Below are 57,671 nucleotides of genomic sequence, written 5' to 3' on the forward strand. Positions count from 1 at the left end.
CCCGACGCTCAACGAAGCGTTAGAGCGCGGGGCTTCTTTTCGATTCTGCTAAAACTGCAAAGTCTTCTTTGTCATAATTTAAACAATTGACTCTCAACAATCAATGGTGAACTCTACCTTGACTGACACTCTCTATGTCAACCCAGCAACAGGAAATGATACCAATCCTGGTTCGCGGTTGAGTCCGTTTAAAACCATCACCCGTGCCTTGAAGGCAAGCAAAGCCCCCGCGACGATCAACTTAGCATCTGGCACTTACAGCACCGCTACTGGTGAGGTGTTTCCCCTAGTCATACCTGCGGGGGTGACATTGATGGGGAATGAAGCCAAAAAAGGTGCAGAAATTCTGATTTCTGGAGGCGGCGATTATCAAAGTCCCAGCTTTGGTGTGCAAAATATGACGCTACTCTTGCTAGATAATGCTAGCCTCTTGGGTGTGACTGTGACAAATCCCACAGCAAAAGGTACTGGTGTTTGGATTGAATCGGCTGCACCAACTGTAGCTAATAATACTTTGATTAATTGTGGACGAGAAGGTGTATTTGTTACAGGTAATGCCAAACCTGTAATTTTAGATAACGTGTTTTTGCAAAACTCTGCTAGCGGTTTGGTAATGGCACGTAACGGCAAGGGAGAAGTGCTGGGGAATGTTTTCCAAAGAAACCCCTTGGGTATTGCCATTAGCGATTTTGCCGCGCCTTTGATTGCTAACAATAAATTATCAGAAAATACTACAGCGATCGCCCTCTCACGCGATGCCAAACCAGTGCTGCGTCAGAATTCGATTACCAAAAACACCCAAGGTGGTTTGTTGGTAAATGGCAATGCAATTCCTGATTTAGGTAACACTCAAGATCCGGCAAACAACATTTTTCGCGACAATAGCGAATTTGATTTACAAAACGCTACATCGCAAAAGTTGCTGTCTGTGGGAAATCAGTTGAATGCTACCCAAGTCAAAGGGGCGGTAGAATTCATTGCTGCTACTGTAGAGACCTCCAATCCGATATTTGGTAGCAGTTTCGCCGATCTCAGTGGACATTGGGCAGCGGCTTTCGTGGAAGCATTGGTAAGCAAAAACTTGATTAGCGGCTTTCCCGATGGGACTTTCGGCCCAGATGCCCGCATCACTCGCGCCCAATACGCTGCCCTGATTGCCAAAACTTTTCAGTTGCCCAGTAGCAACCAAGCACGTAGTTTTACAGATGTCAAGCCAGATTTTTGGGCGGCATCAGCAATTTTAAGTGCAGCCAATATGGGCTTTATTAGTGGCTTTCCGGATGGTACATTTCGACCAGGACAAAATTTGACAAAGGTGCAAGCAATTGTATCTATTGTGAATGGTTTGAAATTGAGTGGAGGCAACCCAAATGTGTTGAGTATATACCGCGATCGCGCCCAAATTCCCAGCTATGCCACCAATCCTGTGGCAGTGGCTACGCAAAAATTACTAGTGGTGAATTATCCCCAAACCGCACAATTAGAACCACTACGAGATATCACTCGCGCAGAGGTAGCGGCATTAATTTATCAAGCTTTGGTGACAAGTGGTAAGGAAAATGCGATCGCATCTCCCTACATTGTCAGTCCTGAAGCTGATGTGCCCTCCTTCACCGATATTGTGGGGCATTGGGCAGAACCATTTATCCGGGCATTAGTGAGTATGGGTTTTACCCAAGGTTTCGCCGATGGCAGCTACCAACCAAATAAACCGATGACTCGTGCCCAGTATGCAGCTTTAGTGGCAACAGCCTTTAATCCTACTCCCAAACGCCCGGCCCCCGATTTTACCGATGTCGCCCAGGATTTTTGGGGATACAAAGCGATTCAAATCGCTGCTAGTGGAGGCTTTGTCAGCGGATTTAACGATCGCACCTTCCGCCCTCAGCAAAATGTGCAACGTTTACAAGTAATTGTCTCGCTAGTAAACGGTTTAGGACTAGCAACCGCCGACAGCAATTTTTTAAATGCATATAGCGATAGTCAAACTATTCCTGAATATGCTCAAAAAGCTGTGGCAACTGGAACAAAACAAAGAATCATCGTCAATCATCCAGATCCCAAACTCCTCGCACCCACGCGAGAAGCAACAAGGGCAGAGGTGGCAGCAATGGTTTATCAAGCATTAGTCAGCATTCAGCGAACATCTGCGATCAATTCCCCTTATATAGTGTTGCATTCTAGCAGTTGACAAGTAAAATGAAAAACACTGCCTATCGGCTTGGCAACTCTTGGCAAAAAAACCATGTAGTGAAAAGCACGTTAGGCTATATGCGATGGGTGCAAAACTTATACCTATTGCCTAAAGCAAATAGCCCATGTTAACAACAGCACTGGATACTTCAGCCCTTGATACTGCCCCTGAACTGGCGATCGCCCTATTAACTCACTATAGTTTCGATCTCAGTGGCTATAGTGCCAATGAGTTAGTAGAACGTTGGCAAACTCAATATCCGATTAATTGGCTACACTTAGCAGTAATTGAAGCACTGTATCAAGGTCGCTACAAAGGGGTTTCCGTGCAGCAAATCTTAGTATTTTGGCAACGGCGAGGACAAGCCACTTATCATTTCAACATGGAATTTGAACGCCTAATTTGTAGCAAATTCCCTGAAAGCCTCACTGCGGTGACTCCACCAGCCCCAGCATCAGCCAGAAAAAATCCCACCTTTGAGAAAGTTACGAGTCTGCAACTACCACCTGCAAAGAAAAGCAACACTACACCTTTACAGTTGGTAAGTGCAGAACAACAGATATCTGTCAATCAACCAGAAGTTCAACAGGAAAATAAGGACAACGAAAGCGTCCCGAAATCATCAACTTCTGAGGAATTGATCAACTCAACACCCCGTCAACTAGCATCTTTTGTCAAGCAAAAGCTAACTATTAATCCCCCTGCAACCTTTAATCAACCAACAAAACTACTCCCCCCAGCGGTTAACCATCCTCCAATCGGACAGTTTACCCCAGAAAAATGCGATCGCTTCGAGTCTTTCACCTCAAAACTCAAAGCGATATCTGGCGACTCTGATGGGTAGGTTTTTGGGGCAGGGGGATGAGGGGGATGAGGGGGATGAGGGGGATGAGGGGGATGAGGGGGACGCGGGGACGCGGAGACGCGGGGACGCGGAGACGCGGGGAATAATCAATGACAAATGACAATTCCCTCAATTCCCAATTCCCCATTCCCCATTCCCAATATTTCCTAAAAGTTATAAGTTACGTCTGATGTGAATTAGAATACCGTTGATGAATGCAACAATAGCCCTCATCTCCCAACCTCTTCTCCCAAGTGTGGGAGAAGAGGAGCAATTTCAAAGTCCCTCTCCCAGTTTGGGAGAGGGATTTAGGGTGAGGGCAAAGATTTATGACATCAGCAAGACCAATTTTTCCCAACTTAATTCACATTAAACGTAAGTTATGATTTATGAGTTTTATTCCCAACCCCTAACTCTTAACTTTCAAAGGTAGATTTTTCATATTCAGTCCGAAATAAACCTATTTGTTCGTTCCAAAATCTTTCCCCGCGTCCCCGCGTCCCCGCGCGTCCCCGCGTCAATAAAACCAACCCCTAACCCCTACTTATATTGCTCGTGAATCTACGTCACCTGATTCCCTTTTTTAACAATACCGTCTCTAGCTGGGCGTTAGAGGCGCGGTTGTTGCGCTGGTTAACGTTGATTTGGCTATTTGTCGGCTTGATTATGTTATTTTCGGCATCATATCCCGTGGCCGATGCGAACTATGATGATGGTCTGTATTATATTAAGCGTCAACTGCTGTGGGTGCTAGTTGGCTTAATTGGATTCAATATTATTGTTAACCTCCCCGTGCGAAAAATTGTGGGGATATCTCCTTGGTTAGTGATACTGCTATTAGGATTAATTATTGTCACTCTGATTCCGGGGTTAGGAAAGACGGATCTTGGTTCAGCTCGTAGGTTACTAGGCCCAGTTCCCATTCAACCCTCTGAATTGATTAAACCCTTTTTGGTGTTGCAAAGCGCACAGATTTTTGGGCAGTGGGAACGGCTGAGTTGGCGGGTACGCTTGACTTGGCTGGGGATTTTTGGGTTTGTATTGTTGGGAATTCTTGTTCAGCCTAACTTGAGTACCACGGCGCTTTGTGGGATGACGATTTGGCTAATTGCTTTAGCTGCCGGGTTGCCATATAAATATTTGGGAGGAACTGCGATCGCTGGATTTTTGTTAGCGGTATTGAGTATTAGTATTAAAGAGTATCAGCGTAAGCGAGTTATGTCGTTCCTGAATCCTTGGGCTGATGCTACAGGAGATGGTTATCAACTGGTGCAAAGTTTGCTTGCAGTCGGTTCAGGAAAAACTTGGGGTGCGGGATTTGGGTTTTCTCAACAAAAGCTGTTTTATTTGCCAATTCAAGACACCGATTTTATTTTTGCTGTCTACGCTGAAGAGTTTGGCTTTGTTGGCAGTATCGTACTATTAGTACTATTGGCTATATTCGCTACGCTAGGATTAGTAGTGGCCCTCAAGGCTAAAAGTTCAGTGCATCGACTAGTGGCGATCGGTGTGACAATCTTGATGGTAGGGCAATCATTACTCCATATTGGCGTTGCTACTGGTGCTTTACCGACTACTGGTTTGCCTTTGCCTTTATTTAGTTATGGTGGTAATTCCATGATTGCCAGCTTGGTTGCAGCTGGGTTGTTGATTCGGGTAGCACGCGAGAGTAATGAAGCCGAGATAGTGCCGTTGCGAAAACCCCCTGGTGAAGATGGGCGCAGGCGTCGCATGTTTCAGAAAACTAAATAGCTTTTTTATTTAAAGTCGCCGCCAGCAAATGGGCGTAAACCACGAGATTTGAAAGATTGAGCGATCGCATCTTGTGCAGATTGTCTATACTTTTGCTGTCTTTGTGCTTCTAATTGCTTCTGTTCTTCGCTAAATATATCATGGTTTAAAGTTTGAATAGTTTCATCAATTTGCTGTCCATTAGTATTTTTTGCTATTGGATTATGCAAATTATTCACAATTTCTTGCAGACACTGCTCAAGATTGGATGATGAAAGAATCTCTTGGATTTTATCAGGAAGTTGCTCAATATTGTCGCCGATATTGATACCTTGAGCTTGTAATGTTTCTTTAACTGAATCTAAACGTCCCCGCGCAACATCATTTTGAGAGGTTGATGCACTCAATAATTCTTTGAGTTCGTTGAAAATATTAACAAATTTAGCTTGAGTAGCTTCTGGATGATTTTGTAGTTCTTCAGGAATGATACCCAAAAGTGAGAGAATATCGGATGCAGACTGAGGATTTGGTGGAGTTACTTGTGATGATGTGGTGATGTTAGAGAAAGTTGTTTTTGCTTGCTCTACTACCTGATTTATCTCAGGTTGAAGGTATTGTTTTGCTTCTGATTCTGAGATTTCAAAGGCAGAAATTGCAGTTAGAGAGACTTTTTTTTTGATGCCATTCACCGTACAAATGGTGAAACTTCCCCTAGTAAACTTGTGATTACTGGGGATGAGAAAATAACGCGATCGCTTAGAATCAATCCAAAGTGAATTTTGCTGTATACTGCTCATATAAACTTACTCTCTCTCTACACTGCACCAATTTAACTAGTTCCGTGGGTTTAAGTACCCAGTTCTATAATCAGCAATTTTTGTGTTGGGGTTGTCTTACAAAGTTGAGGCAGTGTGATCTTGGGGAGCCACTGCGTTGGACGGGTTTTCCGGCAGCCGCGCAAGTGGCGTGGTTTCCCCCATGAACAACTGCCGTCAGAGCGCAGGTTTCCCCCTGGTGACTTGGTGCTAAATCCCCATTACAAAACTTAATTACGTTAGCGTTAGCGTTAGCGAAGCGGTAGCGAGTCCTCGAGCGTCAGCGGTAGCGAGGTACGAGCGTCAGCGTAAAGCCTACGGCATAGCTTCGCTTAGAGCGACGCAGGAGCGTCGCGTCATTACGAATTACGAATTACGAATTATTTAATTAGCTCTTTGGACTTGTATACTTTTCAAATTTTGGTACATTTTATCACTCTTTATTCAATATAAAATTGCTCTGTGACTTCATCTCCATCCTCTGTAACTTCAACATATTCAAAGCTACTACTAATATTTTGTTCTTGGCACAATTGCCATAGTTCTTGTAACAATACTTTTACTTCGTCAAGTGTCTTGGACATATTACCTTCCAAGAGAAAACTAGGTGTTACTCCTTCAGTAGTCACCGAATTGTAAGAATACAAGTAAATTTGTTCGTTTTCGTATACTATTTCTTCACCGCTGAGCCTGATTTTAATATCCAAATCTTCTGTTTTTAGCCAATTTTTAAATATAGCGGCTACAACCTTGTAATCGCCAGAATTTATTGCTCCATAAAAGGCTATTTTATTCATTGTCTCAATTTCCTGTTACAGGTAAGTCAGGCTTGACATCAAATCGTCCGCCTCTAATTAAAACAGAGATAGATTCAACATTCAAATGAGGATATTTCTCGTTAATTGTCTTAGTGGTCTGTTTCAGTGGTTTGACAATATCAGACTTGGAACTTATGATGCCATTTAGCAAGGCATTCTGGAAAGTCTTACCTTGTGCATTATATTTTGTCGGGTTGGCTGCAATATCATTAGCTAATTGAACTAGTTCTTCATGGGATTTATCAGCTAAAGAAACTTTTGTATTATTTTCTTTTATTGTTATTTTGTCGTGGTATCGATCAATTAGTAATCGATCAAAAGCTGGTTCATCGACGAATGCAGCAATATCAACATCTTGAGCGGTAGTTTTCCGCAGTGATGAGCCTTGGATTCTGATATCATCGGCAGGAATGCCTGCTTGTCTTACACCTTTGAGTAAGTCTTGGCTAAATTCCTGAAACTCTTCTTTACTAGAAAACTTCTCTGGGTATCCCCGCTCTTTAATAACATTAGCCCAATGTTCCATTTGGCCAACAAGTTCATCAGCTGTGATGGCCTTAGCTTTTCTTGACCCTGTGTAAATTAAATCTTCAATAACTTTATCACTTAGTCCCAGTTCTTTCCCTTTCTTGATGATGGAGTCTAACTGGTCTTTAGTATAAGTAAGCTCAAACTTATCGGACTGGCTAGCTATTCTACTGTTAACAGCATTGAGTATTTGTTCGCCCTGTCTTGCTAACCCCATCTGGGATAGTTCTGCTTCAAATTTGGCTGCGGCGTCAGCTTTTTCATTTGGATCTTTTATTGCTTCAATTTCATCAAGACGCTGTTTGAGTTCGGGCTTTTGTTGAAGTAGATCTGCATATCTCTGTCTGATTTCTGCACAGTCTGAGCATTTATAGATTTTACCTGATTTGGGAATTTTAATGTCATGCCCGTCAGACGCTGACGCCTTAGCAACTATACCAGGTTCGATTTCTGGCTCGTCCATGTGAGTAGTGCGTCCACTTGGCCCTGCTACCGCAATATCTTCTTGTTCTCTGGTAGTCGTTGATATTTCATTTTCCGGTTTCAAACCTCTGGATGTGCCTGTATCTACATCAGATTTGGTATTACTTGATGTAACAGCTTCTTCTCCTAATCGTGCAAATTCAAACCCTGCTTTTTCTCGTTGCTTTCTGGTTGTGAAGTAACGATAATTCTTTTGAACTTCACCTAAATCTACGTTGTTTTTCTTCAGTTCGGTCTCGAACTGTTTCGTTTTCCCTTTTGTGGGTGCGTAGTGACCGCTTTGATCTATTATTTCCTTGATGACACCATTTTCTACCTTGATTTCGCCCGCAGAGGCAACTGGGCGACCAGCCATAAACGACGAGTGATGTTGAACTTGGTCTGAACCAGCTGTGTAGATGTTACCATCCTTATCCATCACGTACATGACATAACCCTTAGCTCCATGTGCAGAGGAGTCTAAAGTGTGAAGTGGAGAACCATCTGACTTTAGCAACTTGCCGTTCTCGAATTGAACTTTGTACTGTAGCCGCTCTTGAGCTGTCTTGAGGTAGTCCACAGAGTTGAGTTTATCCGTAGCGGCAAAAGATTTTAACATGCCGATAGTCTTATACTTACTGCCTCCAAGACCTCGAAGACGCGTTAGAAGATTAGCAAAACGTGATTTTAAGGAACTAGTTGGGGATGTCGAGGGAGATTGGTCTGTTGCGGTCTGTTCCGGTTTCTTACCTGCTGTGACTGGGGAGTCTGGTGGTAAAATTTCGTCCCACACTTCTTTCCTGGGAACGGTTGGAGATGCTGGTAGGATTTCATCTCCCACTTGCTGATTGGCTCTAGATGGAGAGGTGGAGGGGCCTGCTTCTGGAATTCCTTCATCTGCTAGTTTGAGTAGTTTAAGAATGTCATTGGGATTTTCCCAATCCATCTTGTATTCATTCTCAGCATCGTATTGCTTAGTTGCTTGTTCGAGTTTTTCTTTGGAATTAGATGTGTTAGCAGTTTCTTTTGGTACATTCATCGGTTCACAGTCAGAGCAGCGAACGACGCGACCATCTTTGAGGACTTTGATTTCATGTCCATCAGCTGCTGTCTGTTTGGCAACGACACCAGGCTCGATTTCTGGCTCATCCATGTGAGTGGTGCGATCGCCGCCCACAGTTTCTTGCGGAACTTTCACGTCTGTTTGTTGTGATTTAACACCAGGCAGTTCCGTATCAGTTTTAGCACCAGTGGGTGTATCTACTTCTGGGCTAGTACCTCTGGGTAGTTGCGTTTGTGGTTCTGGGCTAGTACCTCTGGGTAGTGAGGTTTCCGGTGCTTTGACATCGGGACTACCGACTGTCGGGGTATCGACTTTACTACCAGTTCCCCTAAACGTATCTACTGCTCCTCTACCAAAACGTTCTCCAGCTTGGAAATTCCTGGTTTGCATACTTTCGATGCCGCGCCCCAGTTTACCAAGTTTACCCAGGGCCTCTTTACTGACGGCAGCACCAACACCACCCGCGATCGCCGCTCCAATCAAAATACCTTCGACTGTAATCGGCTGTCCAGTCGCTAAGTTACCGAATATACCACCAGCGATATCGAAAGCGACATCTATACCTACCCTACCCGCCAATTGAGTCAACCCTGTGCCGAGTTTGCCTGCTTGGGCGAGGGCGTTACCAGCTAAACCACCAAGTCCACCCAGCGCCCCCCCAATCGCCCCAGCGAGCATGGCTTTACCTACACCATCGAGCAAGTTCTTGCCGTCAATCAGGTTGTTACCCATCTGGATGACAGCACCGGCGATCGCGCCCACAATTGCGCCGCCGACAATTGCCCCAATTCCCCCCGCAATGGCGGCACTAGCTCCCAACGCCGCCGCTGCCGCACCAACTGCACCAATCACAGCCGGGGCAAAAACGATCGCCACAGCAATTACAGCTACAACCAACAAGACTTTGGCTAATGTCTTGAAGAAACTCACTCCGCGTGGTTCTTCTTTGGCTGCGGCTTCATCGGCGTATTTCTGGATATCAGTTTCTAAAGTCGGTTCTTTGCCGCCTTGGATTGCTCCTTTTAAGCCGTCCTCTAGGTCTTTGACGCTCTTTTGCAGGCTAGTTTCGAGAGTTTCGTTATATTTATCGAAAGCGGTTTGAGAGCCTTGGGTGGCTTCATTAAAGCCTTGGACGGCGGCGTCGGTGGTTTGTGTAACCACTGTGGTTAAGGTTTGCTGAATCTGGCTGAAGGTATCTGTAGCGCCTTGTTTAAGGTTAGTTAAGCTAGTTTTGGCATCTTGAGTCACAATAGCTGACTCCTCAAGTCCTTTTTGAGCCATTGCAGATACTGCACCAACTACTTGCTGCCCTCCTTGGCTGATACCTTGTGCTGATGCTGTGATCCCTTGCTCGGTTTTTTCTTGAGCGATCGCCACAGCATTATCAAACTGTGCCAAGATTTCTGCGAGGACTGGGCTTAACTCATCTGGGTTCGGTGCTGGCGTGTCTTGGAGTTGGCTTTGAGTCTCTTGTAGTGTAGTTTGGAGATTGGTTGCTGCTTCGTTGACTCCGTTTTGCAGTGAGGCGATCGCTTTTTGGGTATCTCGGTCGATGGCGGCGATTTGACCTTGAGCGTAACCTTCTAATAACTGTAACTGCGCGGCTTCTTGTTGGTTTAATGTTTGTAATGTATCTTGCTGAGTTTGGTTAGCCGCCTGAGTTAACTGAGTTTGAGCATCTGCTAATTGAGTCAGAACTTTTTGCTCAACCTCGGTCAAATTTTGCAGACTTTGTTTTTGCAGAGTTTGCAGTTGTTCACGAGACTGCTTAGCGATGCTATGAACATTTTCAATATCTTTTGGTTTCCCTTCTGGGACTTTATCGGCTTGTTTATTCGCTTCCTCAATTAAGCCTGTTTTGTATTGTCCTGCGACTTCTCTAGCTGCTTTTGCTCTAGCTTTGAGTCGGTTATCAGTTAGTGGCCCATCCCAGAAGTTGTCATCTTCACCCTTAATTTGAGATTCCCAGGCGGTGGCTTTTTGCTCACCAAAAGCGATCGCGTCATCTCCCACCTTCACCCCAGCAGCCCGGACTTGTTCAACAGTCCGGTTGTAAGCTTCCTCAACTTTAGCTAGCTGGTTTCTTTCTTGTTCATCTACTTTTTGCAGTGCGGTGGCGTGTTCTGTTTCGATTTTTTGCTTATTGGTGGCGACTAGTTGCGTCGTGGCTGCCACTCCTGCATCATACTGTGATTTGATGTGAGCGATCGCTGCTTGTGCTTCGGCTTGAGTTTGTTCCCGCTGTTGAGCAATTTGGGTACTCACAGCAGTTTTTTGTTGTGCAACTTGCGCCGTTACTAAAGCTTTGGCATTCTCAGCCCCTTCTTGGATACGCGGCGAGATTCCTTGCCCTATCTCTGTAATTTTCTGTACGCGCACCGCTGCTTCGGCAAAAAAGTTATTAGCTACACTACTAGCCGCCGCTGCTTGCTCTTGGGCAAAGTCAGTATCATCCTCTCCCTGCTCAACTCCTTCCTGTTCCGGAGGTGCAAAGTTAATGCCTGATGATACTAATGCTGCTGTGCCATTACTGATGACATTTTGTTGTACTTGTGATTCTACAGCTTCTGCTGTGGCATCTTCTTTTTCTGCCACAGTCTCAGGGGTGACAGCAGCAGTTATGGCTTCTGGATTTTGGGGGTTGAGTTGCTCTGTAGGGGGCGTTTGTGCAGGTGCTGGGGTTTCTACGCCTTGGGCTGTGACATCATTACCTGGTTCTGTGCTGGGTTGAGTTGGGGTTTGTTCGCCTTGATTTACAGGAGTTTCAGGGTTCTGTGGATTTTGGTTAGTTGCTTCCTCTGCCGTTTCTGGAGGTATATTTTCTGAGCCTTCTGCTTTTTGATCTTCTTTATCTTCTTTTTTAGTGTCTTCAACCTCAGCCTCAGCCGCTTTCAATGGCTGGTTTTCGGGGCTAGGTTCATCTTCTGTTTTAGTATCTTCAACCTCAGTGTTTGCCGCTTTTAATGGCTGGTTTTTGGGGCTAGGCTCATCTTCGCCGTTCTCTTGTTCTGCGGTTTTTTCACCTTCTGTCGAGGGTTGATCCTGTGGTGCGGCGATTTCAACGGAATTTTCCGACTCAGGATTTTCTAAATCTGCCCCCTCTTCTTTAGCTAAGCGCATTTTTTCTAAAACTTCAGCCTGCGCTTGGGGATCGTCGTCTGGTGGTGGTTCTACGCCTCCAGTATCACTAGGAGACTGTTCGCTAACAGTGTCTTGATTTGAGTTACCTTGAGTAAGTTCCTCACTGACATCTGCATTTTCATTCTCTAAAGATTCGGCCGCAGGCTCTGTGGTTTGCTGAGATTGATTATTTAAAGCTGATACATCACCAGGAAGTTGGGGAGTGCTACCGGGGAGTTCTTTGGCTTGGAGAAGTTGTTCGCTATTTTCTTGTTCTTGCTCGCATTCTGAGCAAACCCGTTGAACATCAGCTTGAGGCTGGATAGAGTTGCCTTTTTGTTGGATGACATGCGTTAATTCATGAGCGAGTAATTCTTTGCCTGCGTTACTCCCTGGTGTATATTCACCTTGGCGGAAGAAAATATCTTGTCCTGTGGTGAAAGCGCGAGCTTGGATAGATTGGTTGAGTTGATCTGAGCGAGAATCGCTATGGATTTTAACACTACTAAAGTCAGCCCCAAATGCTTGCTCCATGGGTTGGCGGATATCGTCTGACATCGACTCACCACCGCCCCGTGACTCTTGGATGGAAGTTTCTATATCGGGTGTGGCTGCCATTTCCCCGCCGCCTTTGCGTTGTACCACGGGAGTTACGGTATCCGCCAGAGATTTCATTTGTAAATTGTCTGCTGGTGGGGCTGGCAATTCTTCTTGTGGTTGAGATTGTAAATTTACAGGTTCGCTGAGTTTCCGCATTACCTGCTGTGCGACTCTATCGGCTTCCTGTTCGTAAATGTCTCCTGGCTGATTAATCTTGAGTTTGGCTTGGGGACGATGCAAGGATATGCGGCTAATGTCGTGGCTGAGGGGTTTGTACGCAGGTTGTACTTGGGAAATGTTTGTTTCTTGAGTTGCTGGCAATTCCTCTGGCTGTACTAAGGGAGGGGTGGAATTAGCCAAGGATTTCATTTGTAAATTTTCTTCTTCAGCTCGCAATTCCTCTCGCTGCACTGGCAAGGATTCTGTTTGTGAGTCTTCTTCTTGCTCTTCGGCTTCACAAGTTGCACATTTGGTTTGTACAATATCGTCTTGGTCGTCTGTGTGCGATTCTTCTGGGCTGATGACTGGTTGGGGTGCAACCATCCGCATCAATCTTTGTGTTACCCAATGCGGTTGGTGCCCGTAAGGAGTTTCGCTTGGAGTGGTGGCGTTTTCTACCTGTGAACGACGCAGGGAAATACGGCTAATGTCGTGAGTTGGAGGTAATTCTGAGGACTGTTCGCTTTGAGGTTGTTCTTCTTGGAGGGATGACTCTTGCTCAACAGTGTCTGGTTGTAAACCAAAGCCTCGTGTGGGAGAAGCCAGTGTAGGAATTGTTGATGAACTCAGCGATGAATTCATCAGACTTGATTTCGCTGCTTTTTTGCTTTTGGGCATTATGCGATCGCTCATCTGACTCTATCCTTCCTGTAATGGCTGATGGTGTCAAGTGCTTTACCAGACTGATACTCTGTCAAATTGAAGCAGGGAATTTTGAAGGCTGCAAAGTTGCTGTGACAGAGGACTAAAGACAAGGTGTATCTTTAGTGTTTTGAATTTAAATATTAAATAAATTACCTAAATTCTTATATTTCCACGCTCATTGCAAAATCTAGCTGCGGGCAATCTCACATATTCTCGCATTCATTGTGACTTTTATTTTTTAGACTTTAGTCTAGATTTAACACGCAAAGTGCTTGATTTAATTTTGCAGTGGGCGATCGCATTCTCTAGCAGCCCATCTCTAAGTTCCAGTCTTACCTTGGGCTGAATCGTCATACACATTAGTTTTACTTATTCAGACTTGCTCAAGGGTTTTTCCAAAAAATGTATCTAATAATACGGTTTTTTTAATAATGATCAATTTTATGGGTATCTTTCTGTGCGCGATCGCAAAAGTTTTCGGTCTACTGAATTTCTAGTTTTGGGTTAGGCTTGCTTTGGCAACCCAGACATTCATTTTGATTACTTACGATTGTTTGTTATATTAATCAATTACTATAAACCAAATAACAAATCTTAGCAAAAATTGCTATTAATTACAAAACCATTAAATATGTATCTTTTCCTTCCACTGGTAAAACTCGCAATTTCTGATTGACTAAATCAGGTTCTAATCCTAAATCTTCTAAAGGGATTAATCCTAATAATGAATCTGAACCTTCTGGTAATTCAATACAATTAAAAGTCCCTTCTCTTCCTGCAACTGAAAGATTTAACATTTTAAAAATCCGAGCTTTTTGTACTCCTGTAGCTATTTTTACGTCTACCTCTCCTTGAAGAGGTAATCCCAAATCAAGAATAATATTTTCAGGTAAGCACAGCCTTGTTGCACGTGTGTCAACTAAAACATCATGTAAAATAATTGAGCGTATTTGTTCTACTGGAATAAATCCTCTTTCTGCAAGATTTTGGTCAATTTGGTTAGTAATAGTAATTGTAGTAGTTACTTTGCCCATTTTTTCACTATTGTTTTGCAATTAGTTGTTCTTTTTAGTTTATCTTATCTGATATCTTGCACCAGTCCCAAAAACCGCCATAGGTTAGAAACCTATGGCTAATAGCAAAAGTCCTCTCAAGAGGACTAAATCTCACAAAAAGCATAGATTTTAGTCCACTTAAGTGGACTTAACCTAATAAGAGCGAGAATTTATTCTCTGGCGGGAGATTGGGCAGGTGCAAGATCTAAGTTATTCCTTAGTTATATCTGCAATTTTGTTGTTACATTTGTTTACCTGTTCTTAGTATATTCTTTGAGGTGCAAGATATAAGTCATTACGAATTACGATCGCGTTCTAAATCATCAATCACTTTTTGCAGATACCATTCTTCAGGCATCCCCGGATAGTAATCTTGCTTCTGTTCTATTAGCCGTTGGGCGATTTCCCAATATCCTCCAACCATTCGCAGCAAGCGTTGATGTAATAATTTAGACTTTTGTTTGGCTAATTCTGGGTTCAATCTGCGGATTTTCTCTAGGCTATTTAAAACTTCTTGGTAATTTCCCCAGTCTTCTTGTTCACAAAAGATACTTGCTGCTCGCTGATAATCTTCTACAGCGTGTTGCATTTCTTCTAAAAATGTATAGGCAATGCCGCGATTGTAATAAGCTTGAGCATCATCAGGATTGATTTGCAGTGCTTGAGTGTAGTCTTGAATAGCATCAAGATAATTACCCATTGCTCGATAAACATTGCCTCTGGCAACATATATTAAAGTATCCTGGGGTTGGATTTGCAGTGCTTGGTTAAAGTCAGCGATCGCACCTTGATGATCACCTAATAAAGAACGTGCTTTACCCCGGTTGCGATAGACAATGGCATCTTGAAAATTGAGCTTTAATGCTTGATTAAAATCTGCGATCGCATCTCGATAATTTCCTATTTTGCAACGCACCACGCCCCGACAGCAATAGGCTTGGGCATCTTGTGAATCGGCTTGCAATATCCAGTTTAAATCTGCAAGTGCTGCTTGTGTATCTCCTTGTTCGGCTTTTTCTAATAGTTGCGTGAAATAATCTTTAGTAGAAATAATAGGCGCAATTGTAGGACTTTTTTGTTGGGCTACTGGTTTTTCTGGGGGTTTTAGCTGTTTAATTCTCTCTAAACAAAGACGACAATTTTCCTGATCTTTTTGTTCGAGATATAATTGTGCGGCTTGTTTGAAATTGGCGATCGCATCTTGAATATACCCTTGTTTGCGTCTAATTATCCCCCGCAAATTATAAGCTGCGGCATAATTGTAATTGAGGCGGATTGCTTGTTCAACATCATCTAGCGCCCCTGGTAAATTTTTTAGTGCTAAGCGCGCCAACCCACGGCAATAATACGCCTCTACACTTTGGGGATTGAGCTTGATAACTTCAGTATAATCTGAGACAGCTTGAAGAATCGCTCCTGAGTCGTAATACGCCAAACCACGTTGTAAATAGGCTTGGGTAGAGTTAGGTGTTAACTGCAAAACACGATTAAATTCCTCTATAGCTCCACCGTAGTCTTTTTGTTTAGCTTTCTCCAATCCCTTATTGTAAAGTTCGTCATTCATGGCATTAATTTAATTAACTCAACTACTTGATATCAAAGGATGCACTCACCGCGCTTTTTGGGCAGGGAACAGGGAACAGAGATAATTAAGCCGTCCACAGCAGGATTTTTACCAAGAAGACGCGGAGACGCGGGGAAGGGGAGACGCGGAGCGCGACCCTTATCGAGGTCGAAGCACTGGTCAAAAGCCCCCGAATGCGAGTCGTGGAGGCAAAAAATGTTTTCCTTGCTTGAATCCCCTAGCTTTATTTATGGGGACTCTCCGCGTCCCCGCGTCCAAACGTCTCCGCGTCCTCATCAACTAACTTTACCCACGGTTAAATAGTTCACAACAAAGGTATAAAAATATCTCCTCCCTCACTCCCTACTCCCCACTCCCCACTCCCCACTCCCCACTCCCCACTCCCCACTCCCCACTCCCCATTTTATGATGAAAATATCTCTTCTCCCTACTCTCCACTCCCCATTTTATCTTGATGAAAATTAGAACTATCACAACAGGAATCTCACTTCAATCTCCACAAGAACAAGAAACAATTAAACAAGCTGCTGACTTTAACCAGCAAGCAAAAACTATTTTTGCACAACAAGGATATGAAGTTCAAACAACTAGAATAGCCACAAATGCTTGGGAAGAATATCTCCAAGGATGTTCACAAATTGAAATCATTAATCAAGTAGCATCTCTAGAACATCTTTGTCAGAGTTTGAATGTTCAATTTTTTAATATTGGCTATGCCAGCCAACCTCAAACAATAGATATCATTCCAGATATTAATAAAAATACATCAAATATTTACTGTTCAACTAAAATAGGCGATCGCCAAACTGGTATTAATTTTGAAAATGCTTGGGCATCAGCAAAAGTTATTAAACGTATTTCTCAAGAAACCGAAAATGGCTATGGTAATTTTCGCTTTTGTGCTTGGGCAAATTGCCAACCAGGTATCCCATTTTTCCCTACTGCATACCATGCAGGCGAAACATCTTTTGCGATCGGATTAGAATTGGGTAACTTAGTAATGCAAGCTTTTTCTCAAGATCATAATCTGCAAACAGCAGAAAAGCATCTCCAATTACTCTTAGAATTAGAGTTAAGTAAAGTTGCTGCGATCGCTGAACAAATATCCGCAAAATATACTATTAAATATCAAGGAATTGACACTTCTCTTGCACCATCCTTAGACAAACAAAATAGTATCGCTTTTGCCTATGAAACCTTAATGGGTAGAAAATTTGGATATCAAGGAACACTAGCAATATCTGGGATGCTAACTCGTGTTTTGAAAAATGTTTCTGTAAAAATTTGTGGCTACTCTGGTTTAATGTTACCAGTTTGTGAAGATGTTGGCTTAGCTACTAGAGCTAACGAGCAAACCTATGATCTGACAAATTTATTATTATATTCAGCAGTTTGTGGTTGTGGACTAGATACAATTCCTATTCCCGGTGATGTCACAATTGATCAGATAGCAGCACTATTAATTGATATGGCAACTTTAGCTATTAAGTTAGATAAACCTTTATCAGCACGTTTATTTCCAATTCCTGGAAAAAAAGCAGGGGAAATGAGTATATTCAATTCCCCTTATCTTGTAGATTGTAAAATATTTACGATTAATTAGAAAAGCTAGTTTGAGAATTATTATTCTGAAAGCAAGCTAGGAGAAGTCAGAACAAACACATCTCTGATTCCTTGATTATCTGTTTGAGGTTTAATAGGGGTAGTAAAGTGGAAAAATTCATGGTCATTGACCAATATTAATTCACCTGGATACAGAACTTTATTAAAAACAGGCTTTTCTTTCTTGGCGGTATATAAATGAGTTTCTCCACCTTGAATATTGTCTCTATCAACAGAGAAAATACCAATAAAATCAGTACCATCTCTATGAATACCTTCAGGCGCAGGATTTCCCAAACTATTTGGTGAACAGGTAGTTCTGATTTGATGAACTCCGATTTCAGCTTCAGGATGGAGTCTACAAGAATCGATAAATGCCAGCACAAGATCTTGAAAAATATCAAGTTCTATCAGTGCATCATCTAATTCTGCAAACTCTCTTCTAATATCACCCAATAATGGATTATATTCTTTACTTTGGAAGAGATAGCCATGAGGTAGTTTGATTACCTTATCTTCAGAAATCATAAACCGAGATAATCTTCTCGAACGATAATTTCCCTTGATATAAGGATCAATAGGCATATCGTTAAAAAATGGCTTGAAACCTTCTGGATTAATCGAATTTACTTTTCTTAAGGTAAATAGAAAAGCATATTCTAGTTCTGTTGCTTCTCGTACTTTTTGCATAGGACTCAACCTCCTTGCATATTTCAACTCTCCCATATTTTTCTTTATGAGAGGCTTATATCATCAAGTATATGCTTATTTTTGTTAAAATGTCGTTAATTTGACTACAAAATTTGACAAATCGTGATAGAGAGAATCTGTCTAAATATAGAGGTTGAATGCAGATCAAAGGAAATATGAAACAGGAGAAACTAAGCTACCCACAAAGGGTAAAATAAACTTCTACAAAGCTTTTTTGTGTATCTTAATTTACTAATTACACCCGGGCTGAATCTAAGTACGAAAATAATTTGTGTGATTGCAAAACAATTGTAGAGACACACCATGTTAATTAGCAAAGCCCAAATTACGAATTACGAATTACGAATTATTATGATTGATTGGCTTTACCGTTACCCACCCTTATATCCTGGTATTTTGCTAAAGCGCTACAAGCGTTTTTTTGCCGATGTGCAATTGGTTTCTGGCGAAGTTGTGACAGCCCACTGTCCAAACACAGGGCCCATGACTGGGGTATCAACTCCTGGTAGTGCGGTACAGCTTTCCAAAAGCGACAATCCTAACCGCAAATTGGCTTACACTCTAGAGTTGATTCAAGTACATGATAACGAACCAACTTGGGTAGGCGTGAATACTGCCTTGCCAAATCGAGTAGTGAAGCTAGCTTTAGCACAACACCTCTTTCCAGAACTAGGCGACTATAGCCAAATTAAGACTGAAGTAGTTTATGGGCAAGACAAAAAAAGTCGAGTTGATTTTTGGCTAACAGGCATTGACATCTTGCCAATTTACTTAGAAGTCAAAAACACAACTTTGGCACAGAAAACTCTAGCCTTATTTCCCGACACAGAAACCACAAGAGGACAAAAACACATCAGAGAATTAATGGCATTGCTGCCTCTAACGCGGGCAGTGATGTTTTATTTTATCAATCGTGGAGATTGTACCGAGTTTGCTCCTGGTGATAGTACAGACCCCATATATGGTAAGTTATTGCGGGAAGCGATCGCCCTCGGCTTAGAAGTTCTACCTTGTCGTTTCGACATCTCTCCAGAAGGCATCCGTTATTTAGGTTTAGCAAGACTGGAAATTTAACTACTCTTCCTGTGCGTTAAAGAAATGATTATTCTCGTCATGGGTGTATCAGGTTCAGGCAAAACCACCATCGGCCAACTGCTAGCCGAGTCCTTACACTGGGAATTCCAAGACGCTGACAGTTTCCACTCGCTAGAAAATATCGAGAAAATGCGCCACGGTATTGCCCTCAACGACTTAGACAGAATGCCGTGGTTATTAGCAATCCAACAAGCCATCGCCCAATGGTTGCAAGCAAATCAAAATGTAGTCTTAGCTTGCTCGGCACTCAAAGCCAGCTATCGCCAATCTTTGGTATTGGATAGCGATCGCATCAAACTAGTTTACCTCAAAGGCTCTTTTGATTTAATTCAAAAGCGACTGCAAGAGCGTCAGAATCATTTTATGACCGAAAAACTCCTCAATAGCCAGTTTGATGTCCTTGAGGAGCCATCAGACGCGATTTTTGTCGATGTTTCAGCTGTGCCAGATGTAATAGTAGAAAACCTGAGAAAGGCTCTGGGAATTTAGACAAGTTGTTGGGAGGATGTTAGAGCCTCTAATTTATAAAGAAACTTTGATAATGATTTGCAATTAATTAGCTATTTCCTGTAGACTTAATTCTCAGATTCATTGCTAAGTTATGTCATTAAGAATGATACCTGCGTCATTTTTGGGAGGTTAGGTTGAGCGATCGCATGGCGTCCAGGCAAGCAAAAATCAACGTATTTATTGGTTTTTGTGACTCAATGCCACTTTTGCGATCGTCAAATTACCCTGCTCAACCAGGGCTAACTCAACCTACCAAATGCAGGTATTTTTCAATTTAGCAAAGTGTTGTCATCAATAAAAACTAATACTTTATTGATGATAGCTGGCAGATGATTATGAGGGTGTGGGTGCAGTAAATGAGATCACAGCAGTTATTGAAAGTCTTATTAGTTACAGGTTCTGTTTGGCTTAGCATTGCGATTAACGCCTTTGCTCAGCAAATATCCAGCAAACAAGCACAAGGTAAATCTGTTGCATTCAAGTTATTCCCCGGCAAATAATTGAAGACCGTCTAGGTGTAATTCCTGGCGCACCTTTTAGTGTTGTGGGCACAGTTTCTGTGCAATTTTAACCTTTTCTATATTGTGCAAAGGAGTATCTATGATGAAATCGAAACAAGTACGCGACCTGACATTTGTCCTACACCGTTACCTCGGCTTAGTCGTAGGACTAGTGTTAATCATCGTCGGCTTGACTGGTAGTTTGCTCGTATTTCAGCACGAAATTGACCAATTTTTAGTCAGTCAGCAGTTCGGAATTGTAACCCCTCAAGGCGAACGCATCTCTGTTGAATCTGCACTAGAAACCGTCAAAACCGCCTACACCAATCAACCAGGCTTTAAACTGTCAAGTATTAACACAATTCCAGACCCCCACCTTCCTTATCGTGTCTGGCTAGAAGCCCCAGGTGATAAATATCTGCAAGTTCTCGTCAATCCTTACACAGGTAAAATCATGGGTTCTCAGCAGTGGGATCAGACTCTAATTGGTTTGACCTTTAAACTGCACTATCAGCTGCTGGCAGGTGATACAGGCACAATCATCGTTGGAATTGCAGCTTTTATGCTGTTGGCTCTTAGTATTACAGGAATTGTGCTGTGGCCTGGTTGGCGAAAGCTAATCTCTGGTTTCAAAATCAAATGGGACGCCCATCCCAAGCGAGTTAACTTTGATATTCATAAAGTCTCAGGTATCATTGCAGCTGTATTCCTCGCCATGATTGCTTTTACAGGTTTTTGTTGGAACTTCTACGAGTTTGCAAAACCTGCTATCCATGTGGCAACTTTCACACCAATTGTCCCTGAACCTGTATCTAAACTAATTCCTAACAAGTCTGCTTTAGGACTAAGCGAGATTTTGCAAAAAGCTGATGCAGCTTTACCAGGTGCAGTCACTACATATATCAGCTGGCCTCAAAAGCCTGAAGAAGTATTCAGAATTGGCAAAAAACAATCACAAGAAACGTCAGAGTACGGTTACAGTCGCATTTATCTCGATCAGTATACAGGTGAAGTTGTGCAACTCCAAAATGGCATGAAGCCAACACGAGCAGAAGCAGTATTAAATTCATTTTCACCGCTGCACTACGGTACTTTTTGGGGATTACCATCCCGTATTCTCTATGTTTTTGTTGGACTGACACCATTAATTCTGTCCGTCACTGGTTTTGTGATGTGGTGGTATCGCTATAAAGGCAAGACTGTTCAACAGCCAAAAATAGAAATGGTTGAGCGTTTAGGTAAAAGTTAAAGCTTTAGTGGCTAGTGGTTCATCGCATTAATCATGATGGAGCTATAAGTTCGTAGTAAGCACTGAAGTGCTTACTGCTAACCAGACAAAATTCCCTTCTTCTTTTGTGTGAGGATACGAGTGAAATTACAGCAATTATTCAGATTTATTCTAGTTACAGGCTATGTTTGGATATTATTTGGCAATTCTGCTCATGGTGAGCAAGTCATATCAACACAGGTGCAGAATGAATCTATAGTTAATATGCGATCGCCTCGCATCAATACTCAAATACTTGGACAACAACCACCCTCATCAGAAGTTGTTCAAGTGACGGGAGTAAAAGCAAATCCCGCTAATCAGGGTGTGGAGATAATTTTAGAAACTACCAAAGGCGAACAGTTACAAATTACTAATCGCAGTGCTGGCAATAGTTTTATTCAATGTGGATTATTTTGAAAGCGCTGTAAGTAGAAACAATGTGTATCCTGGTGAACCATTCACTGTTTTAGGAACTTTTGCTGTGAATTTTTGATAATGCAAATGAAATTAGCACAATATAATTGAGGTATTCGTCCCGGTTCTACTAGCATTGAACCCTCGTAGTTTGGCTAAGGTATTGCTATATTCATGTTTTTGTTAACAAGCACCGTTTTTAGTTAACAAAACCTTGATAGTTTTTAGAATTAAACTAATATCGTAGGTAATAGACCATTTAATTTGGTATTCTAAATCCATACGAACGATATCTTCAAAGTCTTTGATGTATGAGCGACCATTAGTCTGCCATTCGCCAGTAATACCCGGTTTAACATTCAACCTTTTCCAGTGATAGTCTGAGTAATGTAGCACTTCATCAGTAGTCGGAGGGCGGGTACCGACAAGGCTCATTTCCCCTACTAGCACGTTCCAGAACTGAGGCAGTTCGTCTAGGCTGGTGCGGCGGAGAAAATTGCCTACACTAGTTATGCGAGGGTCATTTTCATTCTTGAAGATATGAGGACTTGTAGTTTCATTATTAACTAGATGTTGTAATTTCTCGGCTCCGACTACCATAGAGCGAAATTTCCAAATACGGAATGGATGGCCTTTAAGACCACAGCGAATTTGACTGTAGAATATCGGGCCGGGGTTATCCAAAAAAGTAGCTATGGTAATAGGAATTACTACGATTGCTGTAATTCCCAGTCCGACAATGGCACCCATGATGTCAATTATGCGCTTCACTTTACTTGTCACAGAAGGATGAATTTCTATCACAAAATCAGAGTCATATTCAACATCTGAAATTGGTAGCTGAATGTGTTGAGAAGTAGGTAAATTAGACATGGTAACAGTTTCAATTAGTTAGTTTATATCAGTCAGAGAAAAGCCAATAGTTGAGTAAGTTGTTACATATTAATGAAATTACTTATAGTTTTGAGTTTTAAAACTCATATTTCGTAGATAAGATAAAAAATTCCCTTTTATAATCTTTGTATAGGTTGTGGCTATATCAAGTACCCAAGGCGAACACATCTCAAGTAGAATAATTCTTTAATAACAAAGGTTTCGGCGTTTTATAATTTAGTCTATTTTTTCGTCGAGATCCTTATTCAGCAGTAATTTTAGAAATCCTGTGCGTTCGCCTTGTGCTTATAGTGATGGAACAATATCTTCCCTTGTTGAAAATGAGCGAACTACAGCAGTCTGAGGTACTTCAATAAGAGTCTCTAGACCTGATTTTAGCGACCACTGAGGTTTAAAGTTTAACATTGAAGATGCATTTGAAATATCAGCTTGTGAATGCTGAATGTCTCCTAAACGAGATGGCATAAAATTAGTTGCTAATTGCTGCTGATGAAAACAATTTTTGAGAATATTAACCAACTCAACCACAGAGGTATTTATGCCATTACCTAAGTTACAAATTAAAGAAGAGCCAGATTTCAGAGGAGTAATTAAAGCTTTGTTAAATCCATCTGCCACATCTTTAACATATATAAAGTCTCGTGTTTGAGTGCCATCTCCATAAATATTCAGGGGTAAACCTTGCTGTATGGCATTCACGAAGATAGAAATTACACCAGAGTATTGGGAATCAGGTTGTTGTCTAGGCCCAAATACATTAAATAGGCGTAATCCTATAAATGAAAAACCTAATTGTTTGGCAAACAATCTAGCATATTCTTCGCTCACCAGTTTTTGTAAGCCATAGGGAGAAATGGGGCAAGTTTGTTGATTTTCTGAAATTGGTAGTTGCGTAGGATTGCCATATACAGCTGCCGAACTGGCAAAAACTAATCTGGGAATGTTTAAGGCCTGACAAAGTTGAATTGAAGTAATCGTTGCTGAAAGATTATTATGATGAGCCTTTAGTGGTTGCAGCCAAGATTGGGTAACTGATGGAGTAGCCGCCAAATGGGCAAGTCCATCAATATGCCCAGAAAAATCATTGGGTTGACATCTGGATATATCTTTTATTAGTAGTTTGAGATGAGGATGTTCAGGCAGGTTTTGCAAGCTACCTGTCGATAGGTTATCTACTACAGTGACATAATGACCATCTGACAAAAGCTGTTCTGTCAGATGAGAGCCGATAAAGCCAGCTCCGCCGGTGACAATAAAATGCATAAGTTTGAGATGTGTTTAAAAACAAATATTTTTATCAGGTTTGAAAATGATCTGACGTTCATCTCTGCATTCCTCTGTTTTTTATCAGTAGAAGTAGAGATTAGACCTCTTGCATAAATATTTTTTTTGTTGGGCTACGCCCCGCTTCTCTACGAGACGCTTCGCGAACGCTAACACGCAGAGGCGCAGCGAAAAGTTCTGTTCGCGTAGCGTCTCCGTCAGGAGAAGGAGAGTTTCCCTCCGTAGGAAACTTTTCAAGGCAGAGACGCAGAGAAGAGAATGCAAAGAAGGACTTTTGCAAGAGGTCTATTGTTAAGACCGTAGCTAGTAACGGACGGGAAGAGGCCAAATTTTTTGCCTTATACGATGCAGTTTAGGTTTGATTCGTTCAAAGAAGTATAAGAAGAAGTACAATCTCGGATGCTGATACGGTCGTAATCCTTTCTGTAGAGCCTGCCAAACTTCGCTATCTTTAACATCTTCTTGAGACAAGTAGTCAGCTATCCAGTTTAAGAACGCTAGGTGTGCGGGATTTGTCTTAAAAGGATGGTATTGTCCTGTTTTTTGGGCGATCGCACAACTAGAATCTGTATGCTGTCGATATCTATCCCAATAATCAGGTTCTACAAAAATAGATGCTTTCAGAAACACTTTGGCGAAAAAGGCTTGATCTTCATACATCCCCCGAAAACGCTCTTCAAATCCGCCAATCGTTTCTAAAAACTCGCGTCGGATCAAAACACTACAAGTCGCAGGTGTATGGATTTTCTTTTGCAATAAGAGTGCTAGCAGCTGTGGAGGCTGAAACAGCCGATTGGGTGGAATCCAAAGTTCTCGAATATGGTCACGTTGGCGATCTTCAGGATTTCCTGTCCAACTGTACCAATATTGAGTCGAGCTAGACACTACCGTTGCTTGAGGATGAGATTTCATTGTTGCTAGTTGCTTTTCTAGTTTCTGTGGCAACCAGACATCATCGGCATCTAGAAAAGCAAGATATTCACCTTTGGCGTTGTGGATTCCGAGATTGCGTGTTGCACTCATACCGCGATTTTGATGGTGGTCGTGTTCTATATAGCGTACTTTTTCTGGGTACTTTTTGGCATATTGCAAGGCGATCGCTGTGCTAGAGTCGGTAGAACCGTCGTCTACTAGCAAAAGCTCCCAGTTGTCATAGGTTTGAGCAAATACGCTTTCTATCGCTTCTTCGATAAACTTTTCAGCGTTCAAAAAGATAGTGATACAAGTAATTAACGGCTGATTATTGATCTGTTCAGTCATAGAACTACCTTAAAAGATACTTGATACATTCTTTCCCAATCGAGCTATGCTCTAACAAAGGCTAAATTCTAATACCAATTCGTAATTAAGAAAGTCAGATTGAATCAGGATTTTCACACTTTGAATCTGTTACTAAATGTTAGAGAATTGGTATAATTTTTTAACTTTGAACCTCAACTTGGTTGTTGTCTTCAGTGCAATTAAAGATGGTTAATTTAGATAACGACTGGCAGGGACTAGCACCACTTTCTGTGCTAATTGGGAGATTATGCCAGGGGCAAACAATACATTGATCGCGTAAATAGCCACCTGCTAAATCTGCTCCTTCATGAGGACAATATCTGCTGAAAGCTACTACTTGATTGTTGTCCAGTCGCGCTACACATATCTTTGGCGACACGGGTCTGATTTTACCTATTGGCAACTCTTGAGAGTCAAATGCAAGCTTAATATCTTCAGTAGACTCAACTGGTATGGGCTTGGGAAAATCAGTTGATGTATCATCAAAACCGCAAACAGCATTTGGGGAAATAATATAGTTTTGGTTTTGTTTGGGTAAAATTGTATTAATTTTTTTGAGCATCTGGCGAGATGTATTAACTATCAGTTCAGTACATTTTGCCTTGAAACTATCATTACACTCAGAGTAGATGTAGTCATATCTATAAGGTGAAGATTCGAGAAAATTAGGTTTATCTAGGGTCAATCTCAAACTGATAACGTAGCGAGTTGCATCTGTACTATTAATCTCAGAACTGTGTAAATGCTCTCCATGAAATATCAAAGCATCCCCAGGTTCTAAATGAAAATTCAGCGCTGACTCAAAGTATTGATTATGTGGAATTTTACCTTCTGGTGTACAAGGAAGACGTTTGTTGTGGACTTGAGGGTAAATGTTTAGTCCATTGCCGATGGTAACTGTACCCATTGCAATCCAGATATTGATAGAGTTGGTTGGACATTGATACCAACTATCGTGATGTGGGCCATGCGGTGTAATTTTACCGTTCCAGTAGAATTTGCTAAACTCTTGTTTTCTTTTGACTACAATATCGTAAGGTATATGGAACCTAACGTTTGGTTCTTTTTCAAAGTAGAAAGGTTTTTGTGTCTGAAATACTTCTTTAACTAATGCTTTGGAGAAAGCTGGAGCTAGAGAACGAATAACTTCATAAGTGCGATCGCTAACATCTGATAGTTCGTTCAGGTCGATAATTTTATGAACTGCTTCAAAACCTTGATTTTTAATTCTTGTAGCTTTTTCTTGACCAACGGCTTGCTGGATACCTTCTAAACTAGCCTTTTGCAAACACTCGAAATAACCGATTTTTTGTAAGCATTTGCGTATAATTACCACCTCGCCATGCAGAATGCGTTCAGCAATTTTGTTCGCTGGTATTGATTTTGTCTGTTGGAAACTGATACTTGTTTCTGTCAAATTGAGATTTTGCATATCAACATCCCAAGTCATTCAAGTAATGTAAGTTGTCAATCTGATATAGCAGGGAATTTTGAGCGATCGCATCAAAATATCTAAATCAGTCATAGAACCACTGCAAGAGTCGCTTGGTAAACTCTTGTTTGCTCCAGTTTTGTACTTGAAAGCGAGGAAATTGCAAACAGTCGCTCTCTCGCCAAACGGTATCTGCAACAGTTGAGCAGCTACAGGTAAATCCGGCTTCTTGAACCAGGCGGACTGTCTGGGACGTATAGTTGCCGAATGGATAGGAAAAACTCGTCACTGGCAGATTTAAAAGCTCTTCCAAATAGGCTTTACTACGTTGAATTTCTTCTTGCTGAAAGGCTATGGAGTGAGCAGATAGAAATGGGTGTGTGACCGTGTGTGCGCCGACTTCCACTAGTTCTCCTTGACCAAGAACGCATACTTCTTCAGGGGAAAGGGGACGGTAATTTGAGCGGGTTACTGATTTTTGATTGGCCCAGATGAGTATTTGGTCTAGGGCCTGGAGTTGCTCTGGTTCGCTTAAGGATTGTAACCATTGCCAAACTGAGTAATAGAAAAACAGTCGAGAGCCTGGTTTGCTTTCCCAAGGTTGGATTTTGCGATCACGTTGATAGTCGGCTTCACTGTAATAGACAGCTTCACCTAACTGCCACTGCTGGTTACTACCGTTAAGGCTCAGATCGAGCTGCTGGGGTAAATTTCTAGGTTGTAGTAGTAGCCGTTCTAGTTCATCCCACCAAAATTCCCGTTCCCGTCCCAAGTGACCAGTGGCTATAAAGATTGTTGCTGGAATATTGTATTGCTCTAGCAGAGGTTTAGCATGATAAAGATTATTAGCGTAACCATCGTCAAAAGTGATGACCACTGCCCTGTGAGGAATATTTCCCTGCTGATGTGCTTGGGCTAATTGCTTGAGTCCTAGAGGCTGGTAGTATTTTTGCAAAACTTCTAGATGTTCGGCAAAGTGGTGTGGTGTTACACATAGCGACCAAGGGTCTAAATCTACCTCGGCTACGCGGTGGTACATTAAGATCAATCCCTTGGGCACAAATAGTTTTCGTAATCTGCGAACTGCTCGCTGCAATTTGCTACTCTCAGGCATGGTCATCGTTCTATTGAGGTTTAACAGCTCTAAGTGCGATGGAAACTTGATATTGTGGATCTTGATGATCCAGTTCTTCGGGACGCAGTTCTTGGGCGGCTATCCCTTCCAAAGCAGCCACCGCCGCTAGCACATTTCCAAAAGTCTCAACCTGAATATTTTCTTTGGGAAAAAATTCCTCAAATAGCCTTCGTATCGAGTTATTAGTGAAATTCCAAAGCCAGTAATCGCTCCATTGGACATCTGCAATCTGGATAATTCCTGGAACAGTCACCAGCACGATTCCACCTGGTTTAAGAATCCGGGAAACTGTCTTAATGGCTGCGGGTAAATCGTAAATATATTGCAATGTCTGGTAGAGGATAAAACAGTCAAATGTGTTTGAGGGAATGTGTGGGGCATTGGTAAGATCGCCGATGATAGTTGCCTCTGGGCTGCCTTCTGATATATGTAAGACATCACTTTTAGTGACGCGATCGCTACCAAACTGGCGTGTGTAGGCAGCGTCTCCAATCTCCAGCACATGACCTTGAATATCCTTGGCATGACGAGTCAGAAAGTTTTCACCATAGTAGCGACCAATGGGTTGTCCTCGGTCGAAGCCATAGAGACGGCTGATCGGTGTCAAGCGTCGTAGACTGCCGAAATTTACCATCCCTATACCTAGTAATTGCTTCTTTAAGTGATGGTATATAGGTGCTGGTAAAGTTTGTTTTACTATTGCCTGAATTCGTGTTTTATTCACGAGAAAAACCTCCAATCCTCAATCAAAAAACTTTCTTTGATGCTTTGTGCTTTGATGATACCGACTTACTTCAACAGAGATTTTCCTATGGCATGTATTGCCTTATTTTTTAGAGTTCTAGCTTGATCAACAGCTAGATTTCGGATTGTCAAGAGTGGGGATTCTAACAATGATTTGTCAATCAATTCTTCACGCCATACTCTTGCACTTGTTGTAGTCGCAAGGGATTTGATAAATTCATCACCTACTTGTTCGACCACTTTTATAGCGCGATCGCGGCATTCTCTAGCTTTGGCTCGTGCTGCTTCTGTTTGGCAGTATTCAAAGGCTTTCTCTAACACATCGTCCGTCAAGCTATCCACAGAAAATGTCACATCCCAACCAATAGTTTTGGCCTGACGCATTACCTTAGCTCCCCCAGAAATTCCATCGATAACGATGGGGGGAACTCCATTTTTGATAGCTAACACAGTCCCGTGTAGGCGTGTAGTAACCACAAGATCCATACGGGAAATCAAGGTTTCAACTTCAGCAGCAGTGCGGAGATTTGTGGCATTTGGATCTAGACGAGTATCGATAGGCACTGCTACCATTTCTCGTGAGGCAATGAGTCTCTCAACAGCTGCGTTTGCAACTCGATATTTGTCTTTGTTTTTATATTCATGTTGTGGCTCAACCAAAATGATCCCGACAACAGGTACTTTTGCTTGACCTGAAAGTAAGGAAATATCTGGACGCGAACAAGCAGGGCTATCTCTTTCTAAAATTACATCAAAGGGATTCCAAACATCGAGTGGCTCGAACATTGATAAATCAAGACCAATTAGACGACAGCCTCTAAAGTGCTGCACAAACTCATAAGATAGCTTCATGTACGGAAAAGGCCCGCATACGAATACAACATGTGAATAAGTATTAGGATCAACTGAACGCCAATTCACACCACCCACAAACGGAAAAGCAAGAGCAATGTCATAGTCATGACCAACATCTTGAAGCCATCTACAGGCAACATCTCGAGCCATTAAATCCCCTGCGGTAACATTGCACCCCTCAAAACTAAACCAACCTGCAACAATAATCCTCATTAACTTACCTTCTTAAAATTTGGATGTTTGTGTGTAAATCAACTCAATTACAATTGCATGAGCTTTCATAATTTGGTATCGGTGACTGGAACAAATAAATTTTTATTAAACACATGTCTGATAGCCCAAATACTACCTAAAACTGATGGCACTATATTAGAAATCAGCACGGACACAGCTACCCAAAATATTCCCCACTGCACAGCAATTAACAAAGAAATTGTGAATATTAAAGTGTAAATCAATTGCAAGCCCAGATTAATCCCAACTTTATCTACTGTATTTAGTAAAATATATGTAGGACGGCTTAACGAAAAAGAGAGAGCAGACAGACAAAGCAATACTACCAGTGGAATTGCTGGTATCCACTTTTGTCCAAACACAATTGGCACATAGAACGGTACTAAAATTGCTTGCAAGATAATGACTGGAATAAGAATTGCAGAAGTTTTTTTGAGACTACTAAAAAATCGCTCTTTTAGTAAATTTATATCACCCCGTACTTCACATAGATAAGGCAATAAGGCCGAAACAAATGTTGCTAAAACACTCAGACTAATTCCTAAACCAGCATTGAAAGCAAAATAGTAAAGTCCCAGGATTTCAAGTCCTAGAAATCGTCCAATGATTAAATAGTCTATATTCCAACGCAGTATTCCTAATAATTCAACGCCAAGCAAGGTACCACCAAAATTAGTGATTTCTCGCCAACGTTCAAGTGTGAAGAATTTAGGAGTACGCCAAGAATGATTTATCCGACCAATTACAATCCATACAGGTGTCGTCAGAACCATAGCCCAGACAATAGCCCATATTCCCATACCCCTAGCTGCTAGAAATAGGGTAATTATACTGCTGAGTATTGACTGTACCCCATTACATAATGCCGTTATTTTCAGCCGATTCTCTCGTTCAATTAAAGCAGATTGAACTAGAAAGTTTGGTAAAATCAAATATACTAAAGCAACAGTACAGAGAGGGTAGATTAGCTGTGTATTTTTATAAAAATATGCAATCGGAAAAGCTGCTATACACTGGACAATAAAAACAGATATACACAGAATCCAATTCAACCAGTAAGATGTATTACATATAGTTTCGACATCTCGCTCATCAGCCTGAATAATCTTAGCTCCAATACCACTTCTGAGCGTGAAAATATTAGCAAAGTCAATAGTAGTATAAATAACTGCTAGTAACCCATAATCTTGACGACTAAACAAATGAGCTAGAATAACTGTCGTTCCCAAGCGGAAAATGCGGCTGATTAGTTCTGCTGCTCCTAACCAACTGACATTGCGAATAAATTGACCTGATAATAATTTCTGGAATCTCTCAACAATCATTTGAATTTTCATACTAGAGATTGACATTTTTCTATTTAATTCATCACTCTATAACTCTCCATCGGATTTCATCATTCAATAGCGACTAAACGTCGGCGTAGTGCATGAAATATCATTAATAATCTTTGATAAGACTCAGCTCCCAACCATTGCATCAGAGTAATGGCTAAGGTCAAACGCAGAAATTCCTGGGATAAGCACACCCAAGGATAATTAATCAAGGCTTGACTACGAAAATGTATTGCTTTTTTATAGTCTTTATCTCGACTTTGCAGAGCTTTCCAGGCAAAATGAATATTGGCAAAACTATAGCTGCGTTGTTTTAAATAAAGCAGCTCTGGTGGAGCAGATTTGAAAGCTTTTTCAATGACAATCAAAGCACTTTCCTCTACTGCTTGCCATTTTTTAGAAGCACTTGATGAAACTTGGCGATAGTAAACGAGTGTTTCTTTTACCACTTTAAAAGGGTAGCGAGCAGCAATACGCAACCACATATCCCAATCTTCATGAACGTTATAACGGCTTAAATTCCAATCAAATATACCAACAGTATCAAAGCAAGAACGACGTACCATAGGCACGCTACCACACTCAACAATATTATGTTCTACCAGCTGTTGCCAAACATCGCCTTCTGCGTGATGTTTGAACACTCTGCCCGTAGATGCGCCTTTTTCATCGATATAGGCAACCCAAGTGTATACAAGGCCAATTTCTGGGTGCTTTTCTAAAGCACTCACTTGTTGTTCTAGTTTTGTTGGTTCCCAAATATCATCAGCATCGAGGAATGCTATGTATTCACCTTGAGCGTTGGTAATTCCAGCATTTCTTGCTGCTGCTAATCCTTTATTTTCTTGAGAAATAATTTTTACTCTTGCATCTGTTGTTTGAGAAATATAATCTTCAATCCCATCAGAGCTACCATCATTAACAATGATGATTTCAAAATCACTAAATGTCTGAGTAGTCACACTTGTTAGAGTTTCTGGAAGATATTTCATTGCATTGTAAGCCGGAATAATTACAGATACTTTAGCCATCATATTTAGCTCTTGTGGATGTTGCTGTTAAACACAAAAATTTTACGAATTAGCACTACTAACTAATTGCGTTTTATATTCGGGTGAACCTTCTTGAAAAGCAGAACCTAAGATGATTAACCCAGGGTAATAAAGATAAGCAAAAAACTCTACATTATCAGCAAAAGAAGATATAAATATAATTAATAATATGCTTAATCCAACTTTTGCAGTTTCAGAGGTTTGAGCTTTGATTAACAAATCAATAAAACTCCATAAGAAAGCAACTGCTAAAGCAAAGCAGCCAACTAATCCATGAGTAAACAAAATACCAATCCAGGTATGGTGAGAGCCAAGTGGTATTTTTGCTGCAATGAATGGCCCATATTTTTGTCTGACACCATGTCCCAATATGGGAGCTTCGTTCCACCAACTATTTAAGGACAAACGATATATGGTAGCCCGAATCTCTGAAGAACCAGAACGAGCTCGATCAAAGCTATCTTTAAAAGCTTGGAACCAATTAATTAATGTTGGTGCAAATATCCCGATTAAAAAACTCACAAATCCTGTAGTTAACTGTACCCAAGGACGGATAACATTCGTTAAAAACCAGACTGTAAATAGAACCAACGGCAGGCATAATGTCGCTGTTCTAGAACGCGATAAGATAATCATTAATATACTACTAAAGATACCAATATATCGCCATTTTTTGTCAGATTCTTGCATAGCACAATAGAAATAAATATTACATAATGAGGCGAAAATAGTAGGCCAAACACCAAACAAAGTTAATCTTTCGTGTATGATGTTATTAAAAATGGCTACTTCATAAGGTTTAGGACCAGAGCCAAAAATTTGTAGTGGAGAAGTATAAATTATATTAGGAAAATGCAAGCTCAGGTAAAGAGTACCAATCAGTGTTATGATTACGCTTTGTAAGCAAAGATAACAAATAGCTCGATAAATTAATTTCGGTCGAATTTTGAGGTGGCTAATTAAAGGAAATAAAGCCAATAGCCCCCATGTTTTGTACCAGAGAACTGACGCAGCAATAATTTCAAAAATTCTTAAATTTGAGTTTACAGTCACAACAACTAATGCAATTTCTATGACTAGAATTGCAATCAACCAAACCCAAGCTGATAAAGAAATAATAATTTTTTCATTGCTCGGAGTGGACTCTGTTTGATTCCACCATTTTTTCAATAAATAAACTACTAAAACAGTTGCAAGAATTGGTGCGAACACAAACTGTGCGCCTAAAAGATAAATTGGGTAAGTAAGGATAATGTAATACCAAATTAAAGTTTCTGGAATATTTTGTGGTTTAATTGCGATGCTGCTCATTTTGAGTGCTGCATCCTAAATGCAGAGTGTTATGGCGCTTCAAGTGCTAATGATGTATGGCTTTGATGGATAAATCTGTTTAACTTGGAGGATGTACCTCATCTGGGCGAGAACTGTTATGTCCAACATTTGATATAGAAGTAAGCTCGCTGATAGATTTGATCGGAGGTATTTTATTGTTGGTATCTTGAATTCGCTCAAGTTTTTTACGTTCGTACTCCCATAACGTTCTTGTTCCTGTTGTCAATAATATGGAGCAAACAACGCTACCTAAAAGTACAAATAGAGGTTTAGGATTACTCGGTTCTTTTGGTAAGCTAGGGTTTGTGACGGTTGAAATTTCTGGATAAGAGGTAGAAATATCTGACTTTTTCAGATTCAGTTTAGTTACATTCGAGGTCAAAATTGCTTCTGCAACTTTGACCTCACGATTGAGACTGTCTAGCTTTGACTCTTGCTGAGATAGAAAATTCAACCTCAATTCTAGTTGAGTAATCTGTTGATTTAACTCTTGAACTTGGGCTTCAATTCCTTGTTGTTGTTCTTGAAGTGAAATTAATTCTTGGAATAGATTTGCTCGTTGTGAGGATGAGTTAGATGAACCACCGCCACGAACAATCAATTTTTCCAAGCTGGCAATTGATACCGTTCGCCCCATAAGCAATTTACCTTGCTGGAGAAGTGCTGCGCTTGCAGCATTTTTCTCTTGCTGTTTGTTAATCAGTGTGGGATGAGATGGTAAATATTTAGCGCTCAAACTTGCCAAAGTAGCACTAGCTTGGCTGTAATTAGCTAAGTATTCCTGAAACACGCGATCTGATTGCAGTGCTAAAGCATCGGCTGCTTGTTGACCAGATAAGCTTAAACTAGCTGAGAGTTGTTTAAATCTTGCATTTATTTGCTTGAGTTGAGCGGTAGTTTCAGCTCGCTGTCGGCGCAATCCTTCAACATTAATTGATAGATCTCGTAGTTGTTCAGTAGAAGTCAAACCGGAATTGGCTTTGTAATCATAGAGAGCTTGTTTAGCGATTTGTAATTTTTGCTTATCGGATTTGAGGGCAATTTGTAAGTTACTGTCTTGTTGATCAATTTCTTGGAGTCTGAGTTTGTGTAATGTTGCTTGAAAAGCATTCATCAAGGCTAAAGCCTTTTGCTGAGACTGTATTGGGTGATCTCCTTTAATTTCAAACCTCATCAGGGTGGTGTTGTCGATAATTTTGATTTGTGGCTTGCCGAAACGGTTAACAGGTATCTTGAGTTGATTAGCTGCGGTTTCTAAAATATCATCACTCTCAGCTAAGAGTTTGTAGTTTTCCCTAGGGTCTGCAAAATTTTTGTAAGGAGAATCATTCCAAGAAGAAGCTTGCCCAATATCAGGCACATTGACATTTGTGCTAGATCCAGCTGCTGGCAGATTAAGCAACCACTTGCTTGTATAACTGGTAGGTCTTAATAGCAAATAAAGCACAGTAGCACTCCAGATTGTGGCATTCATTACTAGCCAAAGAAGTAAAAAATGCTTCCAGCGTTTTGACACAGGGGTTGAATTAACAGAAGGATTAGCAGCTCTAAACTTAAACATTTAACTTGCTTCGTAACTTCTTGAGTGGTTTATCCCAGAATACAAACCTATTGATCTGATGTTGTCGGATGAGCAGAAGCTAGAGCTGAATTGACAACAACAGGACTAGAACTTTTTGAGGGAAGAAATTCTAGTAATACCACTGCTCATAGGTGTAGATGCCTCGATAGATGTAAACGAGTTTAAGAGTGTTGCATATAGCTGCAAATTGTCGGCAGTAATTTTTTCCCAGCTATGGTTTATCTGTATATACTCTTGGGCCTCTTTCGCCATCGCTGCTAGTTTCTGTGGGTGATTCACTGCCCAGTTCAAATAATTAATACAAGAATCTAGATTGCCAGCCGAAAATAGTACACCACGTCCCTCATCCAGTAGTTGTTGGTGTGGTGGTATATCACTTGCCATAACTGGGACACCTTCTTGCATGGCCTCCAGCATTGCCAGGGGTAATCCTTCTACGTCAGATGGTAAGACAAACAACCCTGCACCTCTGACAATCTCTGCTAAACGCGCTCCTCGAAGTTCACCTGCAAACACTATTTCTGGATTTTTGCTAATAGTGTCTAATAGTTGTGATACGTATGACCTCGTATCACTAACTCCGCCAACTAGAACCAGTTTCCATCCTGCGGGTTTTAACTTACAGAAAGCTTCAAGTAGTAATTCAGGGCGCTTTTCTGGTACAAGTCTGCCTAAAAATAGAATATAGCGTCCTTGGGTTAAATTCAGAGCTTTACCATAGCTAAAACTAGGGTCTGACTCAACATAAGTAGCAGCAGCATTCGGGATATAGACTGTTCGTCTATCGTAGGTGTGCAAAAAGTAAGATTGTAGTTCTTTGGAGACTACTACGATTTCGTCGGCAAAGCGCACGGCTGCTTGCTCTCCCATGCGAATCAGACGACTAGAAAGATTACCCCACTTGGCGCGTTGCCAGTCTAATCCTTGACAGGTAACTACAATCTTTGCAGAGGTAGTCAGTTTGGATAAATAGGTAAACAGAGATGGCCCCAAGGCATGAAAATGAATGATATCGTACTGGTTTATTGAAGCAGCGATCGCACCAAAGGCAGAGGTAATCATAGCATCTACCCCTCTAAAAGAAACACTAGGCAAGGTGATAACTCGGACACCCTGAAAGTCATAGTTTTCCAACCAGCGACAATTTGTGTAAGAAGACCGAGCAAATAAATCAACACTGTGCCCTTGCGCTACCATTTGGGGATACACTTCTGCACAGTAATGCTCAATGCCTCCCTGTTTAGGTGGTAAGCCTTTGACACCAATAACAGCAATCTTCATGAATCTTTTACCTACCAAATAGATAGCAACCTCAATCAATCTCTTTTTGGTGTTGCATAAATTTGGGATGAGTTATACCAATTCGTGATTCGTAATTAAGAAAGTCAGATTTCATCAGGGCTTTTAGGTTTGAATCTGTTGACGAATTTCAGAAAATTGGTGTTAGTTTGTTTTATGGAATAAGAGCAGTTTGCTGAGCGCTCAGAACCCCAGACAATCTCGCCTATTCCTTGATTTTCGAGAGTGGTATCCTACTCATCCCACGAGAATCATCTTTGTGTTATGCAACACCCTTTTTTAGTTTCATTGCCGAGAGAGTCCGTGATTCCCAGCGATTTAGCATTTCGCCATAGACACTGCTAATTACAGTACGTGCGGCGTAAGGACTTACAGTTCGCACACAAGACTCACTAGGATAATTTTCTGGATGTAATAATACCTGACGTAAGCCATCTGCTATGCACTCAGGAGTACGTTGTTTGCAAATAACCCCACTATCGGCAAAGAGCAATTGTGCTGTATCACCAGAGTCAGTTGTTACTATCGGTGTTCCACAAGCCAGTGCCTCCAACACAACAAAAGGTAAACCTTCAAAAGCACTTGTTAGCACTAGAACGCTGCAAATACGATGCAAATGTGCAAGCTCTTCTTGCTTGAGTACTCCCAGCATTGTTACTCGCTTGGACAACCCAAGTTGCTCAATCTCAGAATTTATTTGATTTGCTAACTCGCCATCACCTGCTATCAGTAGGTGAATATTTGGCTTATTCAAAGCTGCAAATGAACGTATGAGTAATAGAGGATCTTTCTGGGGATGCAGACGACCAGCGAACAGAACAAAACGTGTATCTGCTGCCAAACCAATTTTTGTAGCTAGTTGCTGTCTTAGAGCATCTCGTTCTTGTCGAGGCAATGGATAAAAAATCTCTTCATCAAAGGTGTTTTTTAAATAAGCAATACGCTCTCGCACGCTAGGATAACGCTGTTGATAAAGTTCTAATGAATTGGTATTGCAGGATAAGATTTGATGAAACTGTTTAACTAATAAACTTTCGAGAGCAAAATACCCTGCTGGAAATCTTCGCCAAAGAATTGCATTGTTATCATCTTTGGCTGCCATTTGCCTCTGGATATCGTTCTGAATAAAGAGTGTTTTTTCACCCTGCCAATTGAAAGTTGCTAAGGTTGGTTCTAACCTATAAAAATGCATGAAATCTGAGGCAAAGCAACGCCCTAGAAGAGCGGTTGTATATCTAACCGTAGTTGGTACCAGATGCCGGATATTATCATTTTCTAAGGTAAATAATGGCAGAAAACTAAGTTCTCTACCAGCAAATTCTGTTTCTTGCCACTTGAGAACCTGCTGATATCTATCGTTTCCTGTTCCTACAAGTCGCACTACGAATTCTTTTGGAGCATACTTGATAAAAAGACCTATCAGCGTTTGAATGCCGCCAATAGTAGTATGCCAAGGATTGAACTGGTAGAAAATCGTTAGTATGGGTTTACGCATTTCGTCAAATAATCGGTTAAAAAAGATATTACAAACAGATGCTCAGCCTCCAAGCGGAATATATTATTAAATAAAACGTTACTTTTTTTGTGACTAAGCCTGTTGTAGCTAGAAAATCAAAAAACAATTCATAAAGTTAATGTCATTAAAGTTTATTAACTTACAGAAAGCTTTTTATTTTTGATTTGTTGATTACTAAACTTACACATTCTGGAGTCTACAATGAACAACACTCTTTTGACAATAACTGAATATAAAGGTTGGATTAAAAATTTCTTATGGCTGTATAAAATTAGATTTTTTGTTAGTTAAAGTATGACCAATTATCTATTGACAATTAACACTAAATGTGAGATTTAAATTGCAGGCTTTTAAGCTTTATATGCGATTTTTTTAAGCGATCGCTACTGATAAAGCTACAATTTAAAATTGCTAAAGAGCTTACAAATTCATGTTATTTCTACTTTTTACTTATTTCTGACATCCGCTTCAAATCCACGCCAGTTGCTTTCCGACGCAAGGCGACACACCATACCCTCAACGGAGGAACCCTCGCATAGCGGTGGCTCAGGAAAGCACTGGCTCTCTAATTTAAATTAGGGGGATTTTCTTTTTACTTTTTAAAACACTGTTTGCTCTTGGCTCTCTTGTTCTGTGAGTTTTTCTAGCTCATCTAAAAGCTGAGATATTCGCTCTGTTTTGTGAATATCACTCCAAAGTTTCTTTTGGCGTAAATGTTTACTAATTCTCACAAACCGCTCAATCAAAATCCTTTCTGGCTTGACTTCTATTTCAGATTTGAGTTCCTTAACTTTAGCTTTGATTTCGCTGAGAGTTAAGTTTTCAACAATTGCTATTTTCAGCAGTTCAGACCGCTGTTGCTCTGATTTGAGTCTGGCAATCACTTGAGCTTTAGTGTACTCAATCTCACCACGCCGTATTGCAGACAGAGTGTCATCAGGTAGATTCAGTAAAGGAAGTCGGCTAGAGCGGAAAGTTCCAGCATTAAAACGCCCTAGTTCTGATAATACCGATTCAATCTTCTCAATTTGAATCAGAACATTCTGATTCAATTCTTGACCTCTTTGTTTCGTATTGAAAGACTGGTGCAAGATAGACACGACTTCACTAGTATCTATTTCCAGAGATAAAGCTAGCAAATCTAACACTGCCTCTGTTTCTTCAACCGGATTCAGGTCTTCCCTTTGTAGATTCTCTATCAGTGCTACTTGGAGAGCTTGTTTTTTATCTAAATTATGAGAAACAATAGGGATTTCTACTAACCCCGCCTCACGCGCTGCCCGTAATCGTCGCTCACCAGCAACCAGTTCGTACTCTCCATTTGGAAGTGGACGAACCAGCACTGGTTCCAAAAGCCCATACTCGCTGATTGATTTTACTAGTTGAGCCAGCTTATGTGGGTCTAAGTAGCGACGTGGTTGTTTAAGAGGTAATCTAATCTGATCGATTGGAAGTGTAGTAGTACATTGACTATGAAAATGATTGAGATGAGCATCAAGCACATTTAGTTTTGGTGCTACCCAATTAGTTTGTCTTGGCAGCATTGGATTTTCTCCAGGTTCTAGCAATGGATTTAAGTAGTTGCACAACTGGGAATCTATGAGCATAAAGTTTCAAAGGCTGTCTCGCCTACAAAAGGTGTATTGTAAGATGCACTATTTACCTTAGTGTCTATGAGCATAAAGTTTTAAAAGTTGTCTCGCCTGCCATAGAAGCTTGTAGTTGATGAGTAATTTTTAGTATTCGTATTGACAACAAAATTACTTTGGTAGTGTCTGCGTCTGTGAAGCTATTTCACATTCAAATTGCATAATTTAGGGCGAGCAATTGGATATGCAAACTAGATATGGAACAGCTTACTCCCTTGTTCACTTATAGCCATCACTCATTTAAGTTAATCCAAGTTTGTAAGGCATAAAAACATGCTGAATTACAGAGCATATATTTGAGTTAAGAGTCTTTCAAGAAACATGGTGTAGGGATGTAATGGTGCAAGGATGTAGGGGAAGAAAAAGTGTTTATTTCATTCGTAGCGGGTGGCAGCGCTACACCATTTGCACCACTCTGTACAGTTTTTCGAAATGTACTATTTTTGCCATCAATGTATAATACGGATTTAAAAATGATTAGGTTAGATGTTTACTACAAGGGAATTAGTAAAACCTGATTCTGAACTCTATCCGAATCTAATCGAGTTTAATTCTTTATTTACACATAAGAAGATTACATCTTTCTTTAGATATAAATATCATTAAATTACATAAATTCATAGTTACTTGATGAATATTTAGCAGCTGTTATATTAATATATAGTTAAAATCAAGCTAATAATACTATGTCCAGCAAATAACTTGTTCGATGTCATTGCAAGTGCAATGCAGTGGAACCAACTGGCAACAGCATCGCACCCATAGAGGCGATCGGATCGCCTAAAATAGTTACATCCAATCCTTGGGGATCAGCAGCGTGAACCTAATTTGATGGGTGCGTCCGGTGAGTGGCACAAACTCTACACGAGTATAATTTCCTTCCCTGCCGATGACCCGGAATCTTGTTAAGCTGGGTTTACCGCGTTGCCAATCGACTTGTTGATAAGTGGTGGCAAACTGCAAACATAAAAGTCCAAAACTGCAATCAAGGTAATTTTGAAACCACATTAATCTGCAACTAGAGGTAGTCTTAAAATCACAATAATTGCGGCCCAAACCACAATCTTCTGCAACGAAACTGCTTTCCAAGCGTTCTGAAACCACAATAGGGTCGAAGTAAAGTGTAAATAACTTGCATCAACGGCATTCTCGACTCATCATCAACTGCCCGTTATCCAGTCGATACACCCCTTGCGGTTCTACAATCGGATCGCCCTTTTTCCAAGCATTTGCTACACTATCGTTACTGACATTTTGCACATCACCCGTAGGATAACTAGAAGCCACAGCCTCACCGGGACGACTGGGTAAACCGCCAGTACCTGTAATTATAAAAGTACTTTCTTGCTTAGGACTACGGACGATACAACTATTAGCAATTAGTGCGTTGGTATTTATGAGGTTATCGGGTAGTTCCGTCAGGCTATTTTGAATGGAATTATTATCAGGTAAGTTGATAATTGTTACACCCTGAACGCCTAACTCTGAACTAGAAGTGATATCACTTTTGGGGGTTGGTTGTGAGCGCAACTCAATACCAAAAATACCTTGTGTATTAATTTGAATATTACCGCCTTTGCCAGTAAAAGCATTAGCAGTAATATCGCTGTTTTCTTCCGGTATGGCGACGATAAATCCAGCGTTAATATTAATATTCCCACCATCGCCACCTTGTTGTTCAGTACCAGCATTAGTGGAAATTAAAGCATTGTGACGTAGTAGAAGTAAGTCACTTACTTGTAGATTGATATTTCCACCATTACCAAATACAGATTCAGCTATAAATCGTCCTTGATTATCTAAGGTGACTTTGGGTGAGTTAACTTCGATATCGCCTGCACTACCTAAACCATCAGACCTGACAAACAAGCCACTAGCAGCATCAACGTTAGCAACTGCTGTACCAAATTGTGCAACCCGGTCATTGAAGGTTGTATCACTGCCATTAATAATCACTTTTTCGGTAGCATTGACTGTTATTTTACCTGCACGTCCGCTACCAGAAGTATTAGTAATCAGTTGACCGCCATTGAAAAGCTCAAAAAAACTAGCATTAACTGTAATATTGCCACCATTTTGATTATTATTCGTTCCTGCATCTAATACAGCAGTGTCTGATAATTTGAACAACTTAGTATTAACACTGACATTACCACCCTTGCCTGTGGAATTAATATCCGTAAATGTAAATAATGCACTAGAACGTCCGCTGATTGAATTATTACCAGAAAGATTGATAGAATTAGCGGCGTTAATTTCAATATCGCCTGCATCCCCAACTCCAAAAGTGCTGGCAAGTAGTTGAGCGCCGTTGGTCATAGAAAGCTCACCAGTAGTAATTTGTATATCTCCACCCTTGCCTTTACCATTTCCTTCCACACTGCTCAAAGCTGTACTATCTAAGCCATCGAACAAAACTCGTTGTTTAGCATTGATAATCAAATTACCTGCATCCCCAACTCCAAAGGTGCTGGTAAGTAGTTGAGCGCTATTGGTAACAGAAAGCTCACCAGTTGTAATCTGGATGTCTCCACCCTTTCTTGTATTATTTATTTCCAAGGTGTTAAAATTTGCTGCATTCACACCGCTATTGACACCGTCGAACAAGACTCGTTGTTTAGCATCGATAATCAAATTACCTGCATCCCCATCTCCACGGGTACTAGTAATCAGCTGTCCGCCATTAGTAACTAAAAATTCTTCTGTGATAATGTGGATATCCCCACCTTTTCCTTGACCATTTTGTTCTACGCTGCTGAAAGCTGTACTATTACCATCAAATAAGATGCGCTGTTTGGCATCGATAATTAAGTTACCTCCATCCCCTTGTCCACGTGTACCAACACTTAGTTGGGCATAGTTAACCAAAAATAATTCTGTAGTGTTAATGCGGAGATATCCGCTTTTTCCTTTGCCAGTGCGTTCTACAGTATTAAAAGCTCCACTATCGATGCCATCAAACAAAACTCTTTGTTTGGCATCGATAGTCACATCACCTGTATCACCAACTCCAAAAGTAGCAGCAGCTAATAGAGCGCCGTTGGTAACAGAAAATTCATCAGTAGTGATTTGGATGTTCCCGCCTTTTCCTTTACCAGTCTCTTCTACATAGTTTACAACTCCACTATTGAAGCCATCAAATAAGACGCGCTGTTTAGCATCGATAGTCACATTACCTGCATCCCCAACTCCAAAAGTAATGACGGCTAATTCAGCGCCATTAGTCATAGAAAGTTCATCAGTAATAATTTTGATACTTCCACCTTTGCCTTGACCGGTTTCTTCTACATAGCTGAAAGCTGCGCTATCAAAGCCATCAAATAAGACACTTTGTTTAGCATCAATAACTATGTTCCCTGCATCCCCACGTCCAAACGTGTCGGTAGTCAGTCTAGCGCCATCAGTAACAAAGAGTTCTCCAGTTGTAATGTTGATATTGCCACCGTTACCTATAGCATCACTATTCACGCGGTTGATAATTCTTGAACGCTCAATGTTGATTGCTGAGGTTGCATTAAGTGTAATATTTCCTGCTTGACTTTTAGTGTTACCTAATTCGCTACCAATCCCAGCTAATAACTGACTTCCTTCTAAAATATCTATATTCCTGGCGTTGATGGCAATACTACCTTCATTATTAGCAGTAGTATTTAAAATGCTGCCATTGGTAAGTGATACGTCAGACCTGGCTAAATTCTCAGGAAATTTTAAGTTAAAAATATTGCCGTTGCTAGTCAATTCTACTGTTCCCGGTTCTACCACCCCGCCTAACTCAATTCGTCCACCAGGAGCTAGTAAAACCCCACCATCCAAATGTACATTGTTACCAACTAACAAAAGACTTTTACCTGGTGGAACATTTAAACCAACAGTCGAACGGTTAATTATCTTTGCTTGATTAGCGATCGCATTATATAAAAGTGCCGATGGATTAACTGCAAGTAAATTGTTAGATGCTGGTTGGGTTGCACTAAAAAATCCTGCTTCTCCAAGTTTGATAGCGTTAGCCGTCGTGGCAACAAACGATCCTCCCACATCCAAACTGGCATTTTCGCCAAAAATAATGCCATTAGGATTAATTAAATATAAATTGGGTTGTGATTGACCAAATGTACCGAGTGTCCCCAAAATCTCGGAAGGGTTATTACCTGTGACTCGTGCTAAAACATTTTGAATATTTGCATTAGAAATTGAGAAATATGCTGCTCTTTCAGCATCAACATTAAATTCTGCAAAACTATGAAAGAGATTAATGCCGCGAGTAGCACCACCTGTAATTACTTCAATCGGTAAACTATTAAAATTTGTGATAACTTGAGAAGATTCGCTACCTAATGTGTTGTCTTGTACGATATGACTCTGAGCAAGAACTTCCAGAGTTAAAATGTTTACTTCTAATCCTCCTAGAAAACTAGAAAATACTAACTGCAAGCATTTACTCAACCAGTATCTGATCGTCATAAAATTGAGTGTTGTTTATGATTTTTTCAATTTACCATTAGGCTGGCGATCGCATTCATCATCAAATAGATCAATATGAATTACTACGTGATTTACGACGGCAATTGTCATCTCTGCGTTACTCTGGTGCAACTGCTAGAAACTTTAGACCAAGGCAAGCTGTTTCGCTACACTTCCATGCAAGATGAGCAAACACTTTCGCAATGGGGAATTACTAATGAAGATTGCGAACAAGGGATGATTTTAATTGATGGTGATGTCCCACAACGACGTTGGCAAGGTAGTGCTGCGGCTGAAGAAATTGGCAAGTTATTGCCGTTAGGAAGTATATTTGTAGATGCTTACAGAGCCTTACCTGGGATGAAATGGGTAGGCGATCGCTTTTACGAACAAATTCGCGACAATCGTTATAGCCTCTTTGGCAAGCGTTCTAGTACCTATCAATCAGCATACTGTGTGGATGATAGCTGCAAAATTGGTCATGATTAATGTGTAATATAGTTTTCGACAGTCAACTACAGGGGGCTGGTATGACAGTAAGCGAAACAAATTTGGAAATCTCCACCAGTGCAGTTGTGGACTGGGAACCCCCAATGCCACCTACAGATTTAATTTTTGATGACGGAGAACCCTTGGAGTCAAATCGCCACCGCATTGCTATGAATGTTTTGATTCGATCATTGCAGCAAGGTTGGAGCGATCGCAATGATTTTTTCACAGGTGGTAACATGTTTGTTTACTACAGCAGTACTCAAGCACGTAACCGAGATTTTAGAGGCCCTGACTTTCTTGTAGTACTGGGTGTTGATAGTACCATCTCTAGACAAGGCTGGGTAGTGTGGGAAGAAGACGGTCGTTACCCAGATGTCATCGTGGAATTAATGTCGCCTTCTACTGCGGAGATTGACAAAAACACCAAAAAAGACATTTATGAACAAACTTTCCGCACACCCGATTATTTTGTATACGACCCATTCGACCCCAATTCTTTGCAAGGGTGGCACTTAGATATCAATCAAAAATATCAGCCCTTAGCATTAGATGAACGCGGCTGGCTGTGGTGTCAGCGGTTAGGTTTATGGTTAGGAACCTGGGAGGGGACTATAGATAAAGAAACAGCGATTTGGTTGCGCTTTTATGATTCATCTGGCAATCTGCTTCCTTTACCCGAAGAAGCCGCAGTTGCTGAAGCCCAAGCCGCAACCGCCCAAGCCCAAGCCGCAGTTGCCGAAGCCCAAGCCGCAACCGCACGTGCTGAAGCTGCAACCGCCCAAGCCCAAGCCGCAGATGCCGAAGCCCAAGCCGCAACAGTACGTGCTGAAGCTGCAACCGCCCAAGTCCAAGCCGCAACCGCCCAAGTCCAAGCTGCAAATGCACGTGCTGAACTTTTAGCAGCCCGGTTAAGAGAGTTAGGAGAAGACCCCAATGCTGTATGAATAAGGGAACAAGGAACAGGGAACTGCGAACAGTATAATTTCTCTTTACTTCTTTGCGTCCCCCTCATCCCCCAGTTCCTTTTAATTACGAATTACGAATTACGAATTGCGCCTAATGTGAATTAAAAACTTTAATTTTGTAGGGTGCGACCAGGCTAAAATGATGTAATAAGTTTTCTTGTGGGGTGGGTCGTAAAGCCATTGGTGTCAACTTAAGCTAGAAATATCTTCGGTATTGGCTTCCTCACCCGCCAAGAAATAAATTTCTTGGCTAATAGCTCAAGTCTACTGAAGTAGACTCAAAATCTTGGGGGATATTCAGTCATCTTGAGATGACTTTTGCTATTAGCAAGGAACTTCAGTTTCTTGCGGGACATCGGTTCTACGTTAACTTGACAACAATCGCCACGGACGGGCGAGACGCCCATCCCACAAGAGTTCTTTTTAATGCAATATTTTAGTCTTGACACACCACTACTGAATGGTACTTAACCTAGATTTAGAGTGAGGGCATTGACAAAATCATCATTCGTTTTAATATCTAATTCACATTAGACGTGAATTACGAATTATTTAATCACTGGGCTTATTAAATACCTCTAAAATCTGTTGACAAATCTGTTTTAGCTTTTCCCCGACTTCCACAGAAGGCACAGATGCACCGACAAAACTCCAGTTTTCCACTGTTGAAAGTCGCCATGCTTCACCACGATGATCAAATCCAGCTACTTCTACACCTATAGCACGGCGTAAGTCATTGGTGGGGTCTTGATAAAAACGGATTTGAATCAAAACACTGCGGCTTTGCCAGGATTTACTAATGCCAGGAAAATGAAAGCCGATGTCTATAGAATCTGGATCGACTAACTCTCTGGTTTCTGGGTCATTTTTCCAGGGTTTGAGATCCGATTTGGCATCAGGAAACTCAAATTTGAACAAGTTAACTACCGTCGCTATCTTGCTGGCGAGTTCTAGGTTTGTTGCCTGTTCAGCTGCGTTCACTAAAAAATACTCCTATTTTTATGTCGGTGTCTGGGGGATGTGAAGACAGAAAAACCGCCAGAAGGCTTATCTTATTAGTGTTTCAGATTATCAATACCTTTTAGATTTAGCAACTGTTTTGGGAGTGGGGAATTGGGAATGAGCGAAGTCGTACCCCTACGCGTAGCGTCTTTGACAAAAGAAGTATGGGTGTTTATGATTTCTCCCCTGCCCCCTATGTCCCTCGTTGTGTGATTGTTCAGGTGGAGGTTTGGTTTGTTGTAATATTGAGTAATTATACTTAAAAAAATGGAAAATTATAGATAGTAATTTAGTCATTTTTGGAAAATTTGAGGATTTTTTACAAAATCCTTTGTTAGCAAGAACTATAAACTACGCCAGCGATCTAAAATTACACTGTTAATCGGCAAACAAAAAGCAAATAACTTTGGTGTATGGTGCGTCAACGCTCTATTTTGTCATTGATTCTGGTATTATTGACAACCTTCTTAATTAGTTGTGGTGGCCCTGGTGTTGCAGTTGCACCTCCCACTTACACAACAGCACAACTTGAGCAAATTCAGGAATATGTTCCGGAAATTCAGGCTGTGCGCGATCGCTCGGACGAACTGAAAAACCTAATCAAAAAAAACGAATGGGTTAAGGTGGGTAATTTTATACATGGGCCTATCACAGAAGCTAGGTTAACCATGACCTACATCATTCCCCATCTTTTACCCAAAGACCAACCTCCAGCTCGTCAAATAACAAAAGAACTGCTAGGTCACTTAGTTAAAATTGATCAGGCTGCTAGTAGTGGTAATACTCTACTCGCCTTGAGTAACTACCAAGCTGCTTATACAGACATTGATCAATTCCTCCAACTGCTTCCTGAGAAGGGGTAGGGACTGGGGACTGGGGACTGGGAGATGAGGGAGAAATTTTCTCCGCGTCCCCGCGTCCCCGCGTCCAATTCCCAATTCCCAATTCCCAAAAAACGATGAGTCATGTAGTTATTATCGGTTGTGGTGTGGTTGGGGCTGCGATCGCCTATGAGTTAAGTCGAGTTAAAGGGTTAAAAATCACGGTTTTTGACCAACAACCACCTGCACAAGCTTCTACTGGCGCTGCACTTGGCGTTTTGATGGGTGTAATTAGCCAGAAAATTAAGGGCAAGGCCTGGCAACTGCGACAAACAAGCATCCAACGCTATGAAACCCTGATTCCAGAACTAGAAGCTTTAACAGGGCACACAATCCCTTTTAATCGTCAAGGTATTCTCAGTCTGTGTTTAACACAAGAAAATGCTGCGGACTGGGAAAAGCTAGCAGAAATTCGCCACTCTCAAGGCTGGCAATTAGAAATTTGGGATATTGCCAAACTCAAGCGTATCTGTCCGCAAGTTGATGACGAAAAAATTACTGAGGCTGTCTATTCTCCTCAAGACCGCCAACTCGACCCTGTTGCTTTAACATTGGCTTTAGTTGCAGCAGCCCAGCATAACGGCGTGACTTTCAAATTTGGCGTCACCGTTTTAGATACCCAAACCTCACCCTCAGAATCTTCTCCTCAGTTTTGCCATCAATTAGAAACCACACAGGGAAAAATTACTGCTGATTGGTTTGTAATTTCCGCTGGGTTGGGTTCAACACCACTGACGACAAAATTCAACCAGATGGTTAACATCCGCCCTGTACTGGGGCAAGCACTGCAAGTAAGTTTAGGACATCCATTAAGCAATCATGATTTTCAACCAGTGATTACAGGTAATGACGTGCATATTGTGCCTGTAGGTGGTGGTGATTATTGGGTGGGTGCGACGGTGGAGTTTCCCAGCAATGGTGATCAAATCCCCCCAGATGAGCAACTGCTAGAGTCTGTTAGACAACAAGCAATCGCTTTCTGCCCAGAGTTAGCAACCGCAACCATTATCCGCACTTGGTCAGGTTTACGTCCCCGTCCAGAAGGACGCCCAGCACCAATTATTGGTAAGCTACCTGGGTTTGATAACGTCCTCCTAGCTACAGGTCATTATCGTAACGGTGTATTACTAGCACCCGCAACAGCTCATACCATTCGTGAGATGATTATGGGAACTAGGGACTAGGGAAGATGAGGGGGATGAGGGGGATGAGGCTCTTATGGGTAGGTTTTTTAGATTTCGCGTTTTGGTTGACGCGGAGACGGGGAGACGCGGGGACGCGGAGAAAGATTTCGGAACGGAAAAATAGGCTTTTTCAGACTGAATATGAAACAGCCCTGCCTTGAAAGGGGGGATGGGGGGGATGAGGGGGATGAGGGAGTGAAAGAGAAATTTTCTCCGCGTCCCCGCATCCCCGCGTCCCCGTGTCCTCTTGCCAATTCCCCGAATTCAAATTTAGGAAAATCACGTGTCAATAAAAGAACATAAGATAAAAATAGATTCACTAGAATGGTTTTATCGCGAATCTTCACCTATCGGCAGAAGTGACTTATTGCCAGTGTTGTTGTTACATGGCATAGTTTCACAGAGTTACAGTTGGCGAAATATTATACCTGCTTTGGCGAACCAAGGTACAAGAGCGATCGCCCCAGATTGGATTGGTTATGGTTTTTCCGCTAAGCCAGAAAAACGGGATTTTGCCTACACTCCTGATGCATTTATTACAGCTTTAGAAGGATTTATTCAAGCACTAGAACTTGAGCGCTTTTCTTTAGTGGTACAAGGATTTTTAGGTTCTGTAGGACTTCAATACGCTTTGCGTCATCCTGAACAAATTGCTAACTTAGCTATATTAAATACACCAATTTCCACTGCGGCTAAATTACCCTGGAAAATTAAACAAATGGGTTTACCTTTAGCAGGTGAAATCATGACTCAAGACCCTCTTTTAGTTGACCGAACTCTAGAAGGTGGTAGCCGTTATCGTATAGAAGATCAAGATTTAGACGTTTATCGCAAACCTTTTTTGAAAACTTCTGCATCAGGAAGAGGTTTGCTATCAACTATTCGTAACTTAAAACTTGATTTGGCAATGTCAGAAATCGAATCTGACTTTAAACAATGGCAACAGCCGATTCTGATTCAATGGGGCATGATTGACCCTTGGCTATCGATAGACATAGCACAAAATTTTGCAGATTCTGTACCAAATGTTGAGTTAATCAAACTTAATAACGTCGGGCATTATCCTCAAGAACACTACCATGAGGTGATTTTAGAAGACCTTTTGCCCTTTGTGCGTCGTTCTGAATCTAAATAAATCGCGATCGCTTTTTAGCTAATTTTGTCACAACTAGTAATACTTCTTAATTTTTTTTACGACGCTGCCATCAATTATTACAGAGGGTTTTGCCGTAACCTAATAAAGAAGTACTTGCAGCATTTTCAGCAATTGCTACTTTAAAATAAGTTGAGAAAGACAGGTTTCAATTCATGGCTTACTCGTGGTTTAAAGCATTTCATATTGTCGGCATTGTAGTCTGGTTTGCCGGTTTATTCTACCTTGTACGACTTTTCATATATCATGTTGAAGCAAACCAAGAACCTGAACCAGCACGCACGATACTGAAAAATCAGTATCAAATTATGGAAAAGCGTCTGTATCACATCATCACCACTCCAGGAATGTTGGTGACAGTAGCAATGGCAATTGGTTTACTCAGTACTGAACCAGATGTTTTAAAAGAAGGTTGGTTACATGTCAAACTGCTTTTTGTTGCCGTTCTTCTTGGCTATCATCATTACTGCGCTCGTTTGATGAAGCAATTAGCACTAGATGAATGTCGCTGGAATAGTCAGCAGCTACGCGCTTTAAATGAAGCACCTACAGTTATGTTAGTCGTAATTGTGTTGCTGGCTGTGTTTAAAAATAACCTACCGACAGATTTGACTGCTTGGGGAATTTTCGCCATGATCATCTTTATGGCTGTCACGATTCAGCTTTACGCAAAAAAACGCAAGCGAGATAAAGAAAAGCTAGTAGCACAGATAGGGCAAGTCCCGCAGGAACAAAGTTAGCTTAACCAAAAAGAAGCCCCGCGCTCTAACACTTCGTTGAGCGTCGGGATGAATTTTTGGGCAATGACGAATTGACGGTTCGGCTCCGTTCACCGTCAACCCGCAACTAATTCAATCCTACGGATTGAAAAGACAGTAGGTCGATGATAGCGAAGCGGTAGCGAGTCATCGAGCGTCGGAATTGCCATTTTTGTGATATTATATTCACCGCTGCTACTTTTAAACAAAGTCGAAAATACTGGTTTGAAAGCAATAGTTGTAAACTCTAATAACGCTAACCAAACTATCAACATAAAGGCGCGTGGGACGCACGCCCTTAAAGCTCAGATAATGTCTTCGTGCGAAGAGTCTCTGAGAAGCCCGCGCTGTATGCGTAAGCATCAGAGTCGGGTACGTCACACAAGATAGCCTGGGATATTTTACATTAAGAAATGTTAAAAAATCATTCAATATCTCAGGCGTAAATTATGTCCGTCAAGTCGCTACGCTCTAATTCGTGATTCGTAATGACGCGACGCTCCTGTGTCGCTCTAAGCGAAGCTATGCCGCAGGCTTTACGCTACCGCTTCGCTAACGCTATCGATGACTCGCTCTAAGCGAAGCTATGCCGCAGGCTTTACGCTACGCTACGTAATTCGTAATTAAAAATTTAGTGGTTTTCAATCAGTAAAGGCGCAAATCGCAACTGAGTGCAACTACGAATTACGAATTATTTTATGTGGTTTAATTGTAGCGATATGAAAAATCAGCAATTATTTAGTAATCGCACCTGTGTATTGGCAACAATGCACCAAAAAGAGAAAGTAATCGCACCAGTGATTGAGCAAGAGTTAGGGATTGAAGTTATAGTACCCCATAACTTTAATACTGATGTTTTCGGCACGTTTACTAGAGAGGTTAAACGTTTAGGAACGCAGATCGCAACAGCCAGATTGAAAGCAGAAAAAGCCTTAGAAATTACAGGTGAAACTTTAGCGATCGCTAGCGAAGGCAGTTTCGTACCTCATCCATTATTACCATATATTTATTCTAATCGAGAGATTGTTATTTTACTAGATACAGAAAATGAACTTGAGATTATCGGTGAAGAATTTTCTCTAGAAACTAATTTTAATTATCAGGAAATTCAAAGTTGGCAAGAAGCAGAAGATTTTGCTAGAAAAAGTGGTTTTCCTGAACATGGGTTGATTGTTGGGCTTGAGCAACAAACTAACAATCATGTTGAAATAATCAAAGGTATTAATACAGAAGCTAAGTTTTTAGAAGCTGTCAATTTAGCTTTTAATAATTTGCGATCGCCTGGTAAAGTCTATGTTGAAACCGATATGCGGGCACTTTACAATCCCACGCGAATGAAAAATATAGAAAAAGCAACTCATGATTTAATCAAAAAGATTAATAGCCATTGCCCAAGTTGTTCTGCACCTGGTTTTGTGATTATAGAAAGTATTGAGGGATTGCCATGTGCGATTTGCAATTTTCCTACTCATGTAACTCGTGCAGTAATTTATCAATGTAAAAAATGTAATTTTCTTCAAGAAAAGTTATTTCCTCATCATCAAGAGTTTGCTGATCCAGCCCAATGCAACTACTGTAATCCTTAAGAGAATATTTTATAAGGCGTTATACGAATCTACAATTAATAAACTTAGATACAGCAAAGCAATCCTTGTTTACATCTGTTGCCTTATTTTAGAAAATTTGTATCAGAACTCTTGCATAAATCTTTTTTTGTCTCACTCAAAAATAAAGCAGTGCGTTGGGTAAATGCTGCGTTACTTTGGTTCCCAAAGTTGCAGCCAGTGTTATCGGGTTTGCCGACTTAAAGCAACTATCACGCCAAGAAGAACACAGAAATGATGATTTTTGCAAGAAGTCTGTTGTTATAGAGATTGGCGATTAGAATAAAATTACTGATAAATTAGCAGGCAAGAGGCAGATAATGTCAATCGTCAAAGTTGAAGTACAACTAACTTCAGAAGAGTTACTTAAAGCAGTTGAGCAATTAAACTTGTCTGAATTAGAGCAATTTGTATCGCAAGTGATTGTTTTACAAGCACAACGTAAAGCCACTCGACTGCCACAAGTAGAAGCAGAATTATTACTCAAAATTAATCAAGGAATTCCTGCAAATATTCAGAGAAATTACGAAGAATTAGTTGCTAAACGAGAAGATGAGATTCTTACAGATGATGAACATCAAAAATTATTGCAATTAACTGAGAAAATAGAAACAATCCAAGCACAGCGTATAGAAACTTTAGCAGAATTAGCACGTTTACGTGGGATTTCACTGACTGTATTGATGGAAAACTTAGGTATTCACGCAACAAATAATGTCTGAAACTAGAGTGACAGTACAGCAAAAAAAATCTGTAGTCAACCGAGCTAATGGATCACAACAAGCAAAATCTGAATTTTAATAAATAAGATCCTCCCTTGTTAGGTAAAAACATGAGAGGATTCAGAGCTAAAGTCCGGTAGGGTAATCGGGCTACCTAAGTATTTAATATTTATTGCCCCTATCTTCATTCCTCCTTAAGACAGATAAATCTATCTTGAGATTTAGATGTTTTGTAGTTAAAAAAAATCTCCCATCGCAAAAGTCAGACTTCTTGCAGTAGTTGGATAAAAAGCACTTTTGCAAGATGTCTATTGCAATAGGAGAACCAAGTTAAAGTTCGTTAGGTGATCGGAATAGTTATTTATTTAGTATTTATACTATCCATATTAAGTCCTCCTCAAGATATAAAAACGCATTCTGAATATGAGTCAGGATGTAGCATTTAGCACTTTACAAAAAGATACGGAATTAAGAATGCTATCTATGAGCTTAAAATGAGCGATCGCAATCCATATTCCCGTAAAATATTTCTAGCTTTTTGTTACCAACAATACAATAAAATCCGAGAATTATGCATTTTTAAATGTATAAGGCATTTCCCGCAGATGCTGAAAATACAAACAAATATTCTTATATAAAAATCAATTTTTGACAAAACTAAATATTTCTCAAATTTTGTATTAGAACTTTTACTAAGAGTCTGTGTAAATTAAATGCGATCGCTATGGCAGTCTGATTTAAATTATGAAATAATCATAAAAGTTGTTTCTAGTCAATAGTTTTAGGGTATTTATTGTTCAGAGTGTTATTTACAGCATCTCAATTGTCTAATTATTAATTAATCTAATAATCACTCAACAACTTAGACAGACTAGCTGTGTGTCAATGACCTTTAGATAGATTAGAAAAAATTATCAAAAACAGTGTGTATCAAGTTAAATGTAGAACAGCTGATCAACAAATACAATCTTGATTAAGTTGTTGCTAACTTGTCTTATAAATTCCCAGTAAACCATGACATTTCCTCAGCCTCAAACCGATTTTGAAGATAATCTTCCACCACCTTCATTTGAACCACCTCCAAAAAAAAGGCGATGGCTTTGGTTATTATTAACACTATTATTATTCGCTGGCGGAGCTGCGATCGCCTGGATTTTTCTCAGGCAAAACCCAACACCTCCAACTGCTAAGACTCAACCGCAAGGGGTAAGAGTAAAATTATCAGCAGTACAAATCGGCCCAGTCGAAGAAAGCTCAGATTTTATTGCTAGTCTTGAATCTCGACGCTCACTAAAGCTTCAGTCGAAAATTCCAGGCCAAGTTACCCAGATATTTGTCAAACCCGGAGATGCAGTCACAACAGGAGCATTGATCGCTCAAGTAGATTTTAAACCACAACCAGCAGTAGACAGTGGAATTAGTACCGATACTCAGGTAGCTGCTGTACAGCTAGAGAGTATTCGCACCGCACTTAAATCTTTGGAAGACGAACGACGAACCAAAGTTGCGGATGTGGAATTGAATCGGCGGGAATACCAAAGGTATGCTAGTTTGGCGGCTCAAGGAGCTGTACCTAGACAGACTAGCGAGCAATATGCCAACACACTTGCAGCAACTGAAGCTCAACTCACTGCAATTGATCACAAAATTCAAGCACAGCGAGCTATTATATTACAGGCGGAAAAAGCCTTGCAGCAAAATCGAGCTAGTAATCAACAACAAGTCCAGATCCAAAACGACAAGATTACTGCTCCCTTTACAGGCATAATTAGTGAGATATCTGTAAAAACAGGTGACTTGGTTAACACTTCTACACAATTAGCAACCATCTCTCAAAATCAACCTTTAGAAGTTAAAATTTCTGTGCCGTTGGAACTAGAGACTAAATTACGTAAGGGGATGCCAGTAGAGGTAATGAATGCACAAGGCGAGAAATTAGGCAATAGCAGAATATTTTTTATTGCTCCCAACATCACTAACAAGACACGAACCTTACAGCTAAAAGCCCTATTTAACAACCCTAAAGGTCAACTACGTGCCGATCAATTGGTGCGGGCGAAAGTGATTTGGAATCAGCGTCCAGGGGTATTAATTCCCAAAACAGCAGTATCTCGCGTGGGTGGCGAAACTTTTGTTTACATAGCTGAAATAGAAAAATCACCTCAAGGTCTAATACAACAAGTAGCTCGACGAAAGCAAGTCAAGTTAGGTAATAGCACAGGTAATAATTACCAAGTGATCACAGGATTACAACCACAAGATAAAATTATCGTCTCAGGTTTACTAGATTTGAAAGACGGTGTTTCCATTGTTACAGAATCTTAGTTGGGGAATGGGAAAGAGGACACGGGGACGCGGGGACGGGGGGACACGGAGAAAATTTCTCCCTTATCCCCCCAATCCCCAATCTTACAGGTGTAGGTATTTTACATTCAATCCGAAAACGCCTATTTTTTCGTTCTAAAATCTTTCCCCGCGTCCCCGCGTCTCCCCTTCTTTGCGTCATTCAAAACGCAAAATATTAAAAACCTATACCTGTCAGCAATCCCCACTCCCTACTCCCCACTCCCCACTCCCCATGTTCTAAAATCTTTCCCCGCGTCCCCGCGTCTCCCCTTCTTTGCGTCATTCAAAACGCAAAATATTAAAAACCTATACCTGTCAGCAATCCCCACTCCCTACTCCCTACTCCCCACTCCCCATGTTCGTCGATTTCTTCATCAAAAGACCTGTATTTACAAGCGTCTGTGCGATTATCTTGCTGCTAGTAGGTGCGGTTAGTATTCCAACACTACCTACGGCAAGGTATCCAGATATTAGTCCTACTCAAATTATTGTTACTGCTAACTACCCTGGCGCGAATGCGGAAGTTGTCGAAAATACGGTGACGACAATCATTGAGCGGCAAATTAACGGGGTCGAGGGTATGAAATACCTGACTTCGAGCAGTAGTAATGATGGTACTAGTACAATTACAGCGACATTTGACCCATCACGGAATAAAGATATTGCGGCTGTTGATGTGCAAAATCGGGTAGCTATTGCCCAGCCGCTTTTACCAGCAGCTGTACAACGGACTGGCGTTAGCGTCAAAAAGCAGTCTAACAATATTCTCTTGGCGCTGGGGTTGTACTCGAAGAACAAACAATACAATAATATATTTTTAAGTAATTATGCTGATCTCTACATAGTTGATGCTATCAAAAGAATCAACGGTGTTAGTGAGGTGCAAATTTTTGGTGAACGCCGCTATGCGATGCGGTTGTGGCTCGATCCAAATCGATTAGCAAGTCGTAGCCTCACTGCCCAAGATGTAATTGATGCACTTGAAGAACAAAATATCCAACTAGGTGCGGGACAAATTGGACAACAGCCAGCACTAGATGATCAAACATATCAAATAGATTTGACCGCCGTTGGTAGACTCACAGAACCAGCAGAATTTGAAGATATAGTGCTGAAGACAACTGCTGATGGCACACTAGTTAAGCTCAAAGATGTAGGACGCTCAGAACTGGGTGCCGAAAATTACAGTTCTTTTCTGAGATTTTCCGGTCAGGAAGGCGTCGGTTTAGGAATATTTGGCACACCTGGAAGTAACAGCTTGGAAGTAGCTAAGGCTGTCAAAGCGGAAATGTTGCGACTGGAGAAAAGTTTTCCGCCAGGAATGGAGTATAAGGTCGCATTTGACACAAGCTTATTTGTGGAAGAGTCTCTCGCAGAGGTTGTGAAGACCTTAATAGAAGCGATCGCTCTTGTTGTCTTAGTAATTTTTATTTTCCTCCAAGACTGGCGGACTACACTCATCCCCGTGATTGTCATTCCCCTAACATTGATTGGCACTTTTGCCTTCATCAAAGTTTTTGGATTTTCCATCAACACCTTAACTTTATTTGGTTTGACATTAGCTACAGGGTTGGTAGTTGATGATGCGATCATCGTCGTGGAAAATACCATGCGCTTGATTGAGGACGAAGGATTACCGCCACGTCAAGCAGCTTCTGAGTCGATGAGAGAGTTATTTGGGGCAGTAATTGCTACCTCCTTGGTAATGATGGCTGTATTTGTCCCCGTGGCATTCTTTCCCGGCTCTACAGGGCAGATTTATAGACAATTTGCTTTGACGATCGCCTTTTCGATGGCAATTTCTACCTTTCTGGCCATTACTCTTACTCCTTCATTGTCAGCTTTACTACTGCGTCGAGGGCAAAGAGCCGGTGGGTGGTTGGGTAAGATTTTTGACCAGATTAACCGATTTCTTGAGTGGACGCGTCGAGGATATGAGCGATCGCTTAATCGTCTCACAAAAAACAAAGCTATTGTCTTAGTAGTCTTTATTGCATCTTTAGGTCTTACTGGCTGGCTGTACATCTCCGTACCCACAGCCTTTATTCCCGATGAAGACCAAGGCTATTTCATTACCATTATCCAAGCACCAGAAGGAGTTTCACTCAACTACACCACCAAGGTGATGATTCAAGCAGAAAAAGAAATCCTCAAGCTACCAGAAGTCATGGATACTTTTGTTGTTGGTGGCTTTGGTTTTAGTGGTAGCAGTGCCAACAGTGGCGTAATTTTTACAGCCTTCAAACCTTGGGCAGAACGCAAAGGTGAACAACAGTCAGCCCAAGCCGTCATTGGCAAGTTGCAAGGAGTATTAGGAGCAATTCCCGAAGCAAGAATCTTCTCCGTTAACCCACCATCTATTGAAGGGTTGGGTAACTTTGGCGGCTTCCAATTTCAATTGCAAGACAGAGCAGGTAACAGTGGCTTAAATAACATGCTGCAAGTTATGGGTCAGTTTCTCCAGCGTGGAAATCAAACACCAGGATTGCAGGGTGTGTTTAGTACTTTTAGTGCCAATACACCACAAATGTACATCGAAGTTGACCGCAACAAAGCCAAAGCCATGCAAGTTGACGTAGATGATATCTTTAATACCCTACAAAGCTACATGGGTTCTCAGTATGTCAACGACTTTAACTTACTACAGCGGACTTACCGAGTTTATATTCAAGCCGATGCTCAGTTTCGCTCTAACCCTG

Annotated in this window: 42 protein-coding genes and 1 pseudogene (1 of these 43 running past the window's edge); 20 read left to right on the forward strand and 23 right to left on the reverse strand. The window is 41.1% G+C overall.

From position 1 onward, the window contains the following. Nucleotides 1–103: 103 nt before the first annotated feature. From AC5JMF_RS01335 to AC5JMF_RS01345, 3 genes are all read left to right on the forward strand, one after another. Entirely contained in the window at nt 104–2,191 is a 2,088-nt protein-coding gene (locus AC5JMF_RS01335) for an S-layer homology domain-containing protein (RefSeq protein WP_495793920.1), read from the forward strand. A gap of 127 nt (nt 2,192–2,318) precedes the next feature. After that, nucleotides 2,319–3,038 carry a hypothetical protein gene (locus AC5JMF_RS01340; protein WP_495793921.1) on the forward strand — a complete coding sequence of 240 codons (720 nt, stop codon included), beginning with the start codon at nt 2,319–2,321 and terminating at the stop codon, nt 3,036–3,038. Nucleotides 3,039–3,593: 555 nt separating this feature from the next. Then, nucleotides 3,594–4,790 carry an FtsW/RodA/SpoVE family cell cycle protein gene (locus AC5JMF_RS01345; protein WP_495793922.1) on the forward strand — a complete coding sequence of 399 codons (1,197 nt, stop codon included), beginning with the start codon at nt 3,594–3,596 and terminating at the stop codon, nt 4,788–4,790. A gap of 5 nt (nt 4,791–4,795) precedes the next feature. Here the strand turns inward: AC5JMF_RS01345 and AC5JMF_RS01350 are convergent, their stop codons facing one another. From AC5JMF_RS01350 to AC5JMF_RS01360, 3 genes are all read right to left on the reverse strand, one after another. Then, on the reverse strand, nt 4,796–5,566 hold the full coding sequence (locus AC5JMF_RS01350) for a hypothetical protein (RefSeq protein ID WP_495793923.1): 771 nt from the start codon (nt 5,564–5,566) through the stop codon (nt 4,796–4,798). Between the two features lie 458 nt (nt 5,567–6,024). Next, nucleotides 6,025–6,381 carry a hypothetical protein gene (locus tag AC5JMF_RS01355; protein WP_495793924.1) on the reverse strand — a complete coding sequence of 119 codons (357 nt, stop codon included), beginning with the start codon at nt 6,379–6,381 and terminating at the stop codon, nt 6,025–6,027. A 4-nt stretch (nt 6,382–6,385) separates the two neighbouring features. Further along, nucleotides 6,386–12,976 (reverse strand): eCIS core domain-containing protein, encoded by a 6,591-nt coding sequence (locus tag AC5JMF_RS01360; protein WP_495793925.1) that lies wholly within the window; start codon nt 12,974–12,976, stop codon nt 6,386–6,388. On the opposite strand from AC5JMF_RS01360, the gene AC5JMF_RS01365 reads away from it, so the two are divergent. Next, nucleotides 12,967–13,143, forward strand: a complete 177-nt coding sequence (locus AC5JMF_RS01365; RefSeq protein WP_495793926.1) for a hypothetical protein — start codon at nt 12,967–12,969, stop codon at nt 13,141–13,143. The two genes, AC5JMF_RS01360 and AC5JMF_RS01365, sit on opposite strands and share 10 nt — an antisense overlap. Before the next feature lie 510 nt (nt 13,144–13,653). Here the strand turns inward: AC5JMF_RS01365 and AC5JMF_RS01370 are convergent. Further along, nucleotides 13,654–14,073 carry an aspartyl protease gene (locus AC5JMF_RS01370; protein WP_495793962.1) on the reverse strand — a complete coding sequence of 140 codons (420 nt, stop codon included), beginning with the start codon at nt 14,071–14,073 and terminating at the stop codon, nt 13,654–13,656. A 316-nt stretch (nt 14,074–14,389) separates the two neighbouring features. Then, nucleotides 14,390–15,658 (reverse strand): tetratricopeptide repeat protein, encoded by a 1,269-nt coding sequence (locus tag AC5JMF_RS01375; protein ID WP_495793927.1) that lies wholly within the window; start codon nt 15,656–15,658, stop codon nt 14,390–14,392. Nucleotides 15,659–16,133: 475 nt separating this feature from the next. Here AC5JMF_RS01375 and AC5JMF_RS01380 point away from each other — a divergent pair, with 475 nt between their 5' ends. Continuing rightward, nucleotides 16,134–17,282 (forward strand): DUF711 family protein, encoded by a 1,149-nt coding sequence (locus tag AC5JMF_RS01380; protein ID WP_495793928.1) that lies wholly within the window; start codon nt 16,134–16,136, stop codon nt 17,280–17,282. A 20-nt stretch (nt 17,283–17,302) separates the two neighbouring features. Here AC5JMF_RS01380 and AC5JMF_RS01385 read toward each other — a convergent pair whose 3' ends face one another. After that, nucleotides 17,303–17,971, reverse strand: a complete 669-nt coding sequence (locus AC5JMF_RS01385; RefSeq protein ID WP_495793929.1) for a 2OG-Fe dioxygenase family protein — start codon at nt 17,969–17,971, stop codon at nt 17,303–17,305. Nucleotides 17,972–18,343: 372 nt separating this feature from the next. Between AC5JMF_RS01385 and sfsA the strand changes: the two genes are divergently transcribed. The 5 genes from sfsA (at nt 18,344) to AC5JMF_RS01410 (ending at nt 21,784) form a co-directional block, all read left to right on the forward strand. Then, the gene (gene sfsA / locus AC5JMF_RS01390) at nt 18,344–19,066 is read left to right on the forward strand and encodes a DNA/RNA nuclease SfsA (protein WP_495793963.1); all 723 of its coding nucleotides are present in this window, start codon (nt 18,344–18,346) and stop codon (nt 19,064–19,066) included. A gap of 24 nt (nt 19,067–19,090) precedes the next feature. Continuing rightward, a complete protein-coding gene (locus tag AC5JMF_RS01395; protein WP_495793930.1) occupies nt 19,091–19,576 on the forward strand; it encodes a gluconokinase in 486 nt (161 codons plus the stop codon). 377 nt (nt 19,577–19,953) lie between these two features. Then, nucleotides 19,954–20,097 carry a hypothetical protein gene (locus tag AC5JMF_RS01400; RefSeq protein WP_495793931.1) on the forward strand — a complete coding sequence of 48 codons (144 nt, stop codon included), beginning with the start codon at nt 19,954–19,956 and terminating at the stop codon, nt 20,095–20,097. A gap of 100 nt (nt 20,098–20,197) precedes the next feature. Then, entirely contained in the window at nt 20,198–21,346 is a 1,149-nt protein-coding gene (locus AC5JMF_RS01405) for a PepSY-associated TM helix domain-containing protein (protein WP_495793932.1), read from the forward strand. 120 nt (nt 21,347–21,466) lie between these two features. Next, entirely contained in the window at nt 21,467–21,784 is a 318-nt protein-coding gene (locus AC5JMF_RS01410; protein WP_495793965.1) for a hypothetical protein, read from the forward strand. 180 nt (nt 21,785–21,964) lie between these two features. Here AC5JMF_RS01410 and AC5JMF_RS01415 read toward each other — a convergent pair whose 3' ends face one another. The 16 genes and pseudogenes from AC5JMF_RS01415 to AC5JMF_RS01490 form a co-directional block, all read right to left on the reverse strand. Beyond that, on the reverse strand, nt 21,965–22,654 hold the full coding sequence (locus AC5JMF_RS01415; protein WP_495793933.1) for a sugar transferase: 690 nt from the start codon (nt 22,652–22,654) through the stop codon (nt 21,965–21,967). Between the two features lie 306 nt (nt 22,655–22,960). After that, nucleotides 22,961–23,938, reverse strand: coding sequence for an NAD-dependent epimerase/dehydratase family protein (locus tag AC5JMF_RS01420; protein ID WP_495793934.1), 978 nt, complete (start codon nt 23,936–23,938; stop codon nt 22,961–22,963). Nucleotides 23,939–24,262: 324 nt separating this feature from the next. After that, a complete protein-coding gene (locus AC5JMF_RS01425; protein WP_495793935.1) occupies nt 24,263–25,219 on the reverse strand; it encodes a glycosyltransferase in 957 nt (318 codons plus the stop codon). Nucleotides 25,220–25,379: 160 nt separating this feature from the next. Beyond that, nucleotides 25,380–26,672, reverse strand: a complete 1,293-nt coding sequence (locus tag AC5JMF_RS01430) for a Rieske 2Fe-2S domain-containing protein (protein WP_495793936.1) — start codon at nt 26,670–26,672, stop codon at nt 25,380–25,382. Between the two features lie 85 nt (nt 26,673–26,757). Next, complete coding sequence (locus AC5JMF_RS01435) at nt 26,758–27,792, reverse strand: polysaccharide deacetylase family protein (protein ID WP_495793937.1); 1,035 nt, start codon at nt 27,790–27,792, stop codon at nt 26,758–26,760. A 4-nt stretch (nt 27,793–27,796) separates the two neighbouring features. Further along, complete coding sequence (locus AC5JMF_RS01440; RefSeq protein WP_495793938.1) at nt 27,797–28,531, reverse strand: methyltransferase domain-containing protein; 735 nt, start codon at nt 28,529–28,531, stop codon at nt 27,797–27,799. A 65-nt stretch (nt 28,532–28,596) separates the two neighbouring features. After that, nucleotides 28,597–29,619 carry a polysaccharide pyruvyl transferase family protein gene (locus AC5JMF_RS01445; RefSeq protein ID WP_495793939.1) on the reverse strand — a complete coding sequence of 341 codons (1,023 nt, stop codon included), beginning with the start codon at nt 29,617–29,619 and terminating at the stop codon, nt 28,597–28,599. A 65-nt stretch (nt 29,620–29,684) separates the two neighbouring features. After that, the gene (locus AC5JMF_RS01450) at nt 29,685–30,992 is read right to left on the reverse strand and encodes a lipopolysaccharide biosynthesis protein (RefSeq protein WP_495793940.1); all 1,308 of its coding nucleotides are present in this window, start codon (nt 30,990–30,992) and stop codon (nt 29,685–29,687) included. Between the two features lie 44 nt (nt 30,993–31,036). After that, complete coding sequence (locus AC5JMF_RS01455) at nt 31,037–32,005, reverse strand: glycosyltransferase family 2 protein (protein WP_495793964.1); 969 nt, start codon at nt 32,003–32,005, stop codon at nt 31,037–31,039. A gap of 42 nt (nt 32,006–32,047) precedes the next feature. Then, complete coding sequence (locus AC5JMF_RS01460; RefSeq protein ID WP_495793941.1) at nt 32,048–33,337, reverse strand: O-antigen ligase family protein; 1,290 nt, start codon at nt 33,335–33,337, stop codon at nt 32,048–32,050. A 79-nt stretch (nt 33,338–33,416) separates the two neighbouring features. Further along, nucleotides 33,417–34,919, reverse strand: a complete 1,503-nt coding sequence (locus AC5JMF_RS01465; RefSeq protein ID WP_495793942.1) for a GumC family protein — start codon at nt 34,917–34,919, stop codon at nt 33,417–33,419. 105 nt (nt 34,920–35,024) lie between these two features. Continuing rightward, entirely contained in the window at nt 35,025–36,221 is a 1,197-nt protein-coding gene (locus AC5JMF_RS01470; RefSeq protein ID WP_495793943.1) for a glycosyltransferase family 4 protein, read from the reverse strand. Nucleotides 36,222–36,501: 280 nt separating this feature from the next. Further along, nucleotides 36,502–37,734: a glycosyltransferase gene (locus AC5JMF_RS01475; protein ID WP_495793944.1), complete on the reverse strand. Its 1,233-nt coding sequence runs from the start codon at nt 37,732–37,734 to the stop codon at nt 36,502–36,504. A gap of 620 nt (nt 37,735–38,354) precedes the next feature. Beyond that, a complete protein-coding gene (locus tag AC5JMF_RS01480; protein WP_495793945.1) occupies nt 38,355–39,299 on the reverse strand; it encodes a ParB/RepB/Spo0J family partition protein in 945 nt (314 codons plus the stop codon). Between the two features lie 758 nt (nt 39,300–40,057). Continuing rightward, nucleotides 40,058–40,349: pseudogene (locus tag AC5JMF_RS01485) on the reverse strand (pseudouridine synthase); the annotation flags it as partial. Nucleotides 40,350–40,541: 192 nt separating this feature from the next. Next, nucleotides 40,542–43,865 carry a two-partner secretion domain-containing protein gene (locus tag AC5JMF_RS01490; RefSeq protein ID WP_495793946.1) on the reverse strand — a complete coding sequence of 1,108 codons (3,324 nt, stop codon included), beginning with the start codon at nt 43,863–43,865 and terminating at the stop codon, nt 40,542–40,544. A gap of 75 nt (nt 43,866–43,940) precedes the next feature. On the opposite strand from AC5JMF_RS01490, the gene AC5JMF_RS01495 reads away from it, so the two are divergent. Together AC5JMF_RS01495 and AC5JMF_RS01500 are read left to right on the forward strand one after the other, a co-directional pair. Next, a complete protein-coding gene (locus tag AC5JMF_RS01495) occupies nt 43,941–44,354 on the forward strand; it encodes a thiol-disulfide oxidoreductase DCC family protein (protein WP_495793947.1) in 414 nt (137 codons plus the stop codon). A gap of 41 nt (nt 44,355–44,395) precedes the next feature. Beyond that, complete coding sequence (locus AC5JMF_RS01500; RefSeq protein WP_495793948.1) at nt 44,396–45,301, forward strand: Uma2 family endonuclease; 906 nt, start codon at nt 44,396–44,398, stop codon at nt 45,299–45,301. A 573-nt stretch (nt 45,302–45,874) separates the two neighbouring features. Here AC5JMF_RS01500 and AC5JMF_RS01505 read toward each other — a convergent pair. Further along, on the reverse strand, nt 45,875–46,303 hold the full coding sequence (locus AC5JMF_RS01505; RefSeq protein ID WP_495793949.1) for a Tery_1686 family protein: 429 nt from the start codon (nt 46,301–46,303) through the stop codon (nt 45,875–45,877). A 434-nt stretch (nt 46,304–46,737) separates the two neighbouring features. On the opposite strand from AC5JMF_RS01505, the gene psbQ reads away from it, so the two are divergent. The 8 genes from psbQ to AC5JMF_RS01545 all read left to right on the forward strand — a co-directional run. Next, the gene (gene psbQ / locus AC5JMF_RS01510) at nt 46,738–47,187 is read left to right on the forward strand and encodes a photosystem II protein PsbQ (RefSeq protein ID WP_495793950.1); all 450 of its coding nucleotides are present in this window, start codon (nt 46,738–46,740) and stop codon (nt 47,185–47,187) included. A 95-nt stretch (nt 47,188–47,282) separates the two neighbouring features. Then, on the forward strand, nt 47,283–48,389 hold the full coding sequence (locus AC5JMF_RS01515; RefSeq protein WP_495793951.1) for an NAD(P)/FAD-dependent oxidoreductase: 1,107 nt from the start codon (nt 47,283–47,285) through the stop codon (nt 48,387–48,389). Nucleotides 48,390–48,672: 283 nt separating this feature from the next. Then, a complete protein-coding gene (locus tag AC5JMF_RS01520; RefSeq protein ID WP_495793952.1) occupies nt 48,673–49,524 on the forward strand; it encodes an alpha/beta fold hydrolase in 852 nt (283 codons plus the stop codon). A 173-nt stretch (nt 49,525–49,697) separates the two neighbouring features. Then, the gene (gene hemJ / locus AC5JMF_RS01525) at nt 49,698–50,282 is read left to right on the forward strand and encodes a protoporphyrinogen oxidase HemJ (protein WP_495793953.1); all 585 of its coding nucleotides are present in this window, start codon (nt 49,698–49,700) and stop codon (nt 50,280–50,282) included. A 737-nt stretch (nt 50,283–51,019) separates the two neighbouring features. Further along, the gene (locus AC5JMF_RS01530) at nt 51,020–51,886 is read left to right on the forward strand and encodes a DUF6671 family protein (protein ID WP_495793954.1); all 867 of its coding nucleotides are present in this window, start codon (nt 51,020–51,022) and stop codon (nt 51,884–51,886) included. A 338-nt stretch (nt 51,887–52,224) separates the two neighbouring features. After that, on the forward strand, nt 52,225–52,626 hold the full coding sequence (locus AC5JMF_RS01535) for an STAS/SEC14 domain-containing protein (RefSeq protein WP_495793955.1): 402 nt from the start codon (nt 52,225–52,227) through the stop codon (nt 52,624–52,626). A gap of 1,014 nt (nt 52,627–53,640) precedes the next feature. After that, on the forward strand, nt 53,641–54,951 hold the full coding sequence (locus tag AC5JMF_RS01540) for an efflux RND transporter periplasmic adaptor subunit (protein ID WP_495793956.1): 1,311 nt from the start codon (nt 53,641–53,643) through the stop codon (nt 54,949–54,951). Between the two features lie 376 nt (nt 54,952–55,327). Continuing rightward, nucleotides 55,328–57,671, forward strand: partial view of an efflux RND transporter permease subunit gene (locus AC5JMF_RS01545; protein ID WP_495793957.1) — the 5' portion only. It continues 836 nt past the right edge of the window; the window shows 2,344 of its 3,180 coding nt (coding positions 1–2,344); its start codon is at nt 55,328–55,330; the stop codon falls past the right edge of the window.

The organism is Desmonostoc vinosum, from assembly GCF_059505385.1.

Excerpts from the sequence above, each read along its gene's own strand:
- AC5JMF_RS01445 (WP_495793939.1), bottom strand. The coding sequence starts at position 29,619 with ATGAGGATTATTGTTGCAGGTTGGTTTAGTTTTGAGGGGTGCAATGTT.
- AC5JMF_RS01535 (WP_495793955.1), top strand. The coding sequence starts at position 52,225 with ATGTCAATCGTCAAAGTTGAAGTACAACTAACTTCAGAAGAGTTACTT.
- AC5JMF_RS01420 (WP_495793934.1), bottom strand. The coding sequence starts at position 23,938 with ATGCATTTTATTGTCACCGGCGGAGCTGGCTTTATCGGCTCTCATCTG.
- AC5JMF_RS01405 (WP_495793932.1), top strand. The coding sequence starts at position 20,198 with ATGATGAAATCGAAACAAGTACGCGACCTGACATTTGTCCTACACCGT.
- AC5JMF_RS01455 (WP_495793964.1), bottom strand. The coding sequence starts at position 32,005 with ATGGCTAAAGTATCTGTAATTATTCCGGCTTACAATGCAATGAAATAT.
- AC5JMF_RS01360 (WP_495793925.1), bottom strand. The coding sequence starts at position 12,976 with ATGAATTCATCGCTGAGTTCATCAACAATTCCTACACTGGCTTCTCCC.
- AC5JMF_RS01500 (WP_495793948.1), top strand. The coding sequence starts at position 44,396 with ATGACAGTAAGCGAAACAAATTTGGAAATCTCCACCAGTGCAGTTGTG.
- AC5JMF_RS01335 (WP_495793920.1), top strand. The coding sequence starts at position 104 with ATGGTGAACTCTACCTTGACTGACACTCTCTATGTCAACCCAGCAACA.
- AC5JMF_RS01475 (WP_495793944.1), bottom strand. The coding sequence starts at position 37,734 with ATGCGTAAACCCATACTAACGATTTTCTACCAGTTCAATCCTTGGCAT.
- AC5JMF_RS01515 (WP_495793951.1), top strand. The coding sequence starts at position 47,283 with ATGAGTCATGTAGTTATTATCGGTTGTGGTGTGGTTGGGGCTGCGATC.
- AC5JMF_RS01480 (WP_495793945.1), bottom strand. The coding sequence starts at position 39,299 with ATGCTGCCAAGACAAACTAATTGGGTAGCACCAAAACTAAATGTGCTT.
- AC5JMF_RS01490 (WP_495793946.1), bottom strand. The coding sequence starts at position 43,865 with ATGACGATCAGATACTGGTTGAGTAAATGCTTGCAGTTAGTATTTTCT.
- AC5JMF_RS01540 (WP_495793956.1), top strand. The coding sequence starts at position 53,641 with ATGACATTTCCTCAGCCTCAAACCGATTTTGAAGATAATCTTCCACCA.
- AC5JMF_RS01375 (WP_495793927.1), bottom strand. The coding sequence starts at position 15,658 with ATGAATGACGAACTTTACAATAAGGGATTGGAGAAAGCTAAACAAAAA.
- AC5JMF_RS01495 (WP_495793947.1), top strand. The coding sequence starts at position 43,941 with ATGAATTACTACGTGATTTACGACGGCAATTGTCATCTCTGCGTTACT.
- AC5JMF_RS01350 (WP_495793923.1), bottom strand. The coding sequence starts at position 5,566 with ATGAGCAGTATACAGCAAAATTCACTTTGGATTGATTCTAAGCGATCG.
- AC5JMF_RS01460 (WP_495793941.1), bottom strand. The coding sequence starts at position 33,337 with ATGAGCAGCATCGCAATTAAACCACAAAATATTCCAGAAACTTTAATT.
- AC5JMF_RS01365 (WP_495793926.1), top strand. The coding sequence starts at position 12,967 with ATGAATTCATCAGACTTGATTTCGCTGCTTTTTTGCTTTTGGGCATTA.
- AC5JMF_RS01430 (WP_495793936.1), bottom strand. The coding sequence starts at position 26,672 with ATGCAAAATCTCAATTTGACAGAAACAAGTATCAGTTTCCAACAGACA.
- AC5JMF_RS01530 (WP_495793954.1), top strand. The coding sequence starts at position 51,020 with ATGAAAAATCAGCAATTATTTAGTAATCGCACCTGTGTATTGGCAACA.
- AC5JMF_RS01380 (WP_495793928.1), top strand. The coding sequence starts at position 16,134 with ATGAAAATTAGAACTATCACAACAGGAATCTCACTTCAATCTCCACAA.
- AC5JMF_RS01400 (WP_495793931.1), top strand. The coding sequence starts at position 19,954 with ATGAGATCACAGCAGTTATTGAAAGTCTTATTAGTTACAGGTTCTGTT.
- AC5JMF_RS01415 (WP_495793933.1), bottom strand. The coding sequence starts at position 22,654 with ATGTCTAATTTACCTACTTCTCAACACATTCAGCTACCAATTTCAGAT.
- AC5JMF_RS01395 (WP_495793930.1), top strand. The coding sequence starts at position 19,091 with ATGATTATTCTCGTCATGGGTGTATCAGGTTCAGGCAAAACCACCATC.
- AC5JMF_RS01385 (WP_495793929.1), bottom strand. The coding sequence starts at position 17,971 with ATGCAAAAAGTACGAGAAGCAACAGAACTAGAATATGCTTTTCTATTT.
- AC5JMF_RS01470 (WP_495793943.1), bottom strand. The coding sequence starts at position 36,221 with ATGAAGATTGCTGTTATTGGTGTCAAAGGCTTACCACCTAAACAGGGA.
- sfsA (WP_495793963.1), top strand. The coding sequence starts at position 18,344 with ATGATTGATTGGCTTTACCGTTACCCACCCTTATATCCTGGTATTTTG.
- hemJ (WP_495793953.1), top strand. The coding sequence starts at position 49,698 with ATGGCTTACTCGTGGTTTAAAGCATTTCATATTGTCGGCATTGTAGTC.
- AC5JMF_RS01340 (WP_495793921.1), top strand. The coding sequence starts at position 2,319 with ATGTTAACAACAGCACTGGATACTTCAGCCCTTGATACTGCCCCTGAA.
- AC5JMF_RS01435 (WP_495793937.1), bottom strand. The coding sequence starts at position 27,792 with ATGACCATGCCTGAGAGTAGCAAATTGCAGCGAGCAGTTCGCAGATTA.
- AC5JMF_RS01465 (WP_495793942.1), bottom strand. The coding sequence starts at position 34,919 with ATGTTTAAGTTTAGAGCTGCTAATCCTTCTGTTAATTCAACCCCTGTG.
- psbQ (WP_495793950.1), top strand. The coding sequence starts at position 46,738 with ATGGTGCGTCAACGCTCTATTTTGTCATTGATTCTGGTATTATTGACA.
- AC5JMF_RS01425 (WP_495793935.1), bottom strand. The coding sequence starts at position 25,219 with ATGACTGAACAGATCAATAATCAGCCGTTAATTACTTGTATCACTATC.
- AC5JMF_RS01450 (WP_495793940.1), bottom strand. The coding sequence starts at position 30,992 with ATGTCAATCTCTAGTATGAAAATTCAAATGATTGTTGAGAGATTCCAG.
- AC5JMF_RS01370 (WP_495793962.1), bottom strand. The coding sequence starts at position 14,073 with ATGGGCAAAGTAACTACTACAATTACTATTACTAACCAAATTGACCAA.
- AC5JMF_RS01355 (WP_495793924.1), bottom strand. The coding sequence starts at position 6,381 with ATGAATAAAATAGCCTTTTATGGAGCAATAAATTCTGGCGATTACAAG.